The organism is Psychrobacillus sp. FJAT-21963, assembly GCF_001420585.1.
GTDB lineage: Bacteria > Bacillota > Bacilli > Bacillales_A > Planococcaceae > Psychrobacillus.
In genome coordinates, this window is sequence record NZ_LJIY01000004.1 from 82,027 (window position 1) to 139,697 (window position 57,671).

Annotated in this window: 49 protein-coding genes, 14 tRNA genes and 4 rRNA genes (1 of these 67 running past the window's edge); 11 read left to right on the top strand and 56 right to left on the bottom strand. The window is 38.5% G+C overall.

The features are described 5' to 3' along the window. The first annotated feature begins 45 nt into the window (after positions 1 to 45). Together AN959_RS11120 and AN959_RS11125 are read left to right on the top strand one after the other, a co-directional pair. Complete coding sequence (locus AN959_RS11120) at positions 46 to 1,281, top strand: transglycosylase SLT domain-containing protein (RefSeq protein WP_082460963.1); 1,236 nt, start codon at positions 46 to 48, stop codon at positions 1,279 to 1,281. 295 nt (positions 1,282 to 1,576) lie between these two features. Further along, complete coding sequence (locus tag AN959_RS11125) at positions 1,577 to 2,542, top strand: hypothetical protein (RefSeq protein ID WP_056830830.1); 966 nt, start codon at positions 1,577 to 1,579, stop codon at positions 2,540 to 2,542. Between the two features lie 641 nt (positions 2,543 to 3,183). Here AN959_RS11125 and AN959_RS11130 read toward each other — a convergent pair. From AN959_RS11130 to AN959_RS11185, 12 genes are all read right to left on the bottom strand, one after another. After that, positions 3,184 to 3,780: a hypothetical protein gene (locus AN959_RS11130; RefSeq protein ID WP_056830832.1), complete on the bottom strand. Its 597-nt coding sequence runs from the start codon at positions 3,778 to 3,780 to the stop codon at positions 3,184 to 3,186. A 380-nt stretch (positions 3,781 to 4,160) separates the two neighbouring features. Beyond that, entirely contained in the window at positions 4,161 to 5,963 is a 1,803-nt protein-coding gene (gene glmS / locus AN959_RS11135; protein ID WP_056831142.1) for a glutamine--fructose-6-phosphate transaminase (isomerizing), read from the bottom strand. A 640-nt stretch (positions 5,964 to 6,603) separates the two neighbouring features. After that, entirely contained in the window at positions 6,604 to 8,208 is a 1,605-nt protein-coding gene (locus AN959_RS11140) for a gamma-glutamyltransferase family protein (RefSeq protein ID WP_056830834.1), read from the bottom strand. A 154-nt stretch (positions 8,209 to 8,362) separates the two neighbouring features. Next, a complete protein-coding gene (locus AN959_RS11145; RefSeq protein ID WP_056830836.1) occupies positions 8,363 to 8,872 on the bottom strand; it encodes a type 1 glutamine amidotransferase domain-containing protein in 510 nt (169 codons plus the stop codon). A 117-nt stretch (positions 8,873 to 8,989) separates the two neighbouring features. Continuing rightward, complete coding sequence (gene glmM, locus AN959_RS11150; RefSeq protein WP_053591364.1) at positions 8,990 to 10,342, bottom strand: phosphoglucosamine mutase; 1,353 nt, start codon at positions 10,340 to 10,342, stop codon at positions 8,990 to 8,992. Positions 10,343 to 10,378: 36 nt separating this feature from the next. Beyond that, positions 10,379 to 11,662, bottom strand: coding sequence for a YbbR-like domain-containing protein (locus AN959_RS11155; protein ID WP_056830838.1), 1,284 nt, complete (start codon positions 11,660 to 11,662; stop codon positions 10,379 to 10,381). Next, positions 11,655 to 12,491 carry a diadenylate cyclase CdaA gene (cdaA, locus tag AN959_RS11160; RefSeq protein ID WP_056830840.1) on the bottom strand — a complete coding sequence of 279 codons (837 nt, stop codon included), beginning with the start codon at positions 12,489 to 12,491 and terminating at the stop codon, positions 11,655 to 11,657. The genes AN959_RS11155 and cdaA overlap by 8 nt, the downstream gene beginning before the upstream one ends. 131 nt (positions 12,492 to 12,622) lie before the next feature. Next, positions 12,623 to 13,252, bottom strand: a complete 630-nt coding sequence (locus AN959_RS11165; protein ID WP_053591361.1) for a zf-HC2 domain-containing protein — start codon at positions 13,250 to 13,252, stop codon at positions 12,623 to 12,625. 12 nt (positions 13,253 to 13,264) lie between these two features. Next, entirely contained in the window at positions 13,265 to 13,840 is a 576-nt protein-coding gene (gene sigW / locus AN959_RS11170; RefSeq protein WP_053591360.1) for an RNA polymerase sigma factor SigW, read from the bottom strand. Positions 13,841 to 14,193: 353 nt separating this feature from the next. Then, the gene (rocF, locus tag AN959_RS11175) at positions 14,194 to 15,093 is read right to left on the bottom strand and encodes an arginase (RefSeq protein WP_053591359.1); all 900 of its coding nucleotides are present in this window, start codon (positions 15,091 to 15,093) and stop codon (positions 14,194 to 14,196) included. 70 nt (positions 15,094 to 15,163) lie between these two features. Further along, positions 15,164 to 15,745: a GNAT family N-acetyltransferase gene (locus tag AN959_RS11180; protein WP_231687483.1), complete on the bottom strand. Its 582-nt coding sequence runs from the start codon at positions 15,743 to 15,745 to the stop codon at positions 15,164 to 15,166. A 58-nt stretch (positions 15,746 to 15,803) separates the two neighbouring features. Next, positions 15,804 to 16,895, bottom strand: coding sequence for a citrate synthase/methylcitrate synthase (locus AN959_RS11185; protein ID WP_056830842.1), 1,092 nt, complete (start codon positions 16,893 to 16,895; stop codon positions 15,804 to 15,806). A gap of 85 nt (positions 16,896 to 16,980) precedes the next feature. Here AN959_RS11185 and AN959_RS11190 point away from each other — a divergent pair, with 85 nt between their 5' ends. Continuing rightward, positions 16,981 to 17,862: a LysR family transcriptional regulator gene (locus tag AN959_RS11190; RefSeq protein ID WP_056830845.1), complete on the top strand. Its 882-nt coding sequence runs from the start codon at positions 16,981 to 16,983 to the stop codon at positions 17,860 to 17,862. Positions 17,863 to 17,883: 21 nt separating this feature from the next. Continuing rightward, positions 17,884 to 18,429 carry a histidine phosphatase family protein gene (locus tag AN959_RS11195; RefSeq protein ID WP_056830847.1) on the top strand — a complete coding sequence of 182 codons (546 nt, stop codon included), beginning with the start codon at positions 17,884 to 17,886 and terminating at the stop codon, positions 18,427 to 18,429. 51 nt (positions 18,430 to 18,480) lie between these two features. On the opposite strand, the gene AN959_RS11200 is transcribed toward AN959_RS11195, so the two are convergent. The 33 genes from AN959_RS11200 to acpS form a co-directional block, all read right to left on the bottom strand. Then, positions 18,481 to 18,553: transfer RNA gene (locus AN959_RS11200), tRNA-Ala, on the bottom strand. Between the two features lie 16 nt (positions 18,554 to 18,569). Further along, positions 18,570 to 18,644, bottom strand: a tRNA-Gln gene (locus AN959_RS11205). Positions 18,645 to 18,650: 6 nt separating this feature from the next. Beyond that, positions 18,651 to 18,734 (bottom strand) — tRNA-Tyr (locus AN959_RS11210). A 21-nt stretch (positions 18,735 to 18,755) separates the two neighbouring features. After that, positions 18,756 to 18,831, bottom strand: a tRNA-Val gene (locus AN959_RS11215). 191 nt (positions 18,832 to 19,022) lie between these two features. Then, positions 19,023 to 19,095: transfer RNA gene (locus tag AN959_RS11220), tRNA-Thr, on the bottom strand. 13 nt (positions 19,096 to 19,108) lie between these two features. Further along, positions 19,109 to 19,183 (bottom strand) — tRNA-Asn (locus tag AN959_RS11225). A 518-nt stretch (positions 19,184 to 19,701) separates the two neighbouring features. Then, positions 19,702 to 19,817: ribosomal RNA gene (gene rrf, locus AN959_RS11230) — 5S ribosomal RNA — on the bottom strand. 271 nt (positions 19,818 to 20,088) lie between these two features. After that, positions 20,089 to 20,204: ribosomal RNA gene (rrf, locus tag AN959_RS11235) — 5S ribosomal RNA — on the bottom strand. A gap of 61 nt (positions 20,205 to 20,265) precedes the next feature. Then, a 23S ribosomal RNA gene (locus AN959_RS11240) occupies positions 20,266 to 23,196 on the bottom strand. A 258-nt stretch (positions 23,197 to 23,454) separates the two neighbouring features. Continuing rightward, positions 23,455 to 25,016: ribosomal RNA gene (locus AN959_RS11245) — 16S ribosomal RNA — on the bottom strand. The 16S, 23S and 5S rRNA genes sit together here with 8 tRNA genes alongside, the layout of an rRNA operon. 488 nt (positions 25,017 to 25,504) lie before the next feature. Continuing rightward, positions 25,505 to 25,578, bottom strand: a tRNA-Gly gene (locus AN959_RS11250). 31 nt (positions 25,579 to 25,609) lie between these two features. Next, positions 25,610 to 25,687 (bottom strand) — tRNA-Arg (locus AN959_RS11255). Between the two features lie 8 nt (positions 25,688 to 25,695). Beyond that, positions 25,696 to 25,782 (bottom strand) — tRNA-Leu (locus AN959_RS11260). A 63-nt stretch (positions 25,783 to 25,845) separates the two neighbouring features. Continuing rightward, positions 25,846 to 25,921, bottom strand: a tRNA-Lys gene (locus AN959_RS11265). 8 nt (positions 25,922 to 25,929) lie between these two features. Beyond that, a tRNA-Gln gene (locus AN959_RS11270) sits at positions 25,930 to 26,004 on the bottom strand. A 3-nt stretch (positions 26,005 to 26,007) separates the two neighbouring features. Next, positions 26,008 to 26,083 (bottom strand) — tRNA-Asp (locus AN959_RS11275). A 27-nt stretch (positions 26,084 to 26,110) separates the two neighbouring features. After that, positions 26,111 to 26,182, bottom strand: a tRNA-Glu gene (locus AN959_RS11280). Between the two features lie 6 nt (positions 26,183 to 26,188). Further along, positions 26,189 to 26,263: transfer RNA gene (locus AN959_RS11285), tRNA-Asn, on the bottom strand. An 80-nt stretch (positions 26,264 to 26,343) separates the two neighbouring features. After that, positions 26,344 to 26,814 carry a SprT family protein gene (locus tag AN959_RS11290; RefSeq protein ID WP_056830848.1) on the bottom strand — a complete coding sequence of 157 codons (471 nt, stop codon included), beginning with the start codon at positions 26,812 to 26,814 and terminating at the stop codon, positions 26,344 to 26,346. A gap of 59 nt (positions 26,815 to 26,873) precedes the next feature. Continuing rightward, positions 26,874 to 29,042, bottom strand: coding sequence for a Tex family protein (locus tag AN959_RS11295; RefSeq protein ID WP_056830850.1), 2,169 nt, complete (start codon positions 29,040 to 29,042; stop codon positions 26,874 to 26,876). Between the two features lie 89 nt (positions 29,043 to 29,131). Beyond that, positions 29,132 to 29,728: a PP2C family serine/threonine-protein phosphatase gene (locus AN959_RS11300; RefSeq protein WP_056830852.1), complete on the bottom strand. Its 597-nt coding sequence runs from the start codon at positions 29,726 to 29,728 to the stop codon at positions 29,132 to 29,134. Further along, entirely contained in the window at positions 29,725 to 30,510 is a 786-nt protein-coding gene (gene sigB, locus AN959_RS11305; protein WP_056830854.1) for an RNA polymerase sigma factor SigB, read from the bottom strand. Before sigB ends, AN959_RS11300 begins: the two co-directional genes overlap by 4 nt. Beyond that, entirely contained in the window at positions 30,488 to 30,958 is a 471-nt protein-coding gene (gene rsbW / locus AN959_RS11310) for an anti-sigma B factor RsbW (RefSeq protein ID WP_053591683.1), read from the bottom strand. The genes sigB and rsbW overlap by 23 nt, the downstream gene beginning before the upstream one ends. Next, the gene (locus tag AN959_RS11315) at positions 30,945 to 31,289 is read right to left on the bottom strand and encodes an STAS domain-containing protein (protein ID WP_056830856.1); all 345 of its coding nucleotides are present in this window, start codon (positions 31,287 to 31,289) and stop codon (positions 30,945 to 30,947) included. The genes rsbW and AN959_RS11315 overlap by 14 nt, the downstream gene beginning before the upstream one ends. 69 nt (positions 31,290 to 31,358) lie before the next feature. After that, positions 31,359 to 32,357 carry a PP2C family protein-serine/threonine phosphatase gene (locus tag AN959_RS11320; protein WP_056830858.1) on the bottom strand — a complete coding sequence of 333 codons (999 nt, stop codon included), beginning with the start codon at positions 32,355 to 32,357 and terminating at the stop codon, positions 31,359 to 31,361. A 14-nt stretch (positions 32,358 to 32,371) separates the two neighbouring features. Further along, positions 32,372 to 32,773: an anti-sigma regulatory factor gene (locus AN959_RS11325; protein WP_056830860.1), complete on the bottom strand. Its 402-nt coding sequence runs from the start codon at positions 32,771 to 32,773 to the stop codon at positions 32,372 to 32,374. 5 nt (positions 32,774 to 32,778) lie between these two features. Then, entirely contained in the window at positions 32,779 to 33,141 is a 363-nt protein-coding gene (locus AN959_RS11330) for an STAS domain-containing protein (protein WP_053591679.1), read from the bottom strand. Continuing rightward, positions 33,138 to 33,968, bottom strand: coding sequence for an STAS domain-containing protein (locus AN959_RS11335; protein WP_056830862.1), 831 nt, complete (start codon positions 33,966 to 33,968; stop codon positions 33,138 to 33,140). The genes AN959_RS11330 and AN959_RS11335 overlap by 4 nt, the downstream gene beginning before the upstream one ends. A 176-nt stretch (positions 33,969 to 34,144) precedes the next feature. Further along, on the bottom strand, positions 34,145 to 34,495 hold the full coding sequence (locus AN959_RS11340; RefSeq protein WP_053591677.1) for a type II toxin-antitoxin system PemK/MazF family toxin: 351 nt from the start codon (positions 34,493 to 34,495) through the stop codon (positions 34,145 to 34,147). Positions 34,496 to 34,499: 4 nt separating this feature from the next. Next, positions 34,500 to 34,781 carry a transcriptional regulator gene (locus AN959_RS11345; RefSeq protein ID WP_231687494.1) on the bottom strand — a complete coding sequence of 94 codons (282 nt, stop codon included), beginning with the start codon at positions 34,779 to 34,781 and terminating at the stop codon, positions 34,500 to 34,502. A 115-nt stretch (positions 34,782 to 34,896) separates the two neighbouring features. Continuing rightward, entirely contained in the window at positions 34,897 to 36,012 is a 1,116-nt protein-coding gene (gene alr, locus AN959_RS11350) for an alanine racemase (protein ID WP_056830863.1), read from the bottom strand. Positions 36,013 to 36,080: 68 nt separating this feature from the next. Further along, positions 36,081 to 37,100 carry an outer membrane lipoprotein carrier protein LolA gene (locus AN959_RS11355; protein ID WP_056830865.1) on the bottom strand — a complete coding sequence of 340 codons (1,020 nt, stop codon included), beginning with the start codon at positions 37,098 to 37,100 and terminating at the stop codon, positions 36,081 to 36,083. A gap of 59 nt (positions 37,101 to 37,159) precedes the next feature. After that, the gene (acpS, locus tag AN959_RS11360; RefSeq protein WP_053591673.1) at positions 37,160 to 37,513 is read right to left on the bottom strand and encodes a holo-ACP synthase; all 354 of its coding nucleotides are present in this window, start codon (positions 37,511 to 37,513) and stop codon (positions 37,160 to 37,162) included. Between the two features lie 66 nt (positions 37,514 to 37,579). Here acpS and AN959_RS11365 point away from each other — a divergent pair, with 66 nt between their 5' ends. Continuing rightward, positions 37,580 to 38,212, top strand: a complete 633-nt coding sequence (locus AN959_RS11365) for a rhomboid family intramembrane serine protease (RefSeq protein ID WP_056830867.1) — start codon at positions 37,580 to 37,582, stop codon at positions 38,210 to 38,212. A 616-nt stretch (positions 38,213 to 38,828) separates the two neighbouring features. On the opposite strand, the gene AN959_RS11370 is transcribed toward AN959_RS11365, so the two are convergent. The 7 genes from AN959_RS11370 to AN959_RS11400 form a co-directional block, all read right to left on the bottom strand. Beyond that, positions 38,829 to 40,334 carry a PH domain-containing protein gene (locus AN959_RS11370; RefSeq protein ID WP_056831144.1) on the bottom strand — a complete coding sequence of 502 codons (1,506 nt, stop codon included), beginning with the start codon at positions 40,332 to 40,334 and terminating at the stop codon, positions 38,829 to 38,831. Next, entirely contained in the window at positions 40,327 to 40,806 is a 480-nt protein-coding gene (locus tag AN959_RS11375; protein ID WP_053591671.1) for a PH domain-containing protein, read from the bottom strand. The genes AN959_RS11370 and AN959_RS11375 overlap by 8 nt, the downstream gene beginning before the upstream one ends. A gap of 222 nt (positions 40,807 to 41,028) precedes the next feature. Then, positions 41,029 to 42,579 carry a DEAD/DEAH box helicase gene (locus tag AN959_RS11380; protein WP_053591670.1) on the bottom strand — a complete coding sequence of 517 codons (1,551 nt, stop codon included), beginning with the start codon at positions 42,577 to 42,579 and terminating at the stop codon, positions 41,029 to 41,031. Positions 42,580 to 42,916: 337 nt separating this feature from the next. After that, positions 42,917 to 43,633: a carboxylesterase gene (locus AN959_RS11385; protein ID WP_056830869.1), complete on the bottom strand. Its 717-nt coding sequence runs from the start codon at positions 43,631 to 43,633 to the stop codon at positions 42,917 to 42,919. Positions 43,634 to 43,654: 21 nt separating this feature from the next. Continuing rightward, positions 43,655 to 45,022, bottom strand: a complete 1,368-nt coding sequence (gene murF / locus AN959_RS11390; protein WP_056830871.1) for a UDP-N-acetylmuramoyl-tripeptide--D-alanyl-D-alanine ligase — start codon at positions 45,020 to 45,022, stop codon at positions 43,655 to 43,657. Positions 45,023 to 45,027: 5 nt separating this feature from the next. Continuing rightward, positions 45,028 to 46,110, bottom strand: coding sequence for a D-alanine--D-alanine ligase (locus tag AN959_RS11395; protein WP_056830873.1), 1,083 nt, complete (start codon positions 46,108 to 46,110; stop codon positions 45,028 to 45,030). Positions 46,111 to 46,353: 243 nt separating this feature from the next. Further along, positions 46,354 to 47,094: a hypothetical protein gene (locus AN959_RS11400; protein ID WP_053591666.1), complete on the bottom strand. Its 741-nt coding sequence runs from the start codon at positions 47,092 to 47,094 to the stop codon at positions 46,354 to 46,356. A 200-nt stretch (positions 47,095 to 47,294) separates the two neighbouring features. Between AN959_RS11400 and AN959_RS11405 the strand changes: the two genes are divergently transcribed. Beyond that, positions 47,295 to 48,476 carry an FtsW/RodA/SpoVE family cell cycle protein gene (locus tag AN959_RS11405; protein ID WP_056830876.1) on the top strand — a complete coding sequence of 394 codons (1,182 nt, stop codon included), beginning with the start codon at positions 47,295 to 47,297 and terminating at the stop codon, positions 48,474 to 48,476. 49 nt (positions 48,477 to 48,525) lie between these two features. On the opposite strand, the gene AN959_RS21730 is transcribed toward AN959_RS11405, so the two are convergent. Beyond that, on the bottom strand, positions 48,526 to 48,657 hold the full coding sequence (locus AN959_RS21730; protein WP_253278910.1) for an Lmo0850 family protein: 132 nt from the start codon (positions 48,655 to 48,657) through the stop codon (positions 48,526 to 48,528). A gap of 177 nt (positions 48,658 to 48,834) precedes the next feature. Here AN959_RS21730 and AN959_RS11410 point away from each other — a divergent pair, with 177 nt between their 5' ends. Both AN959_RS11410 and AN959_RS11415 read left to right on the top strand, forming a co-directional pair. Then, positions 48,835 to 49,248: a CBS domain-containing protein gene (locus tag AN959_RS11410; RefSeq protein ID WP_053591664.1), complete on the top strand. Its 414-nt coding sequence runs from the start codon at positions 48,835 to 48,837 to the stop codon at positions 49,246 to 49,248. A gap of 126 nt (positions 49,249 to 49,374) precedes the next feature. Further along, a complete protein-coding gene (locus AN959_RS11415; protein WP_056830878.1) occupies positions 49,375 to 50,538 on the top strand; it encodes an MFS transporter in 1,164 nt (387 codons plus the stop codon). A gap of 289 nt (positions 50,539 to 50,827) precedes the next feature. Here the strand turns inward: AN959_RS11415 and AN959_RS11420 are convergent, their stop codons facing one another. Beyond that, positions 50,828 to 52,111, bottom strand: coding sequence for an MFS transporter (locus AN959_RS11420; protein WP_053591662.1), 1,284 nt, complete (start codon positions 52,109 to 52,111; stop codon positions 50,828 to 50,830). A 202-nt stretch (positions 52,112 to 52,313) separates the two neighbouring features. On the opposite strand from AN959_RS11420, the gene AN959_RS11425 reads away from it, so the two are divergent. The 3 genes from AN959_RS11425 to AN959_RS11435 are packed head-to-tail and all read left to right on the top strand — an operon-like array spanning position 52,314 to position 55,030. Next, entirely contained in the window at positions 52,314 to 53,543 is a 1,230-nt protein-coding gene (locus tag AN959_RS11425) for a helix-turn-helix domain-containing protein (protein ID WP_056830880.1), read from the top strand. 3 nt (positions 53,544 to 53,546) lie between these two features. After that, positions 53,547 to 54,455 (top strand): hypothetical protein, encoded by a 909-nt coding sequence (locus AN959_RS11430; protein ID WP_056830882.1) that lies wholly within the window; start codon positions 53,547 to 53,549, stop codon positions 54,453 to 54,455. Next, a complete protein-coding gene (locus AN959_RS11435; protein WP_056830884.1) occupies positions 54,452 to 55,030 on the top strand; it encodes a hypothetical protein in 579 nt (192 codons plus the stop codon). The genes AN959_RS11430 and AN959_RS11435 overlap by 4 nt, the downstream gene beginning before the upstream one ends. 140 nt (positions 55,031 to 55,170) lie before the next feature. On the opposite strand, the gene AN959_RS11440 is transcribed toward AN959_RS11435, so the two are convergent. Both AN959_RS11440 and AN959_RS11445 read right to left on the bottom strand, forming a co-directional pair. Continuing rightward, the gene (locus AN959_RS11440) at positions 55,171 to 56,733 is read right to left on the bottom strand and encodes an aminotransferase class V-fold PLP-dependent enzyme (RefSeq protein ID WP_056830887.1); all 1,563 of its coding nucleotides are present in this window, start codon (positions 56,731 to 56,733) and stop codon (positions 55,171 to 55,173) included. Between the two features lie 18 nt (positions 56,734 to 56,751). After that, positions 56,752 to 57,671, bottom strand: the 3' portion of a protein-coding gene (locus AN959_RS11445; RefSeq protein WP_056830889.1) for an ABC transporter permease. Its footprint extends 187 nt past the window's final position; 920 of the gene's 1,107 nt are visible here — the last part of the coding sequence; its start codon lies off the right edge, out of view; its stop codon occupies positions 56,752 to 56,754.

Sequence of the window (57,671 nt, forward strand, 5' to 3'; positions counted from 1 at the left end):
ATATACTAATAAATATAAAATACTAAATGAATGGGGAATAAATGAATGAAATCAATCAAAATTGGGGCTGGATTATTAACTTGTTTAATGCTTCTGAGTTGGTCTTACGAAGAAGCTTCCGCTGAGTCAACATGGACATCTAAATGTTCATCATATGGGGAAATTAAGCAAAATCAAAATCCCGCTTTTCAGCATATGAACTGCTTACTTACGAATGCGGCTTTAGAAGCAAATATCCCTCCCGAAGTTGTTAAAGCTGTGGCTTCAAAAGAAAATGGTGGTTGGAAACAATTTGATGAGAATGGCCAGCCTGTTATCTCAAAAGATAATGGGATCGGTCTTATGCAAATTACCAATCAACTAGGATATGATCAAGAGAAATTGAAATACGATATCAACTACAATATTCAGGCAGGTGTCGAAATCCTTAGTAGTATGTATCACCGTAAAGATCTACCTAAAATAAAAGAGACAGGACCAGAAGTAATCGAAAATTGGTACTTTCCCGTCATGGCTTATAACGGTATAAAGCCTGCTAACAGTCCTCTTTATCAATTCAGTGGCTTGAAGAATATAGGGGCCTATCAAGAAAAAGTCTTTTCGTTTATTGAAAAAGATAGTTATATAAACGATACAAAATTAGGGCAATTTCCTTTCAATACAGTTGATTTTGAATATGACCCTAATAGCAGTGAAAATATTGTATTCAAAAAGAAGGAATATACATTAACGGATCAGTTGCATGCCTCTGCATATCAATTTCAAATAGGAGACAAAGTAACGATCACAAAAGACAATGTAAATTTAAGGTCACAACCTAGTACTTCTTCAGTTGCAAAATCCTTACCAATAAATACTACCTTGATTATTGAGGGAAATTTCTTCTATGATCAATCTTTGACAAGTATAAACCAATTTGTATGGTACCCAGTTAAAACTAAGGATCAAAAGTTAACTGGTTATATATCCTCTGCGTACATTAAGAAAAAGTTAGATGTAGATGTACCCCCTATAAAAGTTATGTGGGGAAAAACAGAACTAAAATTAGGACAAATAGGAAAAGTTACTATTCTATCTAATACAAACTTGGTCAAAATGGAGAGTAACGGTTCATTGACTACGATCCGTACTTTGAAAAAAGGCGAAGAATACCGAGTTTATAACTATAAGAGTAATCATGGCGGTTTATATGGTGTAGGTGGTGGAAGTTACGTTCAGAAGTCCACAAAAGTAAAATACGAAACACCATCTAAAAGCAAGTTAGCATTACTTGCACAATAACTTGCAATTTTACCAACCATCAATAAATCTATTTGCTAATTCAAAGGGACTTTAGAGTATATTGTATATCATGACAGTATTAATCTAATTGAAGTAAATGTTGAGAGTTCATTTAAAAAGAATCAGCAGTCAGTTATTAACTTTAGATAAAGATTGTGAACATTTATATCAGGAAATACAATTTTTTATACAGCAGATATTCAAAGACGTTTCATCTATATAAATTTAGTAACTTAAAGAGGAACTAAATGATTTTAAGATAAAGTGAGTCATAACTTGTAGAGGAGATGAAAAGATGACAATAAGTACGGAGAGGAAGGCTTCAAGATTGATGAGATTGCGTAGATTTTGCGGTTATGGTGCTGCAATAACAGTAACACCTTACCTGCTGATCAAAATCGTATGGACTTTAGGTTTCTTCCTCCCAACCGAGCAAATGGGCGACGCCAGTTGGCGCATTATAAACGCAGTTACCGCCGTTCTCGCTGCGATTGGTATCCTTCTTGCAATGGCGTTTTGCAAGCCATGGGGGGAGCGACTACCTGCGTGGTTGGTTGCTCTACCCATTTGGGTTGGTACCGGTTTGCTAGTTCCCATGCTGTTAATCGCACCGGTTCTAGGCCCTGCAGCTATGATTCGAGATCAAGAATCAGGTGCTGCTGATTTCTGGGTATACGAGCAGATCTTCGTAATGATTTCACTTTTCGGAATCGGTATCTTCTTGCCGCTTGCATTGGCAGGGTATGCAATGGCACGTTGGCCAGAGGCACTGAGTGGCACAACCGACTACAAGAAATTGACTGGAAATACTTTGCATCTCCAAACCGTTATGGCTAGGACAGTAGCAGCTGGCTGCATTCTGCTCGGTGTCATCAAGGTATTTTGGTCGGTTGGTGGCTCTTTCGGCATTAACCCGGCAACCATGGGTGAACGCGATGTTTGGTGGCACATGCTGTCATTGAGTACAGGTGTCTGGTCCTTTGTTGGTGCGTGGGGGATACTGGTGGTATCATCCCGCCGTGGAACGAGGTGGTTTCTACCCCCTATGGCTGCTGCATGGATTTCATCGGGAGCGTTGTTCTCCAACAACCTCTATTCAGCCTTATCTTCAGTTCGACTCGATGCGTCACCCTCCCCAGAATACCCATTGGCATGGTTGTTGACCACACAGGCTGGCATCGTCTTAGGTATAATAATGGGGATGATTATCCTATTAGTGCTGCACGAACGCCGTCGAGCTCTTCGAGAAGAGTGCAACTGAAATAGATTACACAGAACCACGTATTTATCATAAAAGAATGAATGATTCAATTGAATATAGAAAAAGCGTGTTTTGAGCAATCTTTTTTTCAATACCCACTTTTTCTATTTGCTCTTTTATTAAGGTTTATAGATTTAATTTAACTTTATTTCAAGGTTACAATTAATGGAATTAAAATACAATTTCTATAGATTTCCTTTCTAGTAGATGTTTTATTACCCCTTCATTACCTGCATATCACATTAATAAACACACTCTTGCAACTAAATTTTATATATACTTTTTAGGTATCAGATAAGATTAAATTTAATTCATTGGAAGGGGGTATTACTATTCTTCGTTATTAATAGTTAAAATAAGCGTTTTGAAAATCATAGCCCCTATTTTGAACAAAGATTGATCAAAAAGGGACTTTTTTTGTAATAAAGATTGATTATTTCGGTAAGCGAATATTTAACTAAAGCACCCGTTAGTTGAATAAGATTTATCTGTATTGGTCTAAGTAATATTGCCACAATTAATTGAATAAGTCTCACGGTTTTTATTACAGTTTTTTGTATCGTTCATTATCCTTACTACTCTAAAAAAGTTTAAAACTAATTGATCAATAGATATATACCTTCCGGAAAAAGGAGTATGTTTTAGTCGGTTAGTGAAAAATCCTTTTTGATTTGTTCAATGCTCCTATTTGTTATTTCTGCAATGTAATTCAATAAATCATCATATTTTTCTCGATTATTTAGTTTTTTAAATTTCTCAACAAGACCCTCAAAACCTTTAAAATATTCACTATGATAACTTGGGTTGTTATAAATTTTAATAAATTCAAGATAATCTTTTGTATACATTTTATCTTTAATTTGAATAAGAATATCATTCCAATTTTTAATTCTTTTTTTATGAATAGGCTTTTTTACTCCCAATTCCTTATTTTCTTCATTTTTTATCTGTTGAATAAATTGTTCTACTTCAAGTATATATTGAAAAAGCTCATTCCTGTTTTGGCTATCCAATTCCATTAGTATTTTAATTTTATAATGATCATAACGCCCTTTCCTATGATGCAATTTTCCTTCAGTTTTGTTTGATTCTTTTTTCTTAGCAGTATTTTCTTTTATTACCTTTCCTCCAGCACCCAATAAACCTAATACTGCCGTAATTTCTTTGCGGTTTTCTTTAATTATTTTTCCTGCTTTTTTTCCACCTTCAATAATTGGTCCAATTGGAATTCTACCCATATGCCCCACCTTAATTTAAGAGTTAGTTTTTATGTAATTAAATTCGACGTTGTAAAGACCGTTTCCTTCTTAAATTAACCTGCCCCGTTAGTTTAAGTGAAACCCTTCACAATCTATAGGTATTTTAACATAAGTATCCAACAAAAAATCACCTCTCAGTTAAACTAGAGAGGTGATTTTAACATTCTTTTATAAATATCAGTAACCTACTTTAATGTAAAGTTACCAACTATAATGTCACTGGACAGTATATCTAACCAGTTTTTTTACGTCATGCCCGAGTTATATAGGTCTCGACTGAGTTACTTACGTCACGATTAAGTTATTTACGTCACGACTGATGTTCATGCAAACAAAAACAGCCACAAATAATATTTTACTTACTCCACCGTTACCGATTTCGCCAAGTTTCTTGGTTTATCGACGTCACAGTCTCTGTGTAAAGCAGCGTAGTAGCTTATTAGTTGAAGTGGAATTACTGCTACTAGTGGAGCGAATAGCTCGTGTACTTTTGGAAGAATGAATCGATCGCCTTCTTCTTCAAAGCCTTCCATTGCGATGATGCATGGGTTTGCTCCACGCGCTACTACTTCTTTTACGTTGCCGCGAATATTTAAACTTACCGCTTGTTGCGTGGCAAGGGCGATAATCGGTGTACCTTCTTCAATTAGAGCGATCGTACCGTGTTTTAATTCCCCACCTGCAAAACCTTCTGCTTGGATATAAGAAATTTCTTTTAGTTTTAATGCACCTTCAAGACTTACGTAGAAGTCGATGTTACGTCCGATGAAGAATGCATTTCGAGTTGTTGCTAAGAATTCAGTTGCGATTTCTTCCATTTCTTCTTTGGAATCGACAATTGTTTGGACAGCATTTGCTACAATACCTAGTTCTTTGACAACATCAAAGTCTAATTCTATGTTTTGAGATTGCGCGTATACAGATGCTGTTACCATTAATGTCGCAACTTGTGCAACATACGCTTTTGTTGATGCAACGGCAATTTCAGGGCCAGCATGAAGTAGTAATGTATGGTCTGCTTCACGAGAAAGGGTTGACCCAGGCACGTTAGTCATCGTAATAGTTGGGAAGCCTTTATCTTTGATTTTCACTAGCACTTGTCTGCTATCTGCTGTTTCACCTGATTGCGTGATGAACATAAATATTGGTTTTGCTGATAGAAGTGGCATGTTATAGCCGAATTCACTAGAAATATGCACTTCTACTGGAATACCTGCAACTTTCTCAAAGTATTCTTTCCCAATTAATCCTGCATGATAGCTAGTTCCTGCAGCGATAATGTACAGACGATCTGCCTCATTCAGTGCATCTAAAATAGCTTGGTCGATTGTAAGCTCGCCTTGTTCGTTTTGGTACGCTTGTATTATTTTACGGATAACAGCTGGCTGTTCATCCATTTCTTTTAACATATAGTGAGGATATGTCCCTTTTTCAATATCGCTCATGTCAAGTTCTGCCTTGTATGGAGCACGTTCTACTTTTGTGCCATCAAGCTTTTGAATTTCAACAGAATCTTTATGCACGATAACGATTTCTTGGTCATGAAGTTCTACATAGTGCTCTGTCACTTGGAGCATTGCCATTGCGTCAGATGCTACTACATTAAATCCATCTCCTAATCCAACAAGAAGAGGTGATTTATTTTTTGCTACATAAATTGTGTTTTGATCTTCTCTATCAATAAGAGCAATTGCATATGATCCGTGAATAAGATGCAATGTTTTTCTAAGCGCATCTACAGTAGATAAACCATCTTGTGAAAATTTTTCAATAAGCTGTACAATCACTTCTGTATCCGTGTCAGATACCATTTCTACATTTGCTAAGTACGCTTTTTTCATAAGATGATAATTTTCAATTACACCATTGTGCACTAAAGTAAAACGCTTTGTAGTACTTTGATGTGGATGGGCATTCAACTGATTTGGAACACCGTGAGTAGCCCAACGTGTATGACCAATTCCAAGCTTAGCGCCTACCTCTTCGTCTACTACATCGCGTAAGTCTGCAATACGTCCTTTTTCTTTGAAAACGACTACACCTTCTTCATTTAACACAGCGATTCCCGCCGAGTCATATCCGCGGTACTCTAATTTTTCTAAACCTTTTAATAGAATTTCCTTTGTATCTGATTCACCAATATATCCTACGATTCCACACATAATTTCAATTCCTCCGTTTACATTCATGTCAAAATAAACTTGCATCAGACTGTTGAGAAACGCTCGCATTCTTCGTTACTTGCTCCTGCGGTTACTCGTCGCAAAGAAGGGCTTTTGCTCCTGCGGTTACTCGTCGCAAAGAAGGGCTTTTGCTCCTGCGGTTAGTTCCACATTCGAATGAAGAATTTGTTTCTACTAAGTCTTACCAAGCTCATTATGCTAAGAATGCCTTCTTTTCCCTCTGTCATACAATCACTTGCATGGTTTATGAAAAAGAATAACAACCGGGCAAATACGGTCGGGAGGCATCCGCCGAAAATTCGATAACCTCCACCTCGTCTGCTGAAGATCTGTTTCGTCCAATTTCTTCAGCTCAGGCGCTATAATTGTTTTCCTTATTTTTACGCGTTTTCTTTTCACTCCATTTCAACGCGGGTACAGAAACGATTAGATTTTCTGAGTCTGCACTTTATCTATAATACTTAAATTACATATGATAGTCAATTAAGTACCTCTATTTATATATGCTATAAAACGATATTTTGCTAAGCAAAAGAGCCAGTATACGGAGACTCTTTTGCAAGCAGGTTGATGGAACTATGGCTAAAAAAGGTTCAAACGAATCAAGAAAACTACTAATCTACCAGACAGCAATGGATCCATCTGTTCGAGATTCCGTCCCACCTTGCAAGACTCCTGTTTCAGGGTTTCTCCAAATTATTTGCCCACGACCGAAAGATCCAGTGTCGGATGCGACATGAATGTCATGCCCCTTCCTAACTAAGCTTTGCACTAGATAGTTCGGAAATTCAGGTTCTACGTGAACCGTCTTTCCTTTTATCCACTGCCAGCGTGGCATATCAAGGGCTGCTTGCGGATTTAATAGATAATCAATTGTATTGGTCACTACTTGAAAATGACCCTGTGGCTGCATATATCCACCCATCACTCCAAATGCCCCAACTGCTTGACCATCACGTGTTAGGAATCCAGGAATGATTGTATGGAATGTACGTTTCCCCGGTTCAATAAAGTTAGGATGTGATTCATTTAATGTAAAATCGTGCCCTCTATTTTGCAATGCAATACCAGTCCCTGGCACTACAATACCTGAGCCAAACCCCATATAATTGCTTTGTATGTATGAGACCATGTTCCCTTCTTCATCAGCAGTTGCCAAATACACAGTACCGCCTTTAGGTAATTCATACGGTTCTGGATCGCTTGCTTCTTCCAAAATGGTTTCTGCTCGCGCTTTAGCGTATTCATCTGATAATAAATGATTTACTTTTACAGGCATTGCATCTAAGTCAGTAATGAACGCTTTCCCGTCCGTAAATGCCTGCTTCATCGCCTCTATTTGTTCATGAAGGATATTTGCATTTTGCCACTCTGGCTTATTCAGTTGCTTGTATATATTTAATGCCATAAGTGCAATCATGCCTTGCCCATTTGGAGGGATTTCCCATACATCATATCCTTTATAATTCGTTGAAATTGGTTCTACCCATTCAGGTTTGTATGTTACCAAGTCTTCTTTGGATAAGAAGCCCCCGTGTTTTTTCATGAAATCATCTATTTTACTCGCAATTTCTCCTTCATAGAAGTCTCGTGCATTTGAATCACCAATTGCTCGTAATGTTTTAGCATGATCTGGAGATGACCAAATTTCTCCGATTTCAGGAGCTCTCCCATCTGGTGCAAACGTTTCAAACCAAGCTGCAAATTCCTCTGTAGTAAAAGTACTTTTGAACCTTTTATATGCTGCTTTCCAGTACTTACCGAGGATTGGAGTTAAAGGATAACCTTCCTCTGCGTATCGGATTGCCGGGATGAGCACTTCCTGAAGTGGGAGTTTCCCATATTGAATGGATAACTCGGCCCATGCTGCCGGGACACCGGGTACCGTTATAGGAATAAGACCAAATGCAGGAATAGTTTCATGACCCTTTTCTCGAATTGCTTTTGCAGAAATTGACTGTGGAGCTGGACCCGATGCATTCAAACCATGTAATTTACCTTTTGTCCATACGAGAGCAAATGCATCTCCGCCAATTCCGTTGGATGTTGGTTCTACTACCGTCAAAGCTGCAGCTGTAGCTATGGCCGCATCAATAGCATTTCCACCCTTTTGAAGAATCTCCAAACCCGCTTGTGCTGCTAATGGTTGCGATGTTGCCACCATACCTTTCTTAGCAAAAACAGTATGGCGTTTTGCTTGAAACGGATGATATAAATAATCCATAAGAGTCCCCCTTAATATTAGATAAATTATTATAATACATTTAATAAAGGGAATCTATATGAATATTNTTTAATAAAGGGAATCTATATGAATATTCGAATAATTAAAAAATAAAGAAAGACATTCATTTAAGAATGCCTTTCAACCATTTAATCTACAACAATTTCACAATTTCTCTGTTGAATGCTGGCAAATCATCTGGTGTTCGACTTGTTACGAGTTGATTTCCACAAACAAATACTTCCTCATCGTGGAAATTAGCTCCAGCGTTTTCTAAATCGACTTTTATCGATTTATATCCCGTAGCATCTCGCCCCTCTAATGTTTTAGCAGTAATGAGAAGCTGTGGTCCGTGGCAAATTGCGAATACAGGTTTTTTATCATCCATAAACGCTTTAGCAAAATTAACGAAGCGATCATCTGCGCGTAAGATGTCCGGTGAAAAACCGCCAGGAATAAATAGTGCATCAAAATCTTCCGGCTTTACATCATCGATACCATAGTCCACCTTCAAATTCGCTTCACCTTGTTTACCTGTCACTTCATTTCCTGCTTGTTTTTCAATAATGAATACTTCATGACCAGCGTCGTTTAATGCTTGTGCTGGACTCGTATATTCCACGTCTTCAAACATATTTGTAACTAATGTTGCTACTTTAGCCATTTCGTCACTCCTTATCTGTTTGTTTCTCTCTCTTGTTATTCCACAAAAGTATCTAAACTAAACATTCAAATAAGAAGTATAAAAAAAATCCGACATCATGTCGGATTTTTATATATGTTATTCAGCTAAACCCATCTCTGCTTTAACCACTTCGACGATTCGGTTTACATAATTTTCGCATTCCTCTTCAGTTGCTGCTTCTACCATTACACGTACGAGCGGCTCTGTACCAGATGGACGAACTAAAACGCGTCCATTGCCCGCCATCTCTGCTTCCACTTCGCTTATGATTGCAGCCACTTTTTCATTTTGCGTTACAGCATGTTTGTCAGTTACGCGAACATTTACAAGTTTTTGTGGGTAAATGGTCATTTCGGAAGCAAGCTCTGAAAGTTTTTTCCCAGTAATTTTCATAATGTTTACAAGCTGTAAGCCAGTTAACAAGCCATCTCCTGTCGTGTTATAGTCTAAAAACACGATATGCCCTGACTGTTCTCCACCTAGATTATAGCCATTCTTTTTCATTTCTTCTACAACATAACGATCTCCAACTGCCGTTTTTACACTAGTCATTTCATGTGTTTCTAGCGCTTTATAAAAGCCCATATTACTCATAACTGTGGAAACAACTGTATTTTTATTTAGACGCCCTTGTGTATTTAAATGCTTTGCACAAATATACATAATTTGATCGCCATCTACAATATTCCCTTTTTCATCTACAGCAATTAATCGATCTCCATCCCCATCAAATGCAAGTCCAACATGTGCTCCTTTTTCTAGCACAAATTTCGACAGCTCTTCGGGATGAGTAGATCCTACACCATCGTTTATATTCAAACCGTTAGGTGATGCTCCCATTGTGGATAAATCAGCTTCTAAGTCTGCAAAAACATGTGCAGCTAGTGAAGAAGTTGCGCCATTTGCACAATCCAATGCTACATGAAGTCCAACAAACTCTTCATCAACTGTTTGTTTTAAGTATTGGATATACTTTTGTCCACCTTCAAAGTAATCAGATACTGATCCAACACCTGCTCCAGTTGGACGTGGAAGTTCGTCATTTTCAGCATCTAGTAAAATTTCAATTTCTTCTTCTTGTTCATCAGAAAGTTTAAATCCATCTGAACCAAAAAATTTAATACCATTATCTGCAACCGGATTATGAGATGCTGAAATCATTACTCCTGCATCGGCACTCATCACTCTTGTTAAGTAAGAAACACCTGGTGTACTAATTACTCCGAGACGCATTACTTCAACACCAACAGAAAGAAGTCCTGCTACAAGAGCACCTTCCAACATATGACCTGATATGCGAGTATCGCGCCCAATTAAAACCTTCGCACGATTTTCTGTTTCTTTTGTTAGTACATATCCGCCAAAGCGTCCTAATTTAAAAGCAAGTTCCGGTGTTAGTTCTGAGTTTGCTACTCCTCTCACACCATCTGTTCCAAAGTATTTTCCCATTAATCTTCTCTCCTTAAAAACCTGTTGTCCTGCGTATTAAGCTTCTTTTACTGTTAACTTTATCTCGGACGCAGACATTTCCCATTGAACATCCGTAGGGGCATCCATTTTTAACGGAAAAGTATTCTCCCCCACTTGTGCATTTTGTGCTTCTACATATAGAGCAATATTGTTCTTATTTATCTTTTCTAATGCCTCTGGTGTTCCTTTAGCTTTTACAGTAACTAAACCGTCTGTAGGAGCTAGAAATTCACTCACTAGCTGATCGGAAAGTCCTCTAACTTCAACTGTAACTTGCTCAAAAGTTTTTTCACTGACAGCTGATACAGATTCTTCTTTTTCTTCCGTATTTTTATCTTCTTCTGTAGGCTGCTCTGTTACTGGAGCAGGCGTGACATCTGCGGTAACTTTGACTTTGTCGAGCGACATCCTTGTAACTCCATCCGGAATCGCTAACTTCACGTCGAAATCCCCAGATTTTTCTAGCTTACTTATATCTACATCAACAGTCAACTGCTCAAATCTATCAAGAACAGCTCGAGGCCCATATAGTCGTATCGTTTCTACATTAGTATTCAACCTATTAATCGTCACATCTTGCTTCGGTGAACCCTTTGGTCTTAATACAACAGGGACCTCCTTACTAAGTTCTTCCACTTTTACTTTTACTTGTACTTGTTTTGGTTCCACTGTCACATCTAGTTTGTTTAAATCACGATCCAGAACTCTTACACTCGCTTCTTGATCAAAAGATTTAGTAATTCCTGGATCGCCAACTATAGTTGCTTTTACATAGCCTATGCTATTTATGACACTTTTTGCACCTGTAATTGTAACCATTTTTGGATTGACGTCATAGGACTTAACGATGTAGTTTTCTGCTAACAAGCCTTCATTCATATCCGGATCTACTCGGAATTCCTTCGATATTTTTTCTTCAATATTTACATTTACGTATACAGGGTCTATTCTAACCTTTAATTTATCAGAAAAATTTTCATTTGAAATAGCAACTCTATGCTCACCATAGGTTAACTTTCTCAAATCCACAAATACTTTATAATCCTTCATCATTTTAGCGGATAATACTACTTGTGTTGGGCCTTCTATATTTACTGTAACTGTTTCAGGAACACCAGTTACGACTGAGTTTTCATCATCATAATAAACTTCAACCGGTACGTCTCGTAATACATCAATTTGAGTTCCACTAGTACTTGAACCTGTACTCTCTTCTGATTTCACGGAAACAAATAACAGAATAGCTAAAGTTAATGCTATTATTCGTAAGAACCATGGACTATCCATCATTTTATCCATTTTGTTTCCCCCTCCATAACCATTTAGAAGAAGTTACTTGTTCATCCGTTGGTCCAAACCAAAGTCGCTTCAAGTGTGCTTGAAACTCTTCCATGGATAGATTTCTATGGAGATCACCGTTAGATGTCAAACTAACTGCACCCGTTTCCTCTGATACAACAATGGTTATAGCATCTGTTACTTCACTCAGCCCGATTGCTGCACGGTGTCTTGTTCCAAGCTCTTTAGATATAAAAGGACTTTCTGATAACGGTAAGTAACAAGCGGCAGAAGCTATTTTGTTTTTTTGCACGATTACTGCTCCGTCATGCAATGGGGTATTAGGAATGAAAATGTTAATCAATAACTCGGAGGTGATATTCGCATTTAATGGAATACCAGTCTCGATATAATCTGATAAACCTGTTTCTCTTTCAATCGATATTAAAGCTCCAATTCGACGCTTTGCCATGTAACTAACTGACTTGGTCATCGCGGTAATAAGACGGCTTTGCTCTTCTTCTTCTTGTAGAGAACTTCTTGCAAACAATTTCCCTCTACCAATTTGTTCAAGTGCTCTTCTGATTTCTGGCTGGAATATAACTATAATTGCAAAAAATCCAATATTAATTACATTATCAAGCAACCAACCTAACGTATCCATACCTAAAAAGTCAGTCACTACCCGCGCAATAATAATAACAAATATCCCTTTTAATAATTGAACTGCCTTCGTTCCTCTTATAAGGGTAATTAACTTATAAATAACAAACCAGACAAATAAAACATCTAAAATGTTTACAATTACGTTTACTGGCATTAAATCCGTAAATTGCTCCATAAACGACATGTGGCATCCCCCACTTTTCATAACAAATCCATACTCTGTAAGTATAACATGATAATGAACATTCCGCCTTTATGAAGCAAAAAAGTCTACCTAAAATAAGGTAGACTTCTATTTGAAAAGGTAATTGTAAATTATTTAGTTTCCTCATTTTCAAAAAATGAAACAACCTGCTTGCCCGCATCTTTTATATGGAACCATAGCCAATCAAATACTTCATTGATTTCCTCCGTTTTTCCTGTTATAACTGCTGTAGATGCCATATATTTAGAACCGTTAATGACAGTTAAATTCCCATCCAGCTCACCGTCAATTTGAACATCTCCATTTTTCACAACAAGATCACCTTTCACGACTTGTCCTTTAGGAATTATAACTGTTTCTCCTTTGACAACTACATTTTCCTGTTTGGTGAAAGAGAACTGCTGCTCCTCATTGAAGTTTGTGAATAGAGCGCTACTCATAAATAAGCAGAACAATGCTGCTGCAGTAATAATGGGATGTTGTCTCAACCATCTACTAACACCAGCGTGAGATTTTTCTTTTGGAAGTTTTGCCATAACTGATTTGGTAAAATGAGTAGGTGCCTCTGCACGAGCTGCTCCCTTTACGAAGGCAACTACATCGCTTAGCTCATGCATATGGGCCTGACAATCCACGCATGACTGCAAATGAGATTTAAGTTCAAGCTCATGTTCACGGCTAATTTCACCATCTAAATATTCATGCATAAAGTGAACAATTCGCTCTGGACATGCATTCATCGTGATTCCCTCCTATAAAAAATTAGGCTGTTTACTTAGCTGTTTTCTAAGTGCTTCTCGACCTCTATGAATTCTTGTTTTTACTGTCCCAAGTGGTAATTCTAATATCTCACTTATTTCTTGTAAAGATAATTCTTCCATATATTTCAGGACTATCGCTGATCGATATTTGTCTGGTAATCGACTTATTTCATATTGTATTCTATCCTGTAACTCGAGCTTCATCAGTTCTTCTTCGGGAAGTTCTTCTGATGCCGCTATTTGAGAATACATATTAAGTCCCTCTGTACCTGCAACTTCTGCATCTAAATGATAATCTGGCTTTTTTTTACGAATACGATCTATACATAAATTCGTAGCAATTCTATACAGCCAAGTGGAAAATTTCCTTTTTTGATCAAACGTGTGAATGTTAATATATGCTCTTACAAAAGCCTCTTGTGCTATATCTTCTGCTTCATGACGATTCCCTAACATACGAAAACAAACTTGAAAGAGCTTATGCTGATACAGGTCAACAATCTCCGCGAATGCGTCTTTGTCGCCTTTTAACACTTGTTTTATTCGCTTGTTCACCAACGCATCCATCGTGATTCCCCTCCGCTCCATGCGGCTGTCTTACCTATACGATTAAAGGTAGTAACAGGTTTCATTTATTTTTTTCTTTATTTTAATTTTATCAAAAAATCTTCCAATTGTGGGATATTTTCTAAAAGAAAAAGCTAACACCTCAAAAGATTGAACGTCCGATTTACTCCTGCAGGATAAGAGAAACAGCCGACACCATACAGGACCATAGACACGAAGCGGCCCGGCTACTCTCCAACAGTAAGTTTCGGAATAATGTTATTTTTTCTATAAATCTATAAAAAGGCTGTAGATAACTCTTTTTTTGAGTTTCTCTACAGCCTGAGCAGACACCTAAATGTCTTTTTTACACGTTATATAAGACTTTCCCCAAACAATGATCCCATGAGGGCAACCGCAACATCTGCGGTCTTATTTTTTTCATCAAGTATAGGATTTACTTCCACAAACTCAGCCGAAGTAATTAGGTTTGATGAATAAAGCATCTCCATAGCTAAATGACTTTCACGATAAGTAATTCCCCCAGGAACTGGAGTACCAACACCTGGTGTGTAGATTGGGTCTATACCGTCTAAGTCAAGTGATAAATGAACTCCATCCACTTCTCGCTCTTGGAAATACTCGATTGTTTGCTCCATTATTTTCGTCATTCCAAGTTTGTCTATTTCATGCATAGAGAACACCTTAATGCCTTTTTCTTTAATCAATTCGCGTTCACCAGGATCTACGGAACGCGCTCCAATAATTACTACATTTTCAGGTTTTATCTTAGGAGTGTATGAGCGTATTTTTACTAAGTCAGTATGTCCTAATCCCAGGCTCACAGCTAATGGCATCCCGTGTATATTACCTGAAGGTGAAGTCTCTTCCGTATTTAAGTCCGCATGTGCATCGTACCAAATTACTCCAAGGTTTTTATATTTATCTGCTAATCCTGCTAGCGTTCCAATAGCAATACTGTGATCTCCACCAAAAATCAAAGGATAATCACCTTCTGCTATAATTTCCCTTACTTCGTTTGCAAGCTTTGTATTACCCTCAACTACCTCTTCCAAATTACGTAGCTTTGTATTCTTTGACATTTCTTTTCTTCCTATTACTATGTCGCCTTTGTCTTTTACCGTATGGCCAAGTGCTTTTAAACGTTCAATTGCTCCTGCGTAACGAATAGCGCTCGGTCCCATATCGACACCTCTTCTATTTTGACCAAGATCCATCGGTACACCAACAATAGTTATATTTAATTTATTCATGATTTTATACCCCCAATTATTTATATACCTATTGTAAATCCTAAAGGGCTGTTGGCTCAACCAAGCAAAATCATGAATATTTATTCATAAGCTGAACGAGATGATTTTTCACATCTGCCCACTCACTATCGATTATTGAGTAGACAACTGCATTTCTTACGGTTCCATTTGAACGCAAGCGCTCATTCCGTAAAACACCTTCTTTTACTCCACCTATTCGTTCAATCGCACGTTGTGACTTTACATTTAATTCATCGGTTTTAAATTGAACTCGAATCATTCCGAGATTTTCAAAACAATGTTTTAATAACAGGTATTTACATGTCGTATTAACATGTGTTCGTTGAAACGTTTGACCATAGAAAGTTGAACCGATTTCACACGCATGATTTGCTGTGTCGATTCCATATATACGTGTCGTACCAATTATTTCTTTAGTGTCGGTATGTTCTACGACAAATGCGAGAGCGGTTTTGGCAATGTTCATTTGTTGGATTCCTACTTGTAGCCATTGCTCTAGCTGTTCATAGCTTTCTACTTTATTCAACATAAATTCAAAGATTTTAGGGTTATACAACTCCCATAAATGTTGAATATCTGTTTGTTCTAATGGACGTAATGTCACATCTCCAAATACAATTACTTCTGCCAAATCCAAACACCTCACTTTTTCTTTTATCATAATAGAAAAAGTGAGGTGTTGAAAAGAATTATTTTGTTAATATATCTCCTACGTATAGAGACTGTGGACGAAAGAGAGATGCATCCTCTATCTGTTCTAGTATATGAGCACTCCACCCTACCATGCGTGCTATGCTAAATGTTGGAGTAAATAAAACAGCAGGCATGTCGATTGAACGCATAATAGCCGCTGCATAAAATTCTACATTCGTATATAGATTTCTTCCTGGCTTGTATTTTTCTAATAGTGAAGTAATCTCTTTTTCAGCCTTTGTCGCCAAATCTAGCCAAGGATCAGAGCCTTGTAAACGGACACATGCTTCTCTTAGCAAAATTGATCGAGGATCCTCGGTTTTATAAATACGATGTCCAAAACCCATAACTTTTTCACCATTTTTTAGCTTTTCTTCGATAACAGGTCGTATCCTTGCTTCCTCTTTTATTTCATCGAGCAAATTTAATACTTCGGCGGGCGCTCCACCATGTAAAGGACCTTTCATTGTACCAATGGCAGAAGTAATCGCTGCAGGTACATCAGATTCAGTCGAGATAGTCACTCTCGCTGCAAAAGTTGAGGCGTTTAATCCATGCTCCATTGTTAGCTTTAAATACGTTTCCAGTGCTTTAACCTGCACTGAAGTTGGAGGAGTACCTTGGAGCATCCATAAATAATTTTCTGTATGGGAAAAATCACTATTTTGCTCGATTAACGGAAATCCCTGTTGCTTTCTATAATGTCTTGCAATTATTACTGGAAGCGCACCTGTTAAGTAAATCGCTTGCTCCATCTTGTCTTTTTGTAAAAATTCAGTTGTACCAAATGCAGATATAACTGTTCTCATGGCATCCATAACAGAAACTGTTGTCGGAAGAGTATCGATGATTGTACAGACATATTCCGGTAATTTTCTTCCTTTTATTAGTTTTTTATGGAATTCCTGCAGTTCAATCTCAGAAGGTAAAACGTCATACAATAAGAAGTAAGCAACTTCTTCAAATGAATAATCTAGTACTAAATCTTTTACGTCCATCCCACGATATCTCAATACTCCATTGTCACCATCGACCAGACCAACTTTTGTATGCACTGCAACTACACCTTTTAATCCTTTTTGAAACATATTCATACCCCTTCCTTTTCTTTAGTATAAGAAAGTTTTANTTAAATGAAGTTGATTATATTTTTTAATTAAAAGGAGAAGAAAAATGGAATATCAATGGTTGAAGACTTTTATTGTCGCTGCCGAAACATGTAATTTTAGAAAAGCGTCCGAAAAATTACTAATTTCTCAGCCTGGCGTCACGGTTCATATAAAATTATTAGAAGAATATTTAGGGATTTCTTTATTTGACCGAACAAACAGACGCGTAGGTTTATCTGATGCTGGTAAATTGTTTTATGAAGAAGCTGTTCTACTTACAAAGAACTTAGAAGAAAGCGTGCATCGATTACATGCTTTTACTGAAGGATATACCCACAAGTGGATTATCGCCATTTCTCCCTTAATGGCGGAAACCATCTTGCCCTACATATTACGTTCATTTATGGACAAACATCCTGACTTGGAAGTATCTATAAGAGTTGAAGAATCTAATGTCATTGAAGATTTAGTATGGAAAGGAGATGTTCATATTGGCATCTCAGCCCTAGAGGCTACACGGAAAGAAATACAATCTATTGAGCTCTATGAAGATCCTCTTATATTTGTTGTTCCTTCCGATGGGTATGATGAGGAATCGGGACCTATCGTGAATCCAGAAGAATACTTATCCAGCAATTATCTGTTCACTCATCACCATCCAGTTGTGTGGGACACACTTCTTTTACAGCTGCGCAAGCGAGTGACTAACATACGAACTATGAAAGTTACGCAGGCACATATAGTAAAACGCTTTATTCAAGAAGGCTTAGGTATTTCATTTCTTCCACAATCCATTATCAAACGAGAATTAACCGAGGGACGTGTGATGAATGTACCTTTCGAGTTATTCCCGCTTCCCAAAGTAAAAACATTTTTATTACTTAAAAATAGGGGGCATCTCGAGCAGGAGTTTATAGAAAAAATATCTAACTACTATTTTGGATAATTAATTTTACGAGGTGATTAAATGAAAAAGAAACTATTTTTAATTAGACATTGCCAAGCGGAAGGGCAGGAAGCAGACGCACCCCTAACCGAAAAAGGTTATAAGCAAGCTTTAGAACTTGCTAGCTCCTTGAACAACATTCGTGCAGACCAAATAATTTCAAGCCCATATTTAAGAGCTCGACAAACGATTAATCCATATGCAAAGGATAGAAATCTAGAAATTAAAATAGATACACGTTTATCAGAACGTGTATTAAGCACGAGCAACCTGCCAGACTGGCTTGATAAGTTAAGGAATACTTTTGATGATATGGACTTAAAGTTAGAAGGTGGCGAAACTAGCAGGGAAGCACAGGCACGAATAGTGGAAGTCGTGGAGGAAATCTTAGATAATAATATAGAAAATACAGTTATCGTGACACATGGAAATATTCTGTCCCTGCTATTGAGGCACTACCAGAATAGTTTTGGCTTTGAGCAATGGAAAAGTTTAAGCAATCCAGATGTATTTTTGATGCAATTCACGAATAATGAATATACAATCCACCGAGTTTGGAAAGAATAATGAACATAGAAAAAAGGGTATTCCATAAAAATGGAATACCCTTTTTTTAGATGGAGCCTAGCGGGATCGAACCGCTGACCTCCTGCGTGCAAGGCAGGCGCTCTCCCAGCTGAGCTAAGGCCCCGAAGTTAAAACAGTGTTGGCTGGGGTACCTGGATTCGAACCAGGGCATGACGGAATCAAAATCCGTTGCCTTACCGCTTGGCTATACCCCAATAAACTGGTGGAGGGGGACGGATTCGAACCGCCGAACCCTAAGGAGCGGATTTACAGTCCGCCGCGTTTAGCCACTTCGCTACCCCTCCAAAGCTATATAAAAAATAAAATGGTGGAGGATGACGGGCTCGAACCGCCGACCCTCTGCTTGTAAGGCAGATGCTCTCCCAGCTGAGCTAATCCTCCTGGGTTATATAAATTCACGATAAGCTTTCACATCTCTGCGTTTCTATCGTTCATTTGTATCCTTGACCTTCTTGCTTCTCCTGATTTTATGAATAAGGGTCAGTCAAAACTGGACAAGAATAATAGTAACATATTTATTCTACTAAGACAAGTAGTTCTAAGTAGTTTGTAAAATTTCTACTCCATATGTAAGCTTCCAAGCGGATTCGAACCGCTGACCTCTTCCTTACCATGGAAGCACTCTACCTACTGAGCTATGGAAGCATAGACAAAAAAATGGCTCCGAAGGTAGGACTCGAACCTACGACCGATCGGTTAACAGCCGATTGCTCTACCACTGAGCTACTTCGGAACGGATAATATTTAAAGTACAAATATAATTATAGCAATCCTTTGTTAAATTTCAAGTATATTTTTAGTAAATACATAACAATTTCTCAGCTTTTTTCATGCAATTAATTATTTCCTAAGAAATAATTTTGATGGATCGCTTGAATAAATTTTATAGTGGTTAAGGGATTACAATTAATGGCAGAACGAGACTAAATTTGCTTAATTCGCAACTATTAAAGTCAGATTCGAGACTAATTTGTCTCGGAGAGCAACCAAATGAGTCGTATAAGCGACTAAGGATAATCTAAAAGCAATCAACTAGATAATGAAAGCGACCATTTCTCACAATAAAGGTTCACTTTCTCTGAGATGACACATTTTTTCTTCTGTCCTACGCTACGAGTCTCTCATCCTTGCTTCCTCGAATTCTTTGTTCCTCTACTTTCTCGCAAGTTTATTATAATTCTTTGCCTTCAGCCTTTTTTCTAGTACAACAAAAAAAGCCACCACCGATTACTCGGTGACGACTTTTCAATTGCCCAGCGACGTCCTACTCTCACAGGGGGAGACCCCCAACTACCATCGGCGCTGAAGAGCTTAACTTCCGTGTTCGGTATGGGAACGGGTGTGACCTCTTCGCCAACATCACTAGACTCTTCGGCTTTCCATACACATCGTACTTCTTCGTCAACTTCATTCGTTCGGTCAGTCACGTACTAGAGTACGCTCCTTTCCTCTCTCAATCGTTTCCTTGAATTACTCGTGTCTAGAAACCCTCTTATAAGAGTGCTTGTTCACTCAAAACTGGATAAAAGACATTGATGCTCGCAAATTCATATTTGGTTAAGTCCTCGATCGATNTAGAAGCAAGTCATGCAAAAACACAAAAAAGACCAGTTCCGACTGGAACTGATCCTTTGAAAAGCTTGGCGGCGTCCTACTCTCACAGGGGGAAACCCCCAACTACCATCGGCGCTGAAGAGCTTAACTTCCGTGTTCGGTATGGGAACGGGTGTGACCTCTTCGCTATCGCCACCAAACCTGATGGAGAGAATGTTCTCTCAAAACTAGATAACAATGTTCATTTTTCACATTAGAATATAGGTTAAGTCCTCGATCTATTAGTATCTGTCAGCTCCACGTGTCACCACGCTTCCACCTCAGACCTATCAACCTGATCATCTTTCAGGGATCTTACTTCCTTGCGGAATGGGAAATCTCATCTTGAGGGGGGCTTCATGCTTAGATGCTTTCAGCACTTATCCCGTCCGCACATAGCTACCCAGCGATGCCCTTGGCAGAACAACTGGTACACCAGCGGTGCGTCCATCCCGGTCCTCTCGTACTAAGGACAGCTCCTCTCAAATTTCCTGCGCCCGCGACGGATAGGGACCGAACTGTCTCACGACGTTCTGAACCCAGCTCGCGTACCGCTTTAATGGGCGAACAGCCCAACCCTTGGGACCGACTACAGCCCCAGGATGCGATGAGCCGACATCGAGGTGCCAAACCTCCCCGTCGATGTGGACTCTTGGGGGAGATAAGCCTGTTATCCCCGGGGTAGCTTTTATCCGTTGAGCGATGGCCCTTCCATGCGGAACCACCGGATCACTAAGCCCGACTTTCGTCCCTGCTCGACTTGTAGGTCTCGCAGTCAAGCTCCCTTGTGCCTTTACACTCTGCGAATGATTTCCAACCATTCTGAGGGAACCTTTGGGCGCCTCCGTTACATTTTAGGAGGCGACCGCCCCAGTCAAACTGCCCACCTGACACTGTCTCCCTGCCCGATAAGGGCAGCGGGTTAGAAGGTCAATACAGCCAGGGTAGTATCCCACCGATGCCTCCACCGAAGCTAGCGCTCCGGTTTCCAAGGCTCCTACCTATCCTGTACAAGCTGTACCAACATTCAATATCAGGCTGCAGTAAAGCTCCACGGGGTCTTTCCGTCCTGTCGCGGGTAACCTGCATCTTCACAGGTACTATAATTTCACCGAGTCTCTCGTTGAGACAGTGCCCAGATCGTTACGCCTTTCGTGCGGGTCGGAACTTACCCGACAAGGAATTTCGCTACCTTAGGACCGTTATAGTTACGGCCGCCGTTTACTGGGGCTTCAATTCGCACCTTCGCTTACGCTAAGCGCTCCTCTTAACCTTCCAGCACCGGGCAGGCGTCAGCCCCTATACTTCGCCTTACGGCTTCGCAGAGACCTGTGTTTTTGCTAAACAGTCGCCTGGGCCTATTCACTGCGGCTTCTCGGGGCTTTAACACCCTAAGAAGCACCCCTTCTCCCGAAGTTACGGGGTCATTTTGCCGAGTTCCTTAACGAGAGTTCTCTCGATCACCTTAGGATTCTCTCCTCGCCTACCTGTGTCGGTTTGCGGTACGGGCACCTCTCACCTCGCTAGAGGCTTTTCTTGGCAGTGTGGAATCAGGAACTTCGCTACTAAATTTCGCTCGCCATCACAGCTCAGCCTTCACGGGAAACGGATTTGCCTATTTCCCAGCCTAACTGCTTGGACGCGGATATCCAATACCGCGCTTACCCTATCCTCCTGCGTCCCCCCATTGCTCAAATGGTGAGGAGGTGGTACAGGAATATCAACCTGTTGTCCATCGCCTACGCCTTTCGGCCTCGGCTTAGGTCCCGACTAACCCTGAGCGGACGAGCCTTCCTCAGGAAACCTTAGGCATTCGGTGGACGGGATTCTCACCCGTCTTTCGCTACTCATACCGGCATTCTCACTTCTAAGCGCTCCACCAGTCCTTCCGGTCTGACTTCACTGCACTTAGAACGCTCTCCTACCACTGTTCGTAAGAACAGTCCGCAGCTTCGGTGATACGTTTAGCCCCGGTACATTTTCGGCGCAGAGTCACTCGACCAGTGAGCTATTACGCACTCTTTAAATGGTGGCTGCTTCTAAGCCAACATCCTGGTTGTCTAAGCAACTCCACATCCTTTTCCACTTAACGTATACTTTGGGACCTTAGCTGGCGGTCTGGGCTGTTTCCCTTTCGACTACGGATCTTATCACTCGCAGTCTGACTCCCAAGGATAAGTCATCGGCATTCGGAGTTTGACTGAATTCGGTAACCCGGTAGGGGCCCCTAGTCCAATCAGTGCTCTACCTCCGAGACTCTTACCTTGAGGCTAGCCCTAAAGCTATTTCGGAGAGAACCAGCTATCTCCAGGTTCGATTGGCATTTCACCCCTACCCACACCTCATCCCCGCACTTTTCAACGTGCGTGGGTTCGGGCCTCCATTCAGTGTTACCTGAACTTCACCCTGGACATGGGTAGATCACCTGGTTTCGGGTCTACGACCACGTACTCATGCGCCCTATTCAGACTCGCTTTCGCTGCGGCTCCGCATCTTCTGCTTAACCTTGCACGGGATCGTAACTCGCCGGTTCATTCTACAAAAGGCACGCCATCACCCGTTAACGGGCTCTGACTACTTGTAGGCACACGGTTTCAGGATCTATTTCACTCCCCTTCCGGGGTGCTTTTCACCTTTCCCTCACGGTACTGGTTCACTATCGGTCACTAGGGAGTATTTAGCCTTGGGAGATGGTCCTCCCGGATTCCGACGGAATTTCACGTGTTCCGCCGTACTCAGGATCCACTCTGGAGAGAACAACATTTCAGTTACAGGGCTGTTACCTTCTTTGGCGGGCCTTTCCAGACCTCTTCGCTTATATCGTTCCTTTGTAACTCCGTATAGAGTGTCCTACAACCCCAAGAGGCAAGCCTCTTGGTTTGGGCTGTTCCCGTTTCGCTCGCCGCTACTCAGGGAATCGCATTTGCTTTCTCTTCCTCCGGGTACTTAGATGTTTCAGTTCCCCGGGTATGCCTTCTCATACTCTATGTATTCAAGTATGGATACTACTCCATTACGAGCAGTGGGTTTCCCCATTCGGAAATCTCCGGATCAAAGCTTGCTTACAGCTCCCCGAAGCATATCGGTGTTCGTCCCGTCCTTCATCGGCTCCTAGTGCCAAGGCATCCACCGTGCGCCCTTTCTAACTTAACCATTTCTTACTTTAGAAAGAATCACTATGTGTGATGAACTTTGCATTGCATTCAATGTGAATGTATTACTTATTGTTATCTAGTTTTCAAAGAACAATCCTGTCTCGCTAGAGACATGTTTGAAGGAATGATCCTTCAAAACTAAACAAGACGAAAACGCACACTNTTTCATATCGAAGATATGATGTTGTAGGATCTTTTGCAAGTTCCTTCAAAACTAAACAAGACGAAAAACGTACGCTGCTCCATATATCCTTAGAAAGGAGGTGATCCAGCCGCACCTTCCGATACGGCTACCTTGTTACGACTTCACCCCAATCATCTGCCCCACCTTCGGCGGCTGGCTCCATAAAGGTTACCTCACCGACTTCGGGTGTTGCAAACTCTCGTGGTGTGACGGGCGGTGTGTACAAGGCCCGGGAACGTATTCACCGCGGCATGCTGATCCGCGATTACTAGCGATTCCAGCTTCACGCAGTCGAGTTGCAGACTGCGATCCGAACTGAGAACAGATTTGTGGGATTGGCTAAACCTTGCGGTCTCGCAGCCCTTTGTTCTGTCCATTGTAGCACGTGTGTAGCCCAGGTCATAAGGGGCATGATGATTTGACGTCATCCCCACCTTCCTCCGGTTTATCACCGGCAGTCNTCACCGGCAGTCACCTTAGAGTGCCCAACTAAATGCTGGCAACTAAGATCAAGGGTTGCGCTCGTTGCGGGACTTAACCCAACATCTCACGACACGAGCTGACGACAACCATGCACCACCTGTCACTCTGTCCCCGAAGGGAAAGCCCTATCTCTAGGGTTGTCAGAGGATGTCAAGACCTGGTAAGGTTCTTCGCGTTGCTTCGAATTAAACCACATGCTCCACCGCTTGTGCGGGCCCCCGTCAATTCCTTTGAGTTTCAGTCTTGCGACCGTACTCCCCAGGCGGAGTGCTTAATGCGTTAGCTGCAGCACTAAGGGGCGGAAACCCCCTAACACTTAGCACTCATCGTTTACGGCGTGGACTACCAGGGTATCTAATCCTGTTCGCTCCCCACGCTTTCGCTCCTCAGCGTCAGTTACAGACCAGAGAGTCGCCTTCGCCACTGGTGTTCCTCCACATCTCTACGCATTTCACCGCTACACGTGGAATTCCACTCTCCTCTTCTGCACTCAAGTTTCCCAGTTTCCAATGACCCTCCCCGGTTGAGCCGGGGGCTTTCACATCAGACTTAAGAAACCGCCTGCGAGCCCTTTACGCCCAATAATTCCGGACAACGCTTGCCACCTACGTATTACCGCGGCTGCTGGCACGTAGTTAGCCGTGGCTTTCTGGTTAGGTACCGTCAAGGTGCAAGCAGTTACTCTTGCACTTGTTCTTCCCTAACAACAGAGCTTTACGATCCGAAAACCTTCATCACTCACGCGGCGTTGCTCCGTCAGACTTTCGTCCATTGCGGAAGATTCCCTACTGCTGCCTCCCGTAGGAGTCTGGGCCGTGTCTCAGTCCCAGTGTGGCCGATCACCCTCTCAGGTCGGCTACGCATCGTCGCCTTGGTGAGCCGTTACCTCACCAACTAGCTAATGCGCCGCGGGTCCATCTGTAAGTGACAGCCGAAACCGTCTTTCATCCTTGAACCATGCGGTTCAAGGAACTATCCGGTATTAGCTCCGGTTTCCCGGAGTTATCCCAGTCTTACAGGCAGGTTACCCACGTGTTACTCACCCGTCCGCCGCTAACATCCGGGAGCAAGCTCCCTTCTGTCCGCTCGACTTGCATGTATTAGGCACGCCGCCAGCGTTCGTCCTGAGCCAGGATCAAACTCTCCGAAAAAGTACAAAACCGAAGTTTTGCTTTTCGCCAGTTTGACTGACTACCTATGATGTATCATAGGATTTTNTACCTCACCAACTAGCTAATGCGCCGCGGGCCCATCCTGTAGTGACAGCCGAAACCGTCTTTTAACATTCCCCCATGAGAAGGAATGGATTATTCGGTATTAGCCCCGGTTTCCCGGAGTTATCCCAATCTACAGGGCAGGTTACCCACGTGTTACTCACCCGTCCGCCGCTGAATCAGAAGAAGCAAGCTTCTTCATCATCCGCTCGACTTGCATGTATTAGGCACGCCGCCAGCGTTCGTCCTGAGCCAGGATCAAACTCTCCATAATAGAGAACTTAAAAAGCTCATTTTGTTTTGCTGGCATCATCATTAAATGATGTCAAAATTGTTTGCTATCCGACTAACCAAAGCTAGTCTATCAAGCTATATGTCTTAACGTTTTGCATGTTCAGTTTTCAATGTTCATGTTTTAAAAATAATGGAGCGGGTGAAGAGAATCGAACTCTCATCATCAGCTTGGAAGGCTGAGGTTTTACCACTAAACTACACCCGCGTTAATATAAGATATAATGTTGTTGTTTTTTTGGCGCGCCCGGCAGGAGTCGAACCCACAACCTTCTGATCCGTAGTCAGACGCTCTATCCAATTTGAGCTACGGGCGCATGTGCTTTGGTGCGGCCGAGAGGACTTGAACCTCCACGGGGTTAACCCCCACTAGGCCCTCAACCTAGCGCGTCTGCCGTTCCGCCACGACCGCGTAGTTATCACTTAGGACAAAATTTATTATACTCCCAAAACGAGAGATTGTCAACAACTAAAATGGTGAGCCATGTAGGATTCGAACCTACGACCCTCTGATTAAAAGTCAGATGCTCTACCAACTGAGCTAATGGCTCGAAATAAATGGCTGGGGTACCTGGATTCGAACCAGGGCATGACGGAATCAAAATCCGTTGCCTTACCGCTTGGCTATACCCCAACATGGCGGTCCCGACCGGGATCGAACCGGCGATCTCCTGCGTGACAGGCAGGCATGTTAACCGCTACACCACGGGACCTTTGAGAACAAATTATATAATTAGAAATGACCCCTACGGGATTCGAACCCGTGTTACCGCCGTGAAAGGGCGGTGTCTTAACCGCTTGACCAAGGGGCCATATAATGGCTCCGAAGGTAGGACTCGAACCTACGACCGATCGGTTAACAGCCGATTGCTCTACCACTGAGCTACTTCGGAATAATTTTTGTCGTTTTGTTTTACTCGACTTTTTCTATTATAGAGAGCCTTTAACAAAACGTCAACCACTTTTCCGAAATTTATTTAGAAATTTTACTAGTAACTAAAACTAATTTCCCTAAACACTTGCCACACCTGTATTTCTCAGTATTTAATCGAATTTTTCGATTATATAGAAGTGAGCATTTTTCACATGAATACGTATAGATTTTCTTCCTTTTAATCACTTTAGGTTCAACGAGGGTCGAACAAAATCTTGGAGAGTTTGTTCTTTTTAGAAGTTCTCTAAAATCGGCATCTCTATGTTTATATCCTTTTCCCTCTATATGTAGGTGATAATGACAAAGTTCATGTTTTATAACACCAACTAATTCTTCCAACCCATGTTTTTCAAAGACTAGTGGGTTTATTTCGATATTATGTGTTCGCAACAAATACCTTCCTCCAGTTGTTCGGAGGCGCCTATTAAAGGTAGCTTCATGTTGAAAGTCTTTCCCAAAGATTGTTTTTGATACATTGCATACTAATTTTAAAAGTTTTTCATCTGTCATTTAACTCGCTCCTAAAAAAGAACTTGTCCAATGAGTGCTCATTGGACAATTCTTAACTCTCACACTTGTTCTTGTGGAGGTAGCATCGTAAGTGCGATTCTTCCTTTATTGGCGTCATACTGTTCTACCCATACAGTTACGATGTCTCCTAATGAAACGACATCAAGTGGATGTTTAACAAATCCTTTTTTCAGCTTAGATATATGAACTAGTCCATCTTGTTTTACACCTATATCGACAAATGCTCCAAAATCTACTACGTTTCGAACTGTTCCTTGGAGCTCCATTCCTGTTTGAAGATCTTCCATCTTAAGTACATCTTTTTTCAAAATCGGTTGCGGAAATGCTTCTCGTGGATCTCTAGTAGGTTTAATCAATGTATCCACTATATCTTTTAGAGTGATTTCACCAATCTCTAATTCCTTACTCACATCTGCAATATTAATATTCTTCAAGGCTTCTTCTGCCTCTTTAGATCCGATTTGAGACTTTTTCAATCCTGCAATTTCTAATACTTGTTCTGCAGCTTTATAGCTCTCTGGGTGAATTCCAGTGGCATCGAATGGATTTTTTGCATCCGGAACACGCAAGAATCCAATTGCTTGCTCATAGGTTTTAGCTCCAAGTCTAGGTATTTTCTTTAGCTGTGCTCTTGATGTAAATCTACCTTGTTCGTTTCTTAGATTCACGACATTTTCTGCTACTGTCTTAGATAGCCCTGAAACGTATTGTAGTAAGGATGCAGAGGCAGTGTTTACATTAACTCCAACCTGATTAACTGCAGTTTCTACTATAAAAGTAAGTGATTCGGATAATTTCTTTTGGGATACATCATGTTGGTACTGACCTACACCCACTGCTTTTGGATCGATTTTCACAAGTTCTGCAAGGGGATCTTGTAAACGTCTTGCTATGGAAACGGCACTTCGCTGCTCCACCTGCAAGTCAGGAAACTCATTTCTTGCAGTTTCCGATGCTGAGTAAACACTGGCACCTGCTTCATTGACAATAACGTACGCTACATCGCCCTCTACTTCTTTTAAGCAATCAACTATGAATTGCTCTGTTTCACGAGAAGCTGTCCCATTTCCGATTGCAATCAATGAAATTGGATACTTCTCTAAATAAGATAGAACTCTTTTTTTAGATCCTTCTACGTCCATTTTAGGCGCATGCGGATAAATAGCGGATACTTCTAATAATTTTCCTGTATCATCTACTACCGCCAACTTACACCCTGTTCGATATGCAGGGTCTACACCCAAAATTATTTTTCCTTTTAAAGGAGGTTGTAGTAACAGATTACGTAAATTTTCCGAGAATATATGAATTGCTTGTGCTTCTGCTTTTTCTGTCAGCTCCGTACGAATCTCTCTTTCAACAGATGGTTGAATCAAACGTTTGTAAGAATCTTCAATGGACATTTCTACATGTCCAACCGCATCACTGGAAGTGTTATTTGGAACCCATTGTAATTTCATAACACTAGTTACTTTTTCAATAGGAACTTGGATACTTACTTTTAGAACATCCTCTTTCTCACCACGATTTAAAGCTAGTGTTCTATGCGGTACTATTTTTTTCACCGGTTCTTCATATTCATAATACATTTCGAATATGTTTTTCTCATCCAATTCAGCCTTTTTGACGGAGGAAATCACTTTACCATCTGCTCTAGAGATATTACGTATTTGTTCACGAATTTTTGCATCATCTGCAAATTGTTCTGCTAGTATATCTCTTGCTCCTTGAAGAGCATCCTCAATAGTAAGAACTTCTAATTCTTCATTTAAATAATCAGTTGCTAATTTTTCTACCGACTCTTTTGGGAAAGTAAGTAGCAAGTTCGCTAAAGGTTCTAATCCTTTTTCTTTTGCAATCGTAGCCTTCGTTCTTCTTTTTTGTTTATAGGGACGATATAAATCCTCTACACGCTGTAGTACGGTTGCATTATTAATAGAAGTAATCAATTCTTCAGTTAACTTGCCTTGCTCGTCTATTAAGCGGATAACTTCTTCTTTTCGTTGTTCTAGCTGCTGTATGTAATTGTACCGATCTTCAATTGCTTTAATTTGCACCTCATCTAAAGATCCAGTTTGTTCTTTTCTATATCGTGCGATAAAGGGAACTGTATTTCCTTCTTCTAATAGTTTGATTACTTGTTCTGCTTGCGTAGTTTTAACGCCTGTTTCTTTTGAAACAAGCTGTAACATTTTTTTTATTTCCAAAACAAAGTCACCCTTTCCATATTGTATCTATTTTAACACAAGCCCCCTACTTGTCTAAACTGAACCAAACAAAAAAGCTTACCCTAATGCTAGAGTAAGCTTCCTGCGATAAATGTTGCATCATCACCATGCTTGATAATGTCAATTAAAGATTCATATAAACATTTGGTGCTATTCGCCCTTTTTAATGTTTCTTTCGGATTCTTTAATTCTACTCCATCCGAGTGCATCAGGAATTTATCCTTTTCAGAGTAAGAGTAAGTTTGAGTGCGAAACTTTTGCTTCCTACCAGATAGATAGCCCATTACAGGTAAAGGATATATCATTTTGTCTGTTTTACTTTGATACATGTAAAATTTAATATTGCCAACGCAACTATACGAAATAGTTTTGTTTTTTAAATCTGCTCTTACAATTGCAACTGCGGCGCCTCTCTTTTGAAACATTCTTTCATTGCAAAGTAACAGCAAATCATCCAAAGACTCATTTAGGTTGTTAGCAAGAATCTCAGGCATTACATCTGCTGATTCTTTTGCAACCGGACCATTTCCTAGTCCATCCGCAATCGCACAAAGTAAGAAATCATCATCTTTATAAATATAGTACGTATCCCCAGAGTCCAAGTTACCTGTTTTAGCTTCTTGATAGACTAAAACGTCTACCGATTCATCTGAAATATATTTCACTCTTCTACTCCACCTGACGCTAATATTGCTGCTTGCAATTTTTTTATAGCTTTTCTTTGAATTCTAGAAACATGCATTTGAGAAATCCCCAAACGATCGCCAGTTTCCTTTTGACTTAATTGCTCAATATATGTAAACTGAATTATTTCTTTTTCTCGTTCAGAAAGTATATTTAAAGCATTAGCTACAAGTAAACGTTGATCTGTTTTCTCGTACTCTCCGTCTGTGTTTCCAATAACGTCAAAAAGAGTGATAGTACTTCCATCAGAATCTGAATCCAGCGAATGGTCCATAGACAGAGCCTGATAGCTTTTACCCATTTCCATCGCTTCTAAAACATCTTCTACTTCTACTCCTAAATAATCCGCTATTTCTGGGACTAACGGTGATCGCTGATATTCAATGGTTAACGTTTCTACCGCTGCACGAATACGCGGTCCTAGCTCTTTAATTCTTCTAGGAACATGGACCGCCCAAGTTTTGTCACGTAAAAACCGTTTAATTTCACCAATTATCGTTGGAATTGCAAATGCTTCAAAGTTCCTTCCAAAGGATGGATCATATCTTCTAATAGCACCTAAGAGTCCAAGCATCCCAACTTGTACTATATCCTCATGATGTGACTTACCATTCGAATATTTACGCGCAATCGATTCCACGAGTCTAGTGTAATTTAATACGAGATTCGTTTGTGCTTCTTCACTCTCATTTTGTTGATAATCTTCAATCCACTTTAAAATTTGTTCCTTTGATTGTTTGTTATGAAGAGATGTGTTCGACATTTTCATCCACCTGCTCTACTCCGACATACTTCGTCATAAATACAGTTACACCCTCTTGGTGATGGACTTTAACCTCATCCATTAACGTTTCAATCAAATATAACCCTAGGCCGCCTTCCCGTAGAAATGAACCTTCTTCTAAATCGTGATACGGTCCAACTTTAGCTTTTGTTTCCTCAAAGTTAAAGCTCTTTCCATGATCTGCTACCATTATTTCTAGTTTATCTTCATAAACGGCACATCCAATTACTACTTCGCCTTCTTCATCCTCTGTATAAGCATGTTGAACAGCATTAGTAATGGCTTCACTAGCGGCTATTTTTAAGTCCTCTATATCGTCATATGTAAATCCAATTCGGTTTGCCAACCCGGAAATTGTTAAACGAGCAACACTTACATACTGTGGCTTTGCAGGCAATCGAATTTCAACATAATCAAACGGTTTCATCTATTTTCACCTCTTTACTAACTGCTTGAATATCCATAATCTCTCCTAAACCAGTTATATCAAACAATCGTTTTAAACGAGATGAAAGACCAGTTAATTCTAAGTGACTATTGGAAGCTTTAACGCTTTTGTAAAAGCCAACAAAAACTCCTAAACCTGTACTATCCATATATGATACATCTTTCAAGTTCAATTCAACTTGAAGATTTTCTGCTAATTGAATTTCTGCTAATTTTTCTCGAAGAATAGGTGCGGTAAAAGCATCAATTTCGCCTTTAATAATCCCTGTCACCTTCATGTTTTCTTCTAATAACTCTACTGTAATATTCATTATTTTATCCCCCGTTTTCGCTATCTATAGTAATCTATACCACATTTTAGCCAGTGATAAACATTTCTATTACATTTTCTTTAAGATGACCAATGTAAAATCATCTCGTTGTTCGAAGTCCTGTAACTCTTCTAACTTATGGAATACGTATTCAACCATTACTTGCGCAGGTTCATTTTTCACACTTTCAATGATTTCCATCACCTTTTGTTGTTCGATGAAGCCTTCCTTCGAGCGACACTCTGTCACACCGTCTGTCATCATGACAACAAAATCACCTTTATCTAATACAATAGATTGTTGTTCATATTTAACATTTGGAATAACACCAAGGAGTAAGCCTTTTGCCTGTAACTCTTTAAAGCTACTGCTTTTTTCACAATAAAATAATGGTGGTTCATGTCCAGCAGAAGCGTAAGTAAACTCGTTATTCGTTGAATCATATGTTCCATAAAACATCGATATAAACATCGAATCACTAACACTTTTCTCTACGATCCTATTAATAATATCCAAAACAACAACAGGTTCTGTTTTTGCTCCTGATAAACCATCCATCCCATACTTAATCATCGACATACAAAGTGCAGCGGGAATTCCTTTTCCAATAACATCAGCTACAGCTATACCTAAGTTTGTTTCGTCACTTAAGAAATAAGCATAATCACCATTCATTTCTTTTGCAGGGACAGAAATCATTCCAATATCTAAACCAGACATATTTGGAACTTTTGTTTTTAGCAATGTTTTTTGAACGTTTGCAGCTAGTTCCATTTCCATTTTAAAATTTTCTTGTTTTTTTATTAAAGTTTGATGCTCTTTTAGCGCCAAACCATAGTGAATCATCACTTCTATTAATAAATCAAAAGAATGTGAGACGTTCTCAGGTAACTCGGGCATTATTTCTTCTAAAGAGGCCTTATGTATGCTTATAACATCTTCTGGGGAGATGTTCTTCTGTATAAGTTGCTTACTAAAGTTTTGCCCCTCATATAAATTATGCTCTGTTTGCCTTAACGTATAATCTTTTAATATATTTTTATATTCTCGTTTAAACTCTTGAGGCACTCCTCAATCACCTCCTATCTAAGCCACTTAGTAGCACTAATCTTTGTACCCTCTCCAATTACTGTCTCAATCTTAAAATTATCCATCAAACGTTTCACACCAGGAAGTCCTGCACCTAGTCCACCGGAAGTGGTATAACCATCTTCCAAAGCTTTTCGAACATCCGCAATTCCTGGGCCTTCATCCGATGCGGTAACTAATAACCCTTTAAGATTGCCTTCTGTAATATGGTTGATCTCTATCTTTCCTTTTCCAGCATATAAATAAATATTACGAGCAAGTTCACTGATAGCTGTAGTAATTCTTGCTTGGTCGACTGTTCCAAAGCCTACTTCTTTTGCTTTGTTTCTTCCAAGCTGCCTAGCAGCAACAATGTCCCACTCTGTTATAATATCAACAGAAGACTCAAAGTTCATATGGATTAGGCCTCCAATTCTCGTTCTAATTTTTCCAATCCATTTTCTAAGTCCAGGGCTGTTACTATATTTTCTAGTCGAATCCCTAATTCTATCAATGTAATTGCTACTGCAGGCTGAATTCCAGTGATGACAACTTTTGCTCCCATAAGACTAGACATACTAATAACATCTCCTAGCACTTTTGCGATGAAGGAATCGATAAAGTCGATTGGAGTTAAATCTAGCACTACCCCTCTTGCAGAAGTAGTATGAAGCTTGTCCAATAAATCCTCTTGAAAAGAAATTGCCGTTTGATCATCTAGCTCCCATTGAATAGAAACGATTAAGCAGTCTTTTAATTTTAATATTGGAATTCTTGTTTTCATTGTTCATCCACCTCTACAATAGCTCGATTTGTAAGAGCAAGCGCCTGCTCGACTCCTTTTTGCATTGTGCTAGTTGTTGTAAAATCATTTAAATTGATGCCAAGTGCAACGATTGTTTGTGCAATTTCTGGTCGAATACCAACAAGCATACATTTTGCGCCAACTAAACGAACGGCATCTGCCGCTTGAATAATATGGTGCGCTACCATGGTATCTACAACTGGAACACCTGTAATATCTAGCAATACGACTTCCGCTCTATGTTTTACTACACCATGCAATAAATTTTCCATGATCAATTTTGCTCGTTCCGTATCAATTGTACCTACTAAAGGCATTACTGAAATTTTGTCGAACATCGGAATAAGAGATGCAGATAACTCCTGCAAAGCCATTTTTTGTACTTGTACGGTTCTATCCCATACTTTTGAATACGCTTCGACAATACTATGTGTTAGTGGTGTCATCCAGTTATTAATAATTTCCATATATGATTGAATATTCTGTTCATTTAAATAACCGTCTTCATCCATTTTTACATAGAGAACATTCGTAAAATTAGTTAGCGCTTTTAACACGAAAGAAACGGACCATCCGTATTGTACTACTTTGACCGAGAACTCATTTAACTTTACTTTATATATTTCTTCACTTTCAGTTAAACTAGATATAATCAGATCTCCAAATTCACGTACAGTGCTATTAATAACTTGATCGGACATTATTTGAAAAAATCGATCGTCGTTCTCCTCTTCCATTTTCACTGTCCACTTTTCTAATATTTCATCTAAATGCTCGTGAATATACCCAGCAATTTGTTTATTCATTTTATTACATACAACTCCTCAATCAAAATTGTTAGTATTATTGTATCGAATATTCATTTACTTTACATCTTTTTCAACTACTCTAAATAGATTACGTTATTACATAGTTTAACATATATTAAAAAATAAAAAACACGATGTGTCTCGTCGGTCACACATCGTGTTTTATCTATGTATTAAAATTTTACAATTCCTAAGCTTATACCTAAAGCATGATCTACTTCATCCATTACATCTTCATCAAGATGTGTAATTTTATCAGTAAGTCGTGATTTATCTATCGTTCGTAGCTGTTCTAATAAAATAACAGAATCACGTTCGAAATCATACTGTTTTGCATTTATTTCAACATGTGTCGGCAATTTTGCTTTTTGTATCTGTGCGGTAATTGCTGCAATGATGACAGTAGGACTAAATCGATTACCAATATCATTTTGTATCACCAAAACGGGTCTGGTGCCCCCTTGCTCAGACCCTATTACTGGTGATAAATCTGCGAAAAAAACGTCCCCACGTTTTACGATCAAGTTTTCATCCTCCACTTACGAGTCGCTCTGTCGTATGTTGAGCTTCATACTCTGCATGTAAACACTCAGTGCAGATAGTTAAGTTTATATGAGACATTTCAACATAGCCCTTCATCATCGCTTCTCTTATAAGATTTGACTGGCCTTTCTTCATATATTCCTTTGCCTGTACACGTACAATACCTTCACTACCAGCTAATGATTGTTTTACGGTTTTTACTCCTTCATTAACCATTTGCTTTGGAAGCTGAATAATCGCTTCCTTTTTCTTTTTATCACTTACCACAGCAAACACCTCCGACAAAACATTTCCCTATATGACAATATACTTTATATTACCACTACTATCAGCGAAATAAAAGACATAATAAGAAATGGTTTGACAAATTCTGCTTGTAGTATTATTTTGTCGAAGTTTTATTACTGTATACCCTTGGTATTCTATTAGAGAGCATGCAACAAACTTCATATGGTATTGTTTCTAGTGCATCTGCCCATTCTTCGATTTTGATTTCTTCCGTTTTTTGTTTGCCTATTAGAACTACTTTTTCACCTATAGAAACGGGTTGTTTTAGTCGAATCATGCATTGATCCATGCAAACCCTTCCTACTATTGGTACCCTTTTTCCTTTTATTAAAACTGCCTGGTTTTGCAACTTTCTCAACAGTCCATCTGCATATCCAATAGGAAGTGTTACAATCCATTCATCTTCTTCAGCTTTGTATGTAGCCCCATAGCCTATCGGTGTTCCTTTTTCCACTTTTTTAACGTGCACCACTTCAGTTTCGAGAGATAGCGCTCTTTTTAAAGGGAAAGGTAAACAATTATCCATAAATAGAGAAGGAGCAATACCGTACATGGAAATTCCATAACGAACTGCATCCCAAGATTGATCGGGATACCTTAAAGCAGCAGCACTATTCGATGTATGAACCATGTCCGGTTTTCTTTCGAATAATGAAAGCATACGTGCAAAATTAGCTACTTGCTTATGAAAATGTTCTTTATCTTCTTCATCAGCTGTGGAAAAATGCGTGAATACGCCAGTTACTTGTAGATATTTTTTTTGATCGATAAATGCTATTGCCTCTTTTAGTTCTTCTTCTTTTACGAAACCGATTCTTCCCATACCACTATCTATTTTCAAATGAACTTTAAGCGATTCATCTTGAACGGTTTGGAGCCATTCAAGAGAATACGCGGTTAATGTAATATTCAACTCAGAGGCTTTAGAGAAAAAAGATGCTGGTGCTGCTCCGAGTACAAGAAGTTCAGCTGTTATTCCTGCCTCTCTAATATGCAGTGCTTCCTCTGGAGTCGCAACTGCTAATACTTTAGCACCAGCATTTAATGCGGCATTTGCCACTTCTATATCGCCATGCCCATAGGCATTCGCCTTTACTACCGCAATTATTTGTGTGTGCTTTGGGAGTGTTTGCTTCAATTGTTGTATATTTGATTGGATTGCTTTTAAGTTTATTTGAATGAATGTTGGTCGATACAATAATTGCGACATGGAACTTACCTCTTTTTCATTTTTAGTGTTTATTATCCTCCTCTTACGAAGGAGTAGTCAACACTCAATCACTTCGGTTCAGCTACGGACATGGAGGATGCTACTTCTATCATTTCTTCTTTAGATAAGGATGACGAAGCTAGGAAGAAGGACATTCCATCTTTTTCCCAAGAAATAGATTGATCCGTTACAGCACCAATAGCAAATCCTAAATCAACTGGATCTCCTGGTGCAAATACTGGAATCGTTGAAGAAGTACTCTTCTCCGTAAGCTGTTGAATAATTGTAAACTCTTTTTCACCGCTAAATGTTAAAATAACTCTCTTATCACCATCTACTTCTAAAACCTTCTCATCAATTAAATGCACTTGATCAATTTGCGCCATTGGATAGTGTGTTTCAAATTCAGCATTTTCCATATCTGCTGAAGCTTCTACTGTCCCTTCATCTGCTTGACCAGTTGGAGATTGTTCAATTTTGAATTCATCCGCAGTATGAACTTTACCCAATGTCACCTTATTAAATTTAATGTGAATTTGTTCTTCTTTATTTTCATTTAAGATAGAAACATCCGTTGGTAATAATGTCTTTTTGTCGATATAGATTTTTTGGAACGGTAGCATGTTTTTATGGTTATTATTTGTTTTTGTTTCAAAGACGTATTTATTACCTTCTTCTTTAAATTTGGCAGATTTGTCTTTTTTAATGTCTTCCGCAAGAGAACCTATTAAATAGGCTTGGCTATTTTCAGATGGCCATTTGCTTTGGAATTTATACGTTTTGTTAAGTGCAGGTGTTACAACAAAAACTCCCTCTTTGTTTCGAACAATCATTTGCGTATTTTCTTCTTTTGCGTCAGCAACTTTCACACGGTAAAAATCTGGTTTTGTGTGCCATACTTCCACTTGATAAACTCTTGGATCTTGACCCGTTTGAATACTCATTTCTGCTGTCAGTTCATACCCTTTCGTATCTATCCATTTGTTGCTCAACTTTTTCAAAACGTCTTCTTTGGATTGGGCCCCACATGCAGAAAGTATCAGGATCATCGTTAATGCAAACAACAATTTAGCCAGTCGGCTCTTCAAATCAGTCCACCCTTTCTATTATCACTGCGTTCGTTCATTGTATGTAGGTGGACTACCATTTATGATTCCAGAATTACTTGAGCAGCTGCATATTCTTTTGTATGGGTGATTGAAACAAATCCATTTACTAGCTTTCCTTTAAAATAAAGGGTTGGTCTTCCACTAGTCTCTCGAATTATTTCAATATCTTGAAAACTACAGTTTTTGCCGATTCCAGTTCCCTTTGCTTTGGAAAAAGCCTCTTTTGCAGCAAAGCGTCCTGCTAAAAATTCTATTTGTCTGTTTTCGGATAACCCTTGCATCTGCTCGATTTCTTTTTTTGTAAGAATACGTTCTTCGAATTTATTTGTTTTATTTTTAATTGATTTCACTCTATGTAGTTCTGTAATATCTAATCCAATTCCAGTAATCACGATGTTACTCCTTTCAAATGCCGCTAATACAGGCTATACTATTATTAGAAAATTTGAGGTGACGATATGTTTGTAAGAAGAGAAAACTTTAAGCAATATATTAAGTTATATCCTGTTGTGTCTATTTTACTTGCTTTGAATATTGTTATCTTTATTCTAACGGGTATTCCAATTCTAGGGGATCAATTATTTAATTTAGGAATTGGTTTTAATTTGCTCATTAGTGAAGGTGAGTATTGGCGATTAATATCACCAATGTTTTTACATGCTAGCTTTATGCATTTGCTTTTCAATATGTTCTCTTTGTATCTGTTTGGTCCAGAGCTAGAGCGATTAACTGGAAAAGCACGCTTTTTAACAATATACTTCCTATCTGGACTTGTCGGTAATATTGTTACCTATTTAATTCAAGATTGGAATTATATGAGCGTTGGTGCTAGTGGAGCAATCTATGGTATTTTGGGAGCATTTGGCGCTTTAGTTTATTATACGAAAAATTTATTGCCACAGTTAAAACAAATTATCTTGCCTATCATTGTAATTGGTGTGGTGATGACATTCCTTCAAGCAAATATTAATGTTACTGCCCATATAGCGGGGCTAGTTACAGGGTTTATCATTGGGTTAATATACTTCCACCCAAAACGAATCGCAGCATGGAAAAAGAAAAAGAACAAGAACAAATTGAAGGTTTTATAAATTTTAAATAGAAGAGGCTGTCCTGAAAGTCAAAAAAATGACTTTTAAGGGCAGCTTCTTTCTTCGTAGCTTCTATTAAAAAATATGATAGATTTCCGTTCCAGGCGGACGCTTTCCGCGGGCGAGCGCCGAGCCTCCTCCGCAGCTCACGCTACGTGCGGGGTCTCGGACTGTCTCGCTTTCCCGCAGGAGTCGCCGCCTTTCACCCCAATCAATTACTTCACTCAATCAACATTATTAGATGGAAACACAAAAGCAGATGGAGAAAAAAGAGTCGTTTATCTCCATCTGCTTTATTTTAGGGACTTATTGGACAGCCCCTCAGCTTGACGAGAATAGTATTTTTATAAACGTTATGTATAAAGAAATCTTCCAAAAGAGATTACTTTATCCATTTAAAAGTAAAGATAGTAGATATCTATAAAAAATTGTTTATAAGGTAAGGACCACCACGAAGACTCCTGTGGGAACAGCTTGAGCAGAAGACCCCGCAGGAACGCAGTGACGAGGAGGCTGAAGCCAAGCCCACGGAAAGCGAAGTGGTGGTCCTTGCCGAATATAATTATACAACTCTATGCACCCAAAATTAAGTTTGTCTACAGTCTAAAAAAACAGCCTATTCCGGCTGTTCTTTTTCTATCATATGAGGTTTGAATGGTTCATACCAATTGAGTAGCTTTTCTGCATCCGATTTATCTAAATGAGGAACAGTGGATGATTCGCCACCTATTCCCGATTTAATAGTGGTGATAACGGATGATATGTTTTGTCTTTTTTGAAAATAAGTCGTTCTTTCCGTCATAGACTGGATGCGTCTCTTTTCCATCCAAATCGTTACTTTACTAATATTTCGATAGCGCATTATTAAGTGCTGTCCCTCTATTGCATATCCAGCAGTTCGATGTTGCCACATTCCTAAGAGGTAACTTAGAGGAATTAAAATAAGCGACAGGAGCCCAAACGGATAAAAAAAGTAAATAACAGCCGCACATATAGGAATAATCCAGAGATAATCTAGTCGGTAGAAAAACCTTCTCGATTTCTTCGGAACTTTTGTGAATGTTGGTTCCATATGAATTTCATGAAAAATCTGTTCCAATACGTGATTGATTTCTGCTTTTTTTATTAAAGGTAGCAGTCGAATCTTTTCATCCTTCTCTGCAAGGGACCCACCCGCACTATCTACAATAACTGATGCAAATCCTGTCCATTGCCGAAGAGGATTTTCCACAATCCTTACCCCTTGAATTCTAGAAAGTGGTAGCGTGATTTTCTTCTTTTCCAATAACCCTCTTGTAATAATTATCTCGTCATCTTCTACACGAATAGTGAAGTCATAATAATTAATAATGGTAAGCACTACAGATACAATCCAGGCAACCAATAAAACAAGGAAAACAGCCAATGCTATTAGAAGGGCTCCAAAACGAATGAACACTACTATCTCATCATATATTTTTTCATAGGGGATGATATTGGAAAATTGGGAAGCAAATACGGCTATCCCCGAGAAAAATACTCCCATACCACCAGAAGTGCTCGCTAAGACAAATAAATCTTTCATCGAAATTTTAAAAATCGGTCGCGTCTCTACTTTTACAACTTCTTCTATTAGAATCGATTCATCTATTTCTATTTCTTCTGATTGCTTATTTTTAGCTATAAGCATTTCTTTTTTTATTTGTTCAGCGGCATGTTTTGTTATTGCGGTTAATTCGGCGTCCGCTTCTTTTGTTGGTCCGCCACCAGCTGTTTCAACTTTTACTTTAACAAGACCGAATGGTCGATGAAAAATACCCTCTGTATAGTTTAAGCTTTGAATACGATCAAATGGAATATATCGTTTTTTCTTGACGAACAATCCATACTCGATTCGCAATTCTTCATCCTCGAACCAATATCTAAACCGTTTCCACTTGATGATACCGCTAACTAATAGAAATATTAGAACAACAGCATAAATACCTGATGTAATATAAGAATACCAACCATCTGATTCGGTACTTGTTCCAAAACCATTTAACACCACGACAGCTATTAACGGCACAATCATATCTTTTAAAACTTTCACAAAGTTAATAACAGCGGAGATTGGGTGTAGCTTATATTTTTCGTTAGACATCATCTTCCGCCACCCTTGCAAGTACAGAAATTCTTCCCCTTAGTTCATCTGCTTCTTCTGTAATGAGTGCAGGAATAGTATGATTCGTCGCTGCAGTAGAAATAGTAATAGAAGCTAAATCGTACTTTCTTAATATTGGACCTTGCTCCGTATCAACATGTTGGACACGAACCATTGGTACCAACGTTCGCTTCACTACAAATAATCCATGCTGTAATTCAATTTCTTGTTCACGTACTTCATAACGCCAGCGCATCCATCTTACTTTGGGAAATAAGTAAATCAATAAATATGCGATCAATAATACAACTGCTCCTACAACTATGTATAACCAAATAAAGTTCCCATTAAAATAATTTATAACACTTACTCCAACTCCAAGCAAAATCGCAAGGAGCGTTTGAAAGATTCCATAAATTCTCCACACGCGAAGCCCTTTTTCAGATATCCGATTTATTGGTTCTGTTCTCATTGTAAACACCTCTTCTCTTGTCATTGTATACGATTTGTAAGACAAAATGTTTCAAAATTTTTAGGAATGTTTCTCGCAGTCTATCAAGTTTTAATAGAGTCATCCGTTTTTTTGAGAGAGCCAACCGATTATTCCGTGGTTCGATTATCCTTGGCTTTTTAATTTTACATAAAAAAAGGATGAATCCACATCGAAATGTAAGATTCATCCTTTGAGTTAATTTTAGTTTTCGTTACGTGGTGAACGAGTTCTAGTGCTACGTTGAGTAGAGCCATCACGTGGACCACTGCTACGACGTGAGCTGCTAGGACGACCACCGCCACCTGAACGTGAACCCCCACGATCGCTACCTCCACGACCTGAAGAACTGCGTCCCGCGCCGCCACCACTGCGATTACCTTTGTAACCACCGCCGCCACTGCGTCCGCCACCACCGCTACGCTCTCTACGAGCTGGTAATGGACGTTCTTCAGAAAGTGCGATTGGCGTATCATCTGGTTCTTTCGTCAATGATTTAATTGCTGCAGCAATTACATCAACAGCTTCAAACTTTTCAAGCATTTCCGAAGCTAATGTGCGGTAATCACCTAAATCATTTTTGTTCACGATTTCTGATAATGTTTCAATCGCAACACGTTGTTGGCCGACTAACGCTTCGTCTGAACTTGGTGGACGAAGAGGTGTCATACGTTTTTTCGTAGTATCCTCTACGATACGTAAGTAACCCATTTCTCTTGGTGTTACGAAAGTTACAGCGATACCATGTTTTCCTGCACGGCCTGTACGACCAATACGGTGAACATAGCTTTCAGGATCTTGTGGAATATCAAAGTTATATACATGTGTTACACCAGAAATATCTAATCCACGTGCTGCTACATCTGTTGCAACAAGGATATCAATTTTATTTGATTTGAATTGTTTTAATACAGACATACGTTTCGCTTGGCTTAAATCTCCGTGAATTCCTTCCGCTAGGTAACCACGAATGCTTAGTGCTTGAGCTAATTCGTCTACACGACGTTTTGTACGACCGAAGACTATTGCAAGCTCAGGTTGGTGTACATTTAATATTCTTGAAAGAACATCGAACTTTTCACGCTCTGTAGCTTTTACGAAGAACTGTTCAATGTTTTCAACAGTCATTTCTTTAGACTTGATTTTTACTTCTACTGGATCTTTCATGAATTTATCAGCAATTTTACGAATTGGTCCTGGCATTGTAGCTGAGAACAATAATGTTTGTCGTTCATCAGGAACACTTTCTAAAATTGTATTGATGTCTTCGATGAATCCCATGTTAAGCATTTCATCTGCTTCGTCTAAGATAAGAGTTTGAACTTGATCAAGTTTTAACGTACGACGGTTGATGTGGTCAAGAATACGACCAGGTGTACCAACGATTACTTGAGGTTTGTTTTTAAGTGCACGGATTTGACGACCAATTTCTTGACCACCATATACAGATAAAAGACGAACCTTTTTGTCGTAACCTAATTTATAAAGCTCTTCCGAAACTTGGATTGCAAGTTCACGAGTTGGAGCGATAATAAGTGCTTGTATATTAGGGTTTTTTGTATCGATTTTTTCAATCATAGGGATACCAAAAGCAGCAGTTTTACCTGTACCTGTTTGTGCTTGGCCAATAATATCGCGGCCTTCCATAGCATGTGTAATAGTACCTTCTTGGATTGGTGTTGCCTCTTCAAAACCCATGCGTTGAACGGATTTTAGTGTAGAAGCGCTAATATTTAATTCTGAAAAATTTGTCAAAATTTTAATCTCCTTTTTGTTCTGTTTTGACAAATGGTTACATTTTCAGATGAAATTGCGGCAAATTCGAGCCTATACGAGGAACGTTTCCGTTTCTTAAAATTCTCTGTGGTTTTCAGTTCAGAGGGGTCTTATTTAAAGGGAAAGCCCGGTCTTTTGCCGAGCGGTTCGTTATAGAGTAATTACTCTGATTACTTCAACAAACCGTTATGTTCAAAAAAAAGTACTCTTCAATAAAAAGCTGAAGAGTCTTCACACAAAATGTATCCATTGCTCTTTACAGTCTATCATGCTATATCCTACGTTGCAACGAATAAGCAACTGTTATAATAATTAGTTAATTACTCCCTATACTTTCCACCTCTTCTTCCATTAAAAATTGGAGTGCTTTATTATACCAACCTACACTGTCGTCACTATAACATATATGGTGTTTTCCAACCTCGGAATAAATAAGTTCTTTTTTATCTGATCCTAATTGGTCAAATAAGAACTGGGCAGTAGTATAAGGTACAATCCCATCTTTTTTTCCTTGGACTAGACAGATTGGTATTTTAATTTGGCCATAATAAGGTTCAACCATACGTACTAAACGCATAAATTCTATCGTGGCATGAATTGGAGTAGCTTTCAATTTAGCTCTATACAATTTATATAGGCTGTTATCTTCAAGTTTTCCAGTCATAGCTTCCTTTGCAATCTCTCGGATGTCTTGAAGTAACTGAGTAGGATAAATGTATTTGGCTGCTGCGCTTAGTAAAATCAATTTATCGATTTTATAACGATTTGCTAAATATAGCGCAATTACACCACCCATAGAAAATCCAATAATAAACAAACGATCTACTTCTTTTTGTAGCTGTCTAAGTGCTAGCTCTGCTTCCATCATCCAATTTTCTGCGGATATTTTTTCAAGCGATAGCGTTTCCCCATGGCCTGGAAGAGTAGGAACAACAAATTTCCAGTCTGTATTTGCATGTAAATAATCTACAAAAGGTTGCACCTCATATGGTCCACCTGTAAATCCGTGTATGCAAAGTACTCCTGTTTTCATGTTGCCCCTCCATTCCCGTTTCTATTTTTGAAACGGTTCAATAACTCTTTCTAATTTCATACCCCGAGACCCTTTTACTAAAACAATTGATTTTTCGTTTATACGCTTTTCTAAAAATAATATGAGTTGTTCATAGTCATTTTCAACCCAAATAATACTGTCTTCATTAAATTTCTCGACTAATCGACCGTATAACCATTCCATTCTTGGTCCAAATAAACAAACTCCTGTAAATACATCATTAGAAATAAACTCACTCATTTGTTCATGGTATTGCTTTTCATTTTCACCAAGCTCTAGCATATCTCCAAGTACAAGCCACTTAACTGGTTTAATCGATGAGCTTTCCAAAAATGATATAGCGGCTTTCATTGAAGTTGGTGCTGCGTTGTATGCATCATTAATAAAAATAGAGCCATTTGAAGCTTCGATCACCTGCATTCGCATATCGGTTAAGACGATTTTTTTCAATGCATCTCGCATTTGCTCAGCAGTTAAGCCAACCTCTTTCCCGATTAATAAAGCAGCCAATGTATTTTTCACTTGATGCTCTCCAAGAACAGGAATAGACATTTCTTCGTTTAACTCCCCGGCTACACGGAAAGTGCTTCCTTGTTCTGTAAAATTCACTTCAATAATAGATAAATCATTTTGTTTATTGAGGCCAAAGGATTTCGTCTGTATAGAAGGAGCATTTTCCACAAATGGGCGTAATAATGGTTCATCCCCATCATAAAACAGCTGTCCATTTGCCTTTAATCCAGATATGATTTCAAATTTAGCCTTCGCGATTCCTTCTCGGGAACCAAGGTCTTGCATATGTGCTTCCCCTATGTTGGTAATTACTGCATACATAGGCTTTGCAAGATTAGATAAAAATTCAATTTCTCCAAATGAACTCATACCCATCTCAAGTACAGCAAACTCCGTGTCATCTTCAAGAGAAAGAATCGTTAAAGGCAATCCAAGCTCATTATTAAAATTGCCTTCCGTTTTTTTCACCCGAAAATAGGGAGATAACATTCCGGCAACTAAATCCTTTGTTGAAGTCTTCCCATTAGATCCTGTTATACCAATGAAAGTAGCTTTCAATTCTTCACGATACGCTACCGCCATCTGCTGAAGTGCCTTTTCCCCACTTTCTACGAATAAAAGAGGAACATCTTCTGGAGGATTTGGTTCATCTTTTAACCAAAAAGACGCTGCTGCTCCCTTATCAAAAGCATCCTTCACAAAACGATGGCCATTTACATTTTCCCCACGAAAAGGGATAAATATGTCCCCAGGTTGCAGCGTTCTTGTATTAATTGATACACCAGTCACTTGTGGATTCAGTGCAGGTTTTTGTATCCCTAACCAATCTGCGATTTCTTGTAAGTATTTTTTCAATTATGTCACTCTCCATCCTTCGAATGCTCAAGTTGTTGTTTTTCCTCGAAGCGTTCGATTGCAAGAGTAATCAATTCTTCAATTAAATCGGAATAAGATAAACCCGACTCAATCCATAGCTTAGGATACATGCTAATTGGGGTGAATCCAGGCATCGTATTTACTTCATTAATAACAATTTCTTCGTTATCTGTTACAAAAAAGTCCGCACGAACAAGACCTGAGCAATCTAGTACTTTAAAAGCACGAATCGCAGCATCTTCCATCTTTTTCAATAATTCAGGAGAAATAACTGCTGGAATAGCATAGTTCGTTGTACCATCCTCATATTTTGCTTCATAATCATAAAAATCTTTCGTTGGTAAGACTTCCCCTGCCACAGAACATCGAGGAGAATCATTTCCTAGCACACTCATTTCTAATTCCCTAGCTACAATTCCTTGCTCTACAATAATTTTACGGTCATATTTGAAAGCAAATTCTACCGCTTTTATAAGCTCTTCCCTATTACTTGCTTTCGTGATCCCAACACTGGAACCCAAGTTCGCTGGCTTAACAAATAATGGCCAATTTAAATTTTGTTCCATTTTTTGTAATAACTCTTCTTGACCATTTTTCCATTCTTTACGAATAAAGTGTACGTAAGGAACTTGAGATAAGCCTGCTTGTGCAAATAATTGCTTCATCACTACTTTATCCATCCCAGCAGCAGATGCTAACACACCATTTCCCACGTACGGTAAGTTCAATACTTCCAGTAAACCTTGAACCGTACCATCTTCCCCATTAGGACCATGTAGTAGCGGGAAAACTACATCTAATTGTGAAGTCACGTCTCCCTCTACAGGCAAGAAGCTTGTAATTGTATTAGGCTTACTATTTTCATTTCCAATCTTTAAAGACTCAATATCTTCAATAGGACCAGTTAAGGCACTACCTTTTCTCCATTCACCCATTTTAGTAATGAAAACTGGATATACTTCGTATTTATCAAAATTAATAGCTTGAGAAACTGCTCTTGCCGTCAATAACGAAACTTCATGCTCCGCTGATTTCCCACCATATAATAAACCTATTTTAATTTTCATTTGTAAATAACCTCCACGTTTTGGATAGTATTAGTTTATCACGTACTGTATCGAGAGATGAACCATCAACCGATGATATAAATTAACTATTTTAGGTAGCACTTCAACGACTTAAATCATACCCAACACTTTTTCCACTATAATATGCTGTTACAATCGGAATCGTTTTCATTAAGTATTACCACAAAATATAATAAACGCCTTTGCAACTGAAAGTAGCAAAAGCGTTAAGTATAGCCGAATTTAAAATTGTATGATCAAATTTGCAGGTTTTGCTAAATGATCGTTCAAATCCCCAAGAACTTCATCCGGAAAAATATTTTCAGGTAAGCTTCTAATCTCTATGCCATAGTTTGTTTTATCTAATTTAAAAAAGGAGAGTAATGCACCATCTTCAAAATAATCAGCGTATGCTTCTACCTTATCTATGGATAATTCAGGTAAAATTACGTTGTTCTTTTTTCTCCAAAAAGCAGTTGATTTCATTTTTTCATGGATGTATTGATTAAATACACTAGCTATTAAATTGTTAATATCCTCAATATCACGAAAATATATTTTTGTGATCTGTTGACCTTCATCTGATAAATAAACAAAACGATTTTGTATATGATGATAAAAAGGAAGACGAAATGCCTCTTTTTTGTGTGCTATGTAAAGTAGCTCTGCTTGTTCCTGAGGGGACATCATATTTAATTTCCGCTCATCCGAAAAATCAAGCAAACAAAGTGCTGTTGGTCTTTCTGCATAATCCTTTAGAAAATGATTATATTGTTCTTTCACCACAAACTCTAATTGCGTATGAATATTAAAAGATGCGTCCTCATAATGATGTTTTAATAATAAAAGAGCCGACAAATCAGAGAAATTCTTTATAAACTGTTGGATCGTAAGTCCACTAAATAATGCGAAATGTTCAATGTCATTTACATGTACATATAGATGCGTTAAATATTCTTCTACTTCTTTCTCTTTTTTTGCCACTAGGTTCACTCCTTCATTGTCTGTTTTATATTAGCATAATTTTTTACAAATGAAACATATGATTTTCGTGCATCGTCTTAATTAACCGACAAGCAAAAAACATTTTTTTAAGCTATAATAGGAAAAGTGTAAGCTGCGACTAGTAGTTTGTTAATACTGCACAGGAAAAAATGAAATTTGATAGAAATATAGGTGACTTTATGGAAAACAAAAAAGGCTTTGCCGATCGATTTGATTGGACGCTCGCTTTTATAATATTGCTATTTTTGATTGTTAGTTTGCTAGCAATTTCTTCTGCTATGACATCAGGACAGTACGCAACGAATTTTGTTGCTAAGCAAGTGTTTTGGTATATAGTAGGAACAGTTATTATTGGACTTGTAATGTTATTTGAACCAGAACAATACAAAAAAATGTCTTGGTATATTTACGGTTTTGGACTATTATTACTTTTTATTCTTTTTATATTGCCAGGAAGCATGGCACTTGTTGAACCCCGGAACAATGCAAAAAGCTGGTTCCATTTACCAATAGGCGATATTCAGCCAGCTGAATTTATGAAAACCTTTTATATCTTGGCTCTTGCTCGTTTAATAACAAAACATCATGAAGTATATCTTATGAAGACCATAAAAACGGATTTTATTCTGCTTGGAAAAATTGGTATCACCTTACTCGTTCCGTTATTTTTTATTCTTGAACAGCCCGACCTTGGAACTGCACTAGTATTCATTGCTATTACTGCTGCATTGGTCATTGTAGCGGGAATAACTTGGAAAATTATTCTTCCTTTATTATTGGGCTCCGTAACAATAGGAGCTTCCCTTCTTTGGATGGCAATTTATATGCAGGACTTTTTAGAGGAAAAATTCGGCTTACAAAGTTATCAATTTGCTCGAATATATTCTTGGTTAGATCCGTATTCTTATGCCTCCAATGAAGGCATGCACTTGATCACCTCTTTAAATGCTATCGGTTCTGGTGAAATTTTTGGGAAAGGATATGGTGGTCGCGTTGTATATGTCCCAGAAAACCATACCGATTTTATATTCGCTGTTATTGGAGAAGAATATGGGTTTGTAGGTGCTAGTATCGTCATTAGTCTTTTCTTTTTACTTATTTTCCACTTAACAAAGATTACATTACAGTTAAAAGATGCCTATAGTACGTATGTATGTGCCGGAATCATTGCAATGATTACATTCCACGTTTTTGAGAATATTGGAATGACGATTCAGTTACTCCCGATTACAGGTATCCCTTTACCATTCATAAGCTATGGCGGTAGTTCGCTAATGGGAAATATGCTAGCAATCGGCTTAGTATTCAGTATGAAATTTCATCATAAAACGTATATGTTCGCTAAAAACGAAGATGACTAAAAACCAAATAAAAAGAGGGTGGCTCGAATTATTCCGAGTCACCCTCTTTTTAGCTTTGAGGACTTTGTGCTGGTGGTGCTAACGCTTTAAGCATGTCAAGTCTCGATTTTGTCATTGTAACAGTCACACCAAGCTTTGAAAGATTACTTACAATTTTCTTTAAATCAACTTCCTTAGCCATTCTTTCCACCTCGTCCTTCCATATAGTATTACGATTTATATACAAAAAAGTTTCTTATTTATTAATTTTTCTCAATCCTATAATACCACTATTTACATCGTTTTAATCTTTCATTTTTATTACATATTTTATTTGATTGTAAACCAAGCTAAGCAATAACCATAAGGAGTGATTCACGTGAATGTAAAAGATGTGATGAGTAGAGAAGTCGCGACTTGCAATCCACAGGATTACGTAAATGAGGTTGCTGAGCAAATGCGAACATTGGATATCGGTTGTCTTCCCGTTGTAAGCAATAAAAAATTGGTTGGTATGATAACCGATAGAGATATCGTAACAAGATCCGTTGCAAAAGATGTGAAAAGTAAAGTCGAAGATGTCATGACGAAATCCGTAATCTCTGTTTCACCTGATGATACTACAGTAGAAGCCTCATTAGTGATGGCAAGATGTCAAGTCCGTCGTCTGCCAGTAGTTGAGAACGGTACGCTCGTTGGTTTTGTATCATTAGCAGATTTAGCATTTCCATTTCCACATGTACAAGAAGTTTCTCACGCTATGGAAAGTATATCCGAACCAAGGAGTTATTAAACATCATTAGCTATCCTTTTTTATAATTGGGTAGCTTTTTTTATATGGTTTTAGGTACTGAGATGTCAAACATATAGGAAAAGTGTAATATAGAAACTAGAAGATTTTCAGAAAGCAGGTTTCTGTATGAAAAAGACTATATTTATACTAATGTCCATACAATTTTTAGTTTATCTTGGTTTTGGAATAATCATACCTATATTGCCAGAGGTTATTTTGGAGCAAAATTATAATGAAATACATGTCGGTGGTCTATTAACAGTTTACTCACTAGCTTCATTTTTTACTGCTCCATTTTGGGGAATGCTTTCGGATCGTACTGGAAGAAAGACACTCATTTTAGTTGGACTAGTTGGTTTCAGTTTTAGCTTTTGGCTATTTTCATTATTTTTTGATTCGCTCTTTATGCTTTATCTCTCTCGTGTCGTTGGAGGTCTTTTTTCAGGAGCCCTCTACACAGCTGTAACGGGATTTGCAGCAGATCTATCCAACGAAGAAAATCGCAACAAATATATGGGGCTTCTTGGAATGTCCATTGGTCTAGGATTTATTTTTGGACCAGCTATTGGTGGTGTTCTCGGACACGTAAGCTTATCACTTCCATTTACCGTGTCTGCAATTTTATTGCTAGTAATTTTTGTATATGCACTTATTATATTGAAGGAGCCAGAGAGATCTGGAGAAGCGAATAAACGAGCACTTCTTCCTAAGGGTGCTGCGAGTCTTTGGTCATATCGAATAAAGTATTTATTCCTATTTTCATTCATGGTGACGTTTTTATTGGCTGGATTAGAAGCAACCTTCCAGCTGTTCCAAATCGAGAAAGTTGCCATTACCCCTTTGCAAATCGGCTATTTGTTTATGTTTAGCGGCTTCGTGGATGCGGCAATTCAAGGCGGAGTGGTACGACGAATTAAAAACGGTACAGAAACGAAATGGCTATTATACGCACAAATCATTACTGCAATTGGTCTATTTATGACCGTGTTTACATCGAGTATTTTCTGGGCAGGATTCTCCCTTTGTGTGTTTACCGCTGGGAATGCACTAGCTAGAACAACAATTGTTTCACTTACTACGAAGGAATCTGGTGGAAGCTACGGTACAGCGGCTGGTATGACTTATTCGATGGATAACTTAGGTCGAATTATCGGCCCATTATTATTTGCATGGCTTTTCACAATCCAACCAAATAATATTTATATGTTCTCTGGTGTACTCGCAGTTCTTTCCATCGGATTAATCTTCGCATATCGTAAATCTACAAAATCATTGAGAGAAGTAGCGTGAGATTGAGGGATTGTAAGTAGAGATTGTGCGATACTTGATCGTCATTGAGCGATTCACCTAATTTACCACAAAACGCCAAGGATTTTCCTTGGCTTCAGGTAGCAGCTAAATTTAGATTTCTAAAGTGTCACTTCAGACTTGTTTGAAAACGCTTGTCAGTCGAGGCGCGCCGACACGAGGCGGAAGCGAATAGAACTTAGGTTCATGAGCTTACAACGAAGTGTAAGCAACGAAGAATGAAAGCGTTTTTCAACAGTCTGATGCCAAGGATTCGCTCCTTGGCATTTTTTTATTGTAACTCTGGTTGCGCAGTTTGTAATTCAGGATGTGCTGCTCTTACAACGGATGGTCTTGCAAGTAGTAATACCACCAAGATTAATACAAGGCTTGATACTATGAGAATACCTTCTGCCGGTAAAACATCGTATAAGAAACCAAACAATACCATTCCAAGCGGCATGAGAGCCATTGCACAAGTTTCAATGATAGAAAACACGCGCCCCTTATAATCATCCTCAATCATTTTTTGCATCATCACTTGAATTGGTGTATTAGTCACAATCATCGATATACCAAAACCAAACATAAGGAGAATGTAAAAGCCTACTAACCAATTATAGGACATATCGAACAGCAAAGGTAATGCCACTCCGCCCATTAGCACTCCCATCACCACGATACTCCATTTAGAAACTAAAAATGGATACTTTAGCTCTTTACGAGAAGTAAAATAAATGGACATAATCAACATTCCGATTGCAAATGCTCCTTCAGTGAATCCAAAATGCTGAGCATTTATTTTTAATTTCTCAATTAAAATAAATGAATATCCCACTTGGTATGCACCGAACAGAAAATTAATAAAAAGAGAAATTACAACCATCGTTTTTAAAATGGAATGTTTCATTAAATAGTTGAATCCCGCCTTCATGCTTTGAAGCATCGACTCTTTTACTTCTCCCTCTACTACCTCTTTCCGTTTAGCAAATAAATTAAAATTCATCGTGGACTCTAAGAGTACTGCAATAATCGATGCAGCCATATACATAACAAGAAAAACTGGCATTGTTACAGTACCATAGAGTAACCCACCTACGGCTGGACTACCAATTGCAGCAAATGAAATGGATATTTGATTTAAAGACATTGCCTTTTGTATTCTTGCTTCATCCACTAGTCCTGTGATTGACGAGCTAAATGTTACACCTGAAAATAATGAAGTGATGGATAAAATTACAGTAGTTGTATAAATTGCTAACAATGATAAACCTGCTGTTAAACTAACAATTAGCAAACCACCAATTGCAATTGTGGTGGCAATTTGAGCAACGATGACAATCATTTTCCTAGAGTAATTATCAGCTACATAACCAGCAAAAGGTGCTACAAGCGTCCTTGGTAAAATACTACAAATCAAATTCATTGCAAAGCTTGAGGCAGAACCAGTTAATTGCAAAATATAAAAGCTGATGGCAAATGAATACACTTGCGCCCCAAATGTTGATATGATCTTGCTTATCGTGAATGTCCACAAATGATACGTTGCCCTTTTGAGCTTTAACACTTCTTCCATTTTTATTTCCCCTTTTTTCAAATTCTCATTGGTAAAAGGCCGAGATTTTGAATCGCAAATACGATTTACCCCTGTTCAAAATCTTTGGCAACCACCAAAGGCCTTACTTTTTTTCTATGTAAAGAAAATAATACCATATTTATCCTTTCAATTCAACGAAAAGTTTAATATAATTAAACAAATGGATAAAGAGGTGATTCTTGTGCCAACATTAGGCGATCGCATACGCAAAATTAGAAAACAACAAAAGATTACATTAGAAGCACTTGCAGGCTCAGAACTCACTAAAGGAATGCTTAGTCTAATTGAAAACAATAAAGCCAATCCTTCTATGGAAAGCTTAAATTACATTGCCTATCAGTTAGGAGTAGATGTTTCAGAGCTTTTGGAAGAAGTAAGCACACAGGATTTAAGAGAAGTATTAGAGAAGGCTGAACTACTTTTTAATACGAAGTATGAAGATTTAACGAATGAATATGAACAAATAATCGATCTAATCGAGCCATGTGTCCCAAAGCTCACTCAGGGGTATGAAGCAGCTCGTTTACTTGAATTGTATAGTAGATGTATATCATTAAAGGACAAAGAATATTCTCTGAAGCTATTAAAACAAGTAGCTTTAATGTATGAGCAATTAAATTTAACAACCAAACGGGCAGAAATAGGGACATTTTTTGCTTTAGTTCCTTATACTAATCACAATTATCAGGAAGCGCTAAATATTTTACTTTCAGAGCGTTCTCAGTTAGAAATGAATCCCTTATGGATTGACCCTCTATCTCGACTAGACTATGACTATCTGGAGGCTGTTCTTTATTTTGCAGTAGGTCAACATGAAGATGCTATCGATAAGATGGAAAAAGCAATTGCATATTCAAATAAGCATAAAATATTTAAGCAAGTAGATAATTTATATCGATTAGCTACCGCCCACGCTATGATGGCTACGGACGAAGAGAAAAAAGAGTATTATTTACAAAAGTTACTTGCATATAGTGAATTTGCCGAGGATGAGGATTCGAAGATTTTCATTTCGTACGCTAATATTCACTACTTAACTTCTTTTAAAAAACTATATAAAGAAGCAGACCAGTTATATAACGATACTTTTAAGGTCCGCATACAGAATAAATTATTCGCACCTTATTTCCTACTTGAAAGAGGAAAAACATTATATGGTTTACAGCAATTTGAAGATGCACTTAAAAAGTTAGAGGCAGTTGAAATCCCTAGTATTCTCCATCACCCATTTGATTTGTCAATATTCTACGAAAAGGATGCATATGCTGCATTATGCTACATGGAGCTTGGTCAACAGGAAAAAGCTTTGGAAGCAGCACAGTTTGCTATAGATAATATCAATAAAATGCCTGACTCTCCGTATAAATCCTTTATTAAAGAGACGTACGAGAAAATCACTGGGGGAAAGTAGTCTATGAAGAAAAATTGGTTTTGGGGAGTTATTAGCCTTATTGTGATAAGTTGGATTGTCAATTCCATTTACTTTCAATCGAAGCAACTAGAGGAACCAGTTATTCTAAATGCTTATTTAGATATACCAATAAGTGATAGTACAAATTTTTCCATACATTATATAACGAATAAAAAAGATATTATAGAGTTGCAGTCGCTTTCCATTGGCGCACAAAGCTTATGGAATGAGCGAAACTTCACATTCCCTGGTTTCGAGAATCCAACTGCACAATCTTTCAATCAAGAATTTACTCATCATTATTCAAAAGAGGCTATGTTCAGCTTAGGCGAAGAGGATATAAAAAACTTTCAAGAGGAATTAAAAAATCATAATCAGATATACGCCACTTTTACAAACGGTCAGACTGTGCCGTTAAATTTAACAAAATTAAATTTCTCCCCTCACAAAGTTTCCGATATAGAATTTGTAAATAGTGGAGGTCTTGAATATAATGGCAACTCTCTAGCGGAATATCTATATATTAAAGAACCCTTAAAGATGGAGGCTTTTGAGTTACCAAAGGAAGTTCAACAAAATATCGATGTAAAACTGATGGTATGGAAAGATACAGATGAACATAGCCCTATTATAAGAGAAGACGCTTCAAAAGAATGGGGGGATCTGGACGCTCCTCTTTATACAGATGTAAAATGGCCGCTTCAAATAAATGCAGGAGATTCAATAGGAATTTTCTTTCACACGAAAGATGACTTGGATAAGGCAAAAACGATTAGACTTATCCAAGATTGGACAGGTGAGGATGCCGACGGGACTCAAATCAAGCACGTGATCAATATTATTAGTAATCCTATATTGACGCAAGATCAAGTGAATAACATTGTAAAGAAAGCGAGAGGTGAAGCGAAATGAGAAATGGATTCAAACAGCTATTCATCGGCTTTCTTTTCGTGTTCATCAAGTTTCACTTGATCGTTGACCTCTTGCCAGATTTTATCGGATATATCTTTGTTTACAATGGTATCAAACAAATAGCGACTTTATCCTCTCAACCTTATGAGAAACTAAAGGTCCTATCGATTATTTTAGTTATTATTTCGGTGCCTAACTTCTTTTTAAATGATCAAGTTATCCAACTGAATGAATGGCTAGGATATTACTCAACTCTTCTCAGTTTGCTGAAAGTGATTCTTATATATTTATTGTTTGCCCTTCTGCAAGAGGTTGCAAAGCAGCTTCCATATAAAGAAGGTTTCATTTCAACTAAGCGAATGTTCTATTGGTATATGGCGATTGCTTTGCCATCCTTGTTCATACAATCGTTTTTAATGAATACAACTTTCGATAATAGCATAACTGGGAGTATTTTGATTGTAGTGTTTATGCTAATCATTGAGATTTCTTTCCTAGTATATTTAAACAATATGCGAAAGAGATATCCTAGAAATGCAATTTATGAAGGTTTTGAAAAAGGGGCAGTCTCCTAACTTGGAGACTGCCCTATTTTGACTGTGTGGACGTATTATTTTTTATCCGCTCAGAAATTCTTTTATCTGGTCACATTTTTTTCTAAACGGTCAGATTTTTTAGTTTCCGGTCATTCTATTTACTATCCGGTCACAATCTTTCATTCACCGTGATAAGCACGATAATTATCAAGCCATTCCATAAATTTAGTCCATGCATCTTCAAAATCAGGTTGGATGCATGAAATTTGTAGCAAGCCGTTTTCAATTAAATAATCGCTTTTATAATGCAGATCAAATCCTGACATTCTTGCGTCTTCCGCTAAGTGACTATAATTCTTTTCCTTCCACGTAAAAATCATTGGATAATGTTTGTCTGCTAACAGTTCAATTTGATGCTGTTTCACATCTTCTTCGATAAATCGCATCCGATTATGTAATTGTTTATATCTAAATCCTCCATCATATGCCTTTAATGCATATTCTAAACTCAATACAAACTGAGAAGGCATTGTAAATGGAACTGCGTGATTACTTCTAAATGCTATATCTAAATACGTTGGTATGTTTTCACTTACTGTAATGTCCGTATTAGCAAATACAAATGCCAAGCCACTCATTGTTCCAATAGCTTTTCCACTTACCCCCGTAGCTAAATAAACACCATCTAGCTGAAAAGGAAGTGCACCAAATGAACTCACACAATCTGCACATAACAATACATTATGACGCTTACATATATCAGCTAACTTCTCCAATTCATTTAACATTCCAGTAGAGGTCTCACCATGTGTCATTAGCAACCAGCTATAATTACCTGTAGCAAGTTCTTTTTCAATCGCAGCTATATCAAAGGAAGTTCCCCATTCGTACTTGTCAACCTCAAAGGAAAGTCCCCATCTTTTCGCTTGCTTTTCCAAACGTTCTCCGAAGGCACCATTTGTTAGTAGTAACCCCCTCTCGCCAAGCACATGCAATTGGGCAATCATCGCCTCATTGGCAAGAGTTCCACTCCCAACTAACAGATGGACTTGTGCTGCTCCACTCATCTCTAGCAGACGACTCTTCACTCGCTCCAGCATTACCTTGAACTCATGCGAACGGTGGGATATTGGCTTTTCTAAAAATGCCTGTTGAATAGATTCCGATTGTTGGACAGGCCCAGGATAAAATGAATATCTTTTTTGTTTAAAACGAGCAGCAACCGAGTTGTCAAATCGTTCTCTTGTCAGTACCATCGGAACAAACAGAGCTTCTCCTGTCCCGACCGTGTCTGCAAAGGGTTCAAAACCTAGCTGGTTATATAGTTTTTGTTCACGAATCGTTCCTGATATGACAGCTGCTCCATAGCCATTTTCATAGGCATAATCAGACAATGCCCTAGCTAAATAATAAAACACTCGTCCATTTCGATGTGCTTTATCAACCGCCATTAATCGAACTTCGCAAAGCATCCCTTGAAGTGCATCCTCAGGAAGTAAATCCTCTACTGGACCAAGTTTTAGATCTAGCGAAAAAGGACGGACTGCTCGAAAGGCAACCATCCCCGCTAGTTCTTGATCCTTCAATACAATCACATATACGTTTTCATGATGAAATGGATCGACTCTCATTCCACTCGGATCTGGTTCATGCTGCGGAATCTCTTCCACGAATGTCTGATAATTTAATCGAGCGATTGCATCAAATTCTTTTTCGGTCCGTGCAATTTTACACCAATACATAACCCCAAACTCCCCAATCTATTCACTTGAATGATAGCGTTCCGTTCTCTTTTCCAATAAAGTGATTCCGACCGCTAATAGGATAACGCCTAAAAGTAACATCATACTAACATACGTCCAAACGTTACTTAAGGTTTCCCCATAAATGGTAACTCTCTTTAATGCTTCCATTCCGTAATAGATAGGAGACAACCATTTCATTGCTAGCAAGCCTTCTGACTGTACGATCTCGAGTGGCCAATAAGCACCGCCGATCATTGCAAAAGCGACAGATAGCAAAGAAATAATTACACTGCTTTGACTTACTGTTTTGACTAACGAGATAACAAATAAAGAAAATGCCATCACAAGTAATACATAGAAGCTACAAATGACGATAACCTTCCATAATCCCCCGTACATATTTGTGCCAACTATAAATCGGAAAACAAAAATGACTAAAAGCATTTGGACCAGTCCAATTAAATAACTAAACGATAAATGCCCAAAATACAATTGAAATCTACTGATTGATGCTAGCTTCAAACGATTCCATACTCCTGAACGTTTATCTTCTAATATAAATTGTACATTTATAGAGATTGTATAAAAAACAAAATAAAGCATAAAACCAAATAAACTTTGTAATGCTCCATCATAGCGGAACACTTTTGACTCATCCATCGATGCTTCTTTTATTTGAAAAGCAGGATTTTCTAAGCCTTTTTCTACTTCCTCCCACTTACTTTCCCCACCTACATCAATTATCTGATATTGAAAAGCTAGCTCATTATAGATAGTCTCTACATTTAAAGAAAGATTTCTTACTACATCTGACTCTGTGTCTGCTAGAACACTATACGTTTTTTCATTTAGCAATACACCGATCGTGTCCCTTTTTTCCTTTATTGTATCCTGAAGTTCTTGCTCCGATAAAACAGTTATTGCATAATCCTCTT

Excerpts from the sequence above, each read along its gene's own strand:
- AN959_RS11140 (WP_056830834.1), bottom strand. The coding sequence starts at position 8,208 with ATGGATTATTTATATCATCCGTTTCAAGCAAAACGCCATACTGTTTTT.
- rsbW (WP_053591683.1), bottom strand. The coding sequence starts at position 30,958 with ATGAAACCGTTTGATTATGTTGAAATTCGATTGCCTGCAAAGCCACAG.
- AN959_RS11365 (WP_056830867.1), top strand. The coding sequence starts at position 37,580 with ATGTTTGTAAGAAGAGAAAACTTTAAGCAATATATTAAGTTATATCCT.
- AN959_RS11155 (WP_056830838.1), bottom strand. The coding sequence starts at position 11,662 with ATGGATAAAATGATGGATAGTCCATGGTTCTTACGAATAATAGCATTA.
- AN959_RS21730 (WP_253278910.1), bottom strand. The coding sequence starts at position 48,657 with ATGGCTAAGGAAGTTGATTTAAAGAAAATTGTAAGTAATCTTTCAAAG.
- AN959_RS11125 (WP_056830830.1), top strand. The coding sequence starts at position 1,577 with ATGACAATAAGTACGGAGAGGAAGGCTTCAAGATTGATGAGATTGCGT.
- AN959_RS11315 (WP_056830856.1), bottom strand. The coding sequence starts at position 31,289 with ATGAATATTACAGTAGAGTTATTAGAAGAAAACATGAAGGTGACAGGG.
- AN959_RS11415 (WP_056830878.1), top strand. The coding sequence starts at position 49,375 with ATGAAAAAGACTATATTTATACTAATGTCCATACAATTTTTAGTTTAT.
- AN959_RS11290 (WP_056830848.1), bottom strand. The coding sequence starts at position 26,814 with ATGACAGATGAAAAACTTTTAAAATTAGTATGCAATGTATCAAAAACA.
- AN959_RS11185 (WP_056830842.1), bottom strand. The coding sequence starts at position 16,895 with ATGTTTCAAAAAGGATTAAAAGGTGTAGTTGCAGTGCATACAAAAGTT.
- AN959_RS11435 (WP_056830884.1), top strand. The coding sequence starts at position 54,452 with ATGAGAAATGGATTCAAACAGCTATTCATCGGCTTTCTTTTCGTGTTC.
- sigW (WP_053591360.1), bottom strand. The coding sequence starts at position 13,840 with ATGGATGCGTTGGTGAACAAGCGAATAAAACAAGTGTTAAAAGGCGAC.
- AN959_RS11195 (WP_056830847.1), top strand. The coding sequence starts at position 17,884 with ATGAAAAAGAAACTATTTTTAATTAGACATTGCCAAGCGGAAGGGCAG.
- AN959_RS11375 (WP_053591671.1), bottom strand. The coding sequence starts at position 40,806 with ATGAGAACAGAACCAATAAATCGGATATCTGAAAAAGGGCTTCGCGTG.
- AN959_RS11430 (WP_056830882.1), top strand. The coding sequence starts at position 53,547 with ATGAAGAAAAATTGGTTTTGGGGAGTTATTAGCCTTATTGTGATAAGT.
- glmS (WP_056831142.1), bottom strand. The coding sequence starts at position 5,963 with ATGTGTGGAATCGTAGGATATATTGGTGAATCAGATACAAAGGAAATT.
- AN959_RS11120 (WP_082460963.1), top strand. The coding sequence starts at position 46 with ATGAAATCAATCAAAATTGGGGCTGGATTATTAACTTGTTTAATGCTT.
- AN959_RS11130 (WP_056830832.1), bottom strand. The coding sequence starts at position 3,780 with ATGGGTAGAATTCCAATTGGACCAATTATTGAAGGTGGAAAAAAAGCA.
- cdaA (WP_056830840.1), bottom strand. The coding sequence starts at position 12,491 with ATGTCGTTTATGGAGCAATTTACGGATTTAATGCCAGTAAACGTAATT.
- AN959_RS11370 (WP_056831144.1), bottom strand. The coding sequence starts at position 40,334 with ATGTCTAACGAAAAATATAAGCTACACCCAATCTCCGCTGTTATTAAC.
- rocF (WP_053591359.1), bottom strand. The coding sequence starts at position 15,093 with ATGAATAAATTAAATATAACTATTGTTGGTGTACCGATGGATCTTGGT.
- glmM (WP_053591364.1), bottom strand. The coding sequence starts at position 10,342 with ATGGGAAAATACTTTGGAACAGATGGTGTGAGAGGAGTAGCAAACTCA.
- sigB (WP_056830854.1), bottom strand. The coding sequence starts at position 30,510 with ATGTCGAACACATCTCTTCATAACAAACAATCAAAGGAACAAATTTTA.
- AN959_RS11330 (WP_053591679.1), bottom strand. The coding sequence starts at position 33,141 with ATGAAAACAAGAATTCCAATATTAAAATTAAAAGACTGCTTAATCGTT.
- AN959_RS11440 (WP_056830887.1), bottom strand. The coding sequence starts at position 56,733 with ATGTATTGGTGTAAAATTGCACGGACCGAAAAAGAATTTGATGCAATC.
- AN959_RS11145 (WP_056830836.1), bottom strand. The coding sequence starts at position 8,872 with ATGGCTAAAGTAGCAACATTAGTTACAAATATGTTTGAAGACGTGGAA.
- alr (WP_056830863.1), bottom strand. The coding sequence starts at position 36,012 with ATGTCGCAATTATTGTATCGACCAACATTCATTCAAATAAACTTAAAA.
- AN959_RS11420 (WP_053591662.1), bottom strand. The coding sequence starts at position 52,111 with ATGGAAGAAGTGTTAAAGCTCAAAAGGGCAACGTATCATTTGTGGACA.
- AN959_RS11190 (WP_056830845.1), top strand. The coding sequence starts at position 16,981 with ATGGAATATCAATGGTTGAAGACTTTTATTGTCGCTGCCGAAACATGT.
- AN959_RS11405 (WP_056830876.1), top strand. The coding sequence starts at position 47,295 with ATGGAAAACAAAAAAGGCTTTGCCGATCGATTTGATTGGACGCTCGCT.
- AN959_RS11335 (WP_056830862.1), bottom strand. The coding sequence starts at position 33,968 with ATGAATAAACAAATTGCTGGGTATATTCACGAGCATTTAGATGAAATA.
- AN959_RS11395 (WP_056830873.1), bottom strand. The coding sequence starts at position 46,110 with ATGAAAATTAAAATAGGTTTATTATATGGTGGGAAATCAGCGGAGCAT.
- AN959_RS11385 (WP_056830869.1), bottom strand. The coding sequence starts at position 43,633 with ATGAAAACAGGAGTACTTTGCATACACGGATTTACAGGTGGACCATAT.
- AN959_RS11325 (WP_056830860.1), bottom strand. The coding sequence starts at position 32,773 with ATGAACTTTGAGTCTTCTGTTGATATTATAACAGAGTGGGACATTGTT.
- AN959_RS11165 (WP_053591361.1), bottom strand. The coding sequence starts at position 13,252 with ATGAATGCATGTCCAGAGCGAATTGTTCACTTTATGCATGAATATTTA.